The sequence below is a fragment of the Methylobacterium sp. E-005 genome, assembly GCF_022829725.1.
Classification (GTDB): Bacteria; Pseudomonadota; Alphaproteobacteria; order Rhizobiales; family Beijerinckiaceae; genus Methylobacterium.
Map to the genome: position 1 here is coordinate 55,053 of NZ_JAKSYG010000062.1, position 56,163 is coordinate 111,215.

The 56,163-nt window shown below is 67.5% G+C and carries 51 protein-coding genes and 1 tRNA gene (1 of these 52 cut by a window edge); 33 read left to right on the top strand and 19 right to left on the bottom strand.

What is annotated here, in order from left to right; genetic code table 11:
* The 7 genes from MKK88_RS06290 to MKK88_RS06320 form a co-directional block, all read left to right on the top strand.
* Positions 1–43, top strand: the end of a protein-coding gene (locus MKK88_RS06290; protein ID WP_243997962.1) for a YVTN family beta-propeller repeat protein. The gene continues 941 nt to the left of window position 1, outside the view; 43 of the gene's 984 nt are visible here — the last part of the coding sequence; its start codon lies off the left edge, out of view; its stop codon occupies positions 41–43.
* Between the two features lie 58 nt (positions 44–101).
* A complete protein-coding gene (locus MKK88_RS06295; RefSeq protein ID WP_243997965.1) occupies positions 102–533 on the top strand; it encodes a hypothetical protein in 432 nt (143 codons plus the stop codon).
* Positions 533–772, top strand: coding sequence for a hypothetical protein (locus MKK88_RS06300; RefSeq protein ID WP_243997967.1), 240 nt, complete (start codon positions 533–535; stop codon positions 770–772). The genes MKK88_RS06295 and MKK88_RS06300 overlap by 1 nt, the downstream gene beginning before the upstream one ends.
* On the top strand, positions 769–1,512 hold the full coding sequence (locus MKK88_RS06305; protein ID WP_243997969.1) for an ABC transporter ATP-binding protein: 744 nt from the start codon (positions 769–771) through the stop codon (positions 1,510–1,512). Before MKK88_RS06300 ends, MKK88_RS06305 begins: the two co-directional genes overlap by 4 nt.
* A 43-nt stretch (positions 1,513–1,555) precedes the next feature.
* Positions 1,556–2,449 (top strand): ABC transporter permease, encoded by an 894-nt coding sequence (locus MKK88_RS06310; RefSeq protein ID WP_243997971.1) that lies wholly within the window; start codon positions 1,556–1,558, stop codon positions 2,447–2,449.
* 14 nt (positions 2,450–2,463) lie between these two features.
* Complete coding sequence (locus tag MKK88_RS06315; protein ID WP_243997973.1) at positions 2,464–3,102, top strand: hypothetical protein; 639 nt, start codon at positions 2,464–2,466, stop codon at positions 3,100–3,102.
* Positions 3,103–3,308: 206 nt separating this feature from the next.
* A complete protein-coding gene (locus MKK88_RS06320) occupies positions 3,309–3,662 on the top strand; it encodes a hypothetical protein (protein WP_243997975.1) in 354 nt (117 codons plus the stop codon).
* A gap of 51 nt (positions 3,663–3,713) precedes the next feature.
* Here the strand turns inward: MKK88_RS06320 and MKK88_RS06325 are convergent, their stop codons facing one another.
* The 4 genes from MKK88_RS06325 to MKK88_RS06340 form a co-directional block, all read right to left on the bottom strand.
* On the bottom strand, positions 3,714–5,234 hold the full coding sequence (locus MKK88_RS06325; protein WP_243997977.1) for an undecaprenyl-phosphate glucose phosphotransferase: 1,521 nt from the start codon (positions 5,232–5,234) through the stop codon (positions 3,714–3,716).
* 145 nt (positions 5,235–5,379) lie between these two features.
* Positions 5,380–6,579 carry a glycosyltransferase family 4 protein gene (locus tag MKK88_RS06330; protein ID WP_243997979.1) on the bottom strand — a complete coding sequence of 400 codons (1,200 nt, stop codon included), beginning with the start codon at positions 6,577–6,579 and terminating at the stop codon, positions 5,380–5,382.
* 131 nt (positions 6,580–6,710) lie between these two features.
* A complete protein-coding gene (trhA, locus tag MKK88_RS06335) occupies positions 6,711–7,394 on the bottom strand; it encodes a PAQR family membrane homeostasis protein TrhA (protein WP_243998205.1) in 684 nt (227 codons plus the stop codon).
* 239 nt (positions 7,395–7,633) lie between these two features.
* Positions 7,634–8,749 carry a COX15/CtaA family protein gene (locus MKK88_RS06340; protein WP_243997981.1) on the bottom strand — a complete coding sequence of 372 codons (1,116 nt, stop codon included), beginning with the start codon at positions 8,747–8,749 and terminating at the stop codon, positions 7,634–7,636.
* Positions 8,750–8,925: 176 nt separating this feature from the next.
* Between MKK88_RS06340 and MKK88_RS06345 the strand changes: the two genes are divergently transcribed.
* Positions 8,926–9,132: a DUF2842 domain-containing protein gene (locus MKK88_RS06345; protein ID WP_243997983.1), complete on the top strand. Its 207-nt coding sequence runs from the start codon at positions 8,926–8,928 to the stop codon at positions 9,130–9,132.
* An 83-nt stretch (positions 9,133–9,215) separates the two neighbouring features.
* Positions 9,216–9,554 carry a hypothetical protein gene (locus MKK88_RS06350; protein ID WP_279602110.1) on the top strand — a complete coding sequence of 113 codons (339 nt, stop codon included), beginning with the start codon at positions 9,216–9,218 and terminating at the stop codon, positions 9,552–9,554.
* Positions 9,555–9,560: 6 nt separating this feature from the next.
* Here MKK88_RS06350 and MKK88_RS06355 read toward each other — a convergent pair whose 3' ends face one another.
* Positions 9,561–10,622, bottom strand: a complete 1,062-nt coding sequence (locus MKK88_RS06355) for a polysaccharide deacetylase family protein (protein WP_243997987.1) — start codon at positions 10,620–10,622, stop codon at positions 9,561–9,563.
* Between the two features lie 248 nt (positions 10,623–10,870).
* Between MKK88_RS06355 and MKK88_RS06360 the strand changes: the two genes are divergently transcribed.
* Complete coding sequence (locus tag MKK88_RS06360; protein WP_243997989.1) at positions 10,871–12,055, top strand: GNAT family N-acetyltransferase; 1,185 nt, start codon at positions 10,871–10,873, stop codon at positions 12,053–12,055.
* A 47-nt stretch (positions 12,056–12,102) separates the two neighbouring features.
* Here the strand turns inward: MKK88_RS06360 and MKK88_RS06365 are convergent, their stop codons facing one another.
* Entirely contained in the window at positions 12,103–14,307 is a 2,205-nt protein-coding gene (locus MKK88_RS06365) for a GumC family protein (RefSeq protein WP_243997991.1), read from the bottom strand.
* Positions 14,308–14,492: 185 nt separating this feature from the next.
* Here MKK88_RS06365 and MKK88_RS06370 point away from each other — a divergent pair, with 185 nt between their 5' ends.
* On the top strand, positions 14,493–15,074 hold the full coding sequence (locus MKK88_RS06370) for a polysaccharide biosynthesis/export family protein (RefSeq protein WP_243998207.1): 582 nt from the start codon (positions 14,493–14,495) through the stop codon (positions 15,072–15,074).
* 43 nt (positions 15,075–15,117) lie between these two features.
* On the opposite strand, the gene MKK88_RS06375 is transcribed toward MKK88_RS06370, so the two are convergent.
* The gene (locus MKK88_RS06375; RefSeq protein ID WP_243997994.1) at positions 15,118–15,759 is read right to left on the bottom strand and encodes a hypothetical protein; all 642 of its coding nucleotides are present in this window, start codon (positions 15,757–15,759) and stop codon (positions 15,118–15,120) included.
* Positions 15,760–15,953: 194 nt separating this feature from the next.
* The gene (locus MKK88_RS06380; protein ID WP_243997996.1) at positions 15,954–16,202 is read right to left on the bottom strand and encodes a hypothetical protein; all 249 of its coding nucleotides are present in this window, start codon (positions 16,200–16,202) and stop codon (positions 15,954–15,956) included.
* 218 nt (positions 16,203–16,420) lie between these two features.
* Between MKK88_RS06380 and MKK88_RS06385 the strand changes: the two genes are divergently transcribed.
* The gene (locus tag MKK88_RS06385) at positions 16,421–16,636 is read left to right on the top strand and encodes a hypothetical protein (RefSeq protein WP_243997998.1); all 216 of its coding nucleotides are present in this window, start codon (positions 16,421–16,423) and stop codon (positions 16,634–16,636) included.
* A gap of 23 nt (positions 16,637–16,659) precedes the next feature.
* Here the strand turns inward: MKK88_RS06385 and MKK88_RS06390 are convergent, their stop codons facing one another.
* Both MKK88_RS06390 and MKK88_RS06395 read right to left on the bottom strand, forming a co-directional pair.
* Positions 16,660–17,739, bottom strand: a complete 1,080-nt coding sequence (locus MKK88_RS06390; RefSeq protein ID WP_409566624.1) for a hypothetical protein — start codon at positions 17,737–17,739, stop codon at positions 16,660–16,662.
* A gap of 16 nt (positions 17,740–17,755) precedes the next feature.
* Positions 17,756–20,776 carry a penicillin-binding protein 1A gene (locus MKK88_RS06395; RefSeq protein WP_243998002.1) on the bottom strand — a complete coding sequence of 1,007 codons (3,021 nt, stop codon included), beginning with the start codon at positions 20,774–20,776 and terminating at the stop codon, positions 17,756–17,758.
* Between the two features lie 153 nt (positions 20,777–20,929).
* Here MKK88_RS06395 and MKK88_RS06400 point away from each other — a divergent pair, with 153 nt between their 5' ends.
* The 6 genes from MKK88_RS06400 (at position 20,930) to MKK88_RS06425 (ending at position 29,394) form a co-directional block, all read left to right on the top strand.
* The gene (locus MKK88_RS06400) at positions 20,930–22,597 is read left to right on the top strand and encodes an alpha-amylase family protein (RefSeq protein WP_243998004.1); all 1,668 of its coding nucleotides are present in this window, start codon (positions 20,930–20,932) and stop codon (positions 22,595–22,597) included.
* A 67-nt stretch (positions 22,598–22,664) separates the two neighbouring features.
* Positions 22,665–23,048 carry a hypothetical protein gene (locus MKK88_RS06405; protein ID WP_243998006.1) on the top strand — a complete coding sequence of 128 codons (384 nt, stop codon included), beginning with the start codon at positions 22,665–22,667 and terminating at the stop codon, positions 23,046–23,048.
* Positions 23,049–23,137: 89 nt separating this feature from the next.
* On the top strand, positions 23,138–23,782 hold the full coding sequence (locus MKK88_RS06410) for an MBL fold metallo-hydrolase (RefSeq protein ID WP_243998008.1): 645 nt from the start codon (positions 23,138–23,140) through the stop codon (positions 23,780–23,782).
* Between the two features lie 5 nt (positions 23,783–23,787).
* Positions 23,788–24,750: an aldo/keto reductase gene (locus tag MKK88_RS06415; RefSeq protein WP_243998010.1), complete on the top strand. Its 963-nt coding sequence runs from the start codon at positions 23,788–23,790 to the stop codon at positions 24,748–24,750.
* Between the two features lie 178 nt (positions 24,751–24,928).
* The gene (gene gyrB / locus MKK88_RS06420) at positions 24,929–27,373 is read left to right on the top strand and encodes a DNA topoisomerase (ATP-hydrolyzing) subunit B (protein WP_243998012.1); all 2,445 of its coding nucleotides are present in this window, start codon (positions 24,929–24,931) and stop codon (positions 27,371–27,373) included.
* 353 nt (positions 27,374–27,726) lie between these two features.
* On the top strand, positions 27,727–29,394 hold the full coding sequence (locus tag MKK88_RS06425; protein WP_243998014.1) for a methyl-accepting chemotaxis protein: 1,668 nt from the start codon (positions 27,727–27,729) through the stop codon (positions 29,392–29,394).
* Positions 29,395–29,410: 16 nt separating this feature from the next.
* Here MKK88_RS06425 and asd read toward each other — a convergent pair whose 3' ends face one another.
* The gene (gene asd / locus MKK88_RS06430) at positions 29,411–30,313 is read right to left on the bottom strand and encodes an archaetidylserine decarboxylase (RefSeq protein WP_243998016.1); all 903 of its coding nucleotides are present in this window, start codon (positions 30,311–30,313) and stop codon (positions 29,411–29,413) included.
* 32 nt (positions 30,314–30,345) lie between these two features.
* Between asd and MKK88_RS06435 the strand changes: the two genes are divergently transcribed.
* A complete protein-coding gene (locus tag MKK88_RS06435) occupies positions 30,346–32,037 on the top strand; it encodes an aminotransferase class III-fold pyridoxal phosphate-dependent enzyme (protein ID WP_243998018.1) in 1,692 nt (563 codons plus the stop codon).
* Positions 32,038–32,086: 49 nt separating this feature from the next.
* Here the strand turns inward: MKK88_RS06435 and MKK88_RS06440 are convergent, their stop codons facing one another.
* Together MKK88_RS06440 and MKK88_RS06445 are read right to left on the bottom strand one after the other, a co-directional pair.
* Complete coding sequence (locus tag MKK88_RS06440; RefSeq protein WP_243998020.1) at positions 32,087–32,698, bottom strand: hypothetical protein; 612 nt, start codon at positions 32,696–32,698, stop codon at positions 32,087–32,089.
* A gap of 50 nt (positions 32,699–32,748) precedes the next feature.
* Positions 32,749–33,435: a class I SAM-dependent methyltransferase gene (locus tag MKK88_RS06445; protein ID WP_243998022.1), complete on the bottom strand. Its 687-nt coding sequence runs from the start codon at positions 33,433–33,435 to the stop codon at positions 32,749–32,751.
* 729 nt (positions 33,436–34,164) lie between these two features.
* On the opposite strand from MKK88_RS06445, the gene MKK88_RS06450 reads away from it, so the two are divergent.
* The 3 genes from MKK88_RS06450 (at position 34,165) to mqo (ending at position 39,470) form a co-directional block, all read left to right on the top strand.
* On the top strand, positions 34,165–34,950 hold the full coding sequence (locus tag MKK88_RS06450; protein WP_243998208.1) for a lytic transglycosylase domain-containing protein: 786 nt from the start codon (positions 34,165–34,167) through the stop codon (positions 34,948–34,950).
* A 541-nt stretch (positions 34,951–35,491) separates the two neighbouring features.
* Positions 35,492–36,619, top strand: coding sequence for a DUF2778 domain-containing protein (locus MKK88_RS06455; RefSeq protein WP_243998024.1), 1,128 nt, complete (start codon positions 35,492–35,494; stop codon positions 36,617–36,619).
* A gap of 1,126 nt (positions 36,620–37,745) precedes the next feature.
* A complete protein-coding gene (gene mqo / locus MKK88_RS06460) occupies positions 37,746–39,470 on the top strand; it encodes a malate dehydrogenase (quinone) (protein WP_243998026.1) in 1,725 nt (574 codons plus the stop codon).
* A gap of 88 nt (positions 39,471–39,558) precedes the next feature.
* Here the strand turns inward: mqo and MKK88_RS06465 are convergent, their stop codons facing one another.
* The 4 genes from MKK88_RS06465 to MKK88_RS06480 form a co-directional block, all read right to left on the bottom strand.
* Entirely contained in the window at positions 39,559–40,293 is a 735-nt protein-coding gene (locus MKK88_RS06465; protein ID WP_243998028.1) for a DUF3750 domain-containing protein, read from the bottom strand.
* A 91-nt stretch (positions 40,294–40,384) separates the two neighbouring features.
* Positions 40,385–41,380 carry a triphosphoribosyl-dephospho-CoA synthase MdcB gene (gene mdcB, locus MKK88_RS06470; RefSeq protein ID WP_279602097.1) on the bottom strand — a complete coding sequence of 332 codons (996 nt, stop codon included), beginning with the start codon at positions 41,378–41,380 and terminating at the stop codon, positions 40,385–40,387.
* Positions 41,367–43,346, bottom strand: coding sequence for an acyl CoA:acetate/3-ketoacid CoA transferase (locus tag MKK88_RS06475; protein ID WP_243998030.1), 1,980 nt, complete (start codon positions 43,344–43,346; stop codon positions 41,367–41,369). The genes mdcB and MKK88_RS06475 overlap by 14 nt, the downstream gene beginning before the upstream one ends.
* Positions 43,347–44,077: 731 nt before the next feature.
* Positions 44,078–44,154, bottom strand: a tRNA-Met gene (locus tag MKK88_RS06480).
* Positions 44,155–44,399: 245 nt separating this feature from the next.
* Here MKK88_RS06480 and MKK88_RS06485 point away from each other — a divergent pair.
* The 8 genes from MKK88_RS06485 (at position 44,400) to guaA (ending at position 51,121) form a co-directional block, all read left to right on the top strand.
* Positions 44,400–44,831, top strand: coding sequence for a CHRD domain-containing protein (locus tag MKK88_RS06485; RefSeq protein WP_243998032.1), 432 nt, complete (start codon positions 44,400–44,402; stop codon positions 44,829–44,831).
* A gap of 72 nt (positions 44,832–44,903) precedes the next feature.
* Positions 44,904–45,242, top strand: coding sequence for a hypothetical protein (locus MKK88_RS06490; RefSeq protein WP_243998034.1), 339 nt, complete (start codon positions 44,904–44,906; stop codon positions 45,240–45,242).
* A gap of 101 nt (positions 45,243–45,343) precedes the next feature.
* The gene (locus MKK88_RS06495; protein WP_243998037.1) at positions 45,344–46,249 is read left to right on the top strand and encodes an aldo/keto reductase; all 906 of its coding nucleotides are present in this window, start codon (positions 45,344–45,346) and stop codon (positions 46,247–46,249) included.
* Positions 46,239–46,982 carry an NADPH-dependent F420 reductase gene (locus MKK88_RS06500; protein WP_243998039.1) on the top strand — a complete coding sequence of 248 codons (744 nt, stop codon included), beginning with the start codon at positions 46,239–46,241 and terminating at the stop codon, positions 46,980–46,982. The genes MKK88_RS06495 and MKK88_RS06500 overlap by 11 nt, the downstream gene beginning before the upstream one ends.
* Positions 46,983–47,024: 42 nt before the next feature.
* A complete protein-coding gene (locus MKK88_RS06505) occupies positions 47,025–48,392 on the top strand; it encodes an NTP/NDP exchange transporter (protein WP_243998040.1) in 1,368 nt (455 codons plus the stop codon).
* 266 nt (positions 48,393–48,658) lie between these two features.
* A complete protein-coding gene (locus MKK88_RS06510) occupies positions 48,659–49,054 on the top strand; it encodes a hypothetical protein (protein WP_243998043.1) in 396 nt (131 codons plus the stop codon).
* Entirely contained in the window at positions 49,051–49,470 is a 420-nt protein-coding gene (locus tag MKK88_RS06515; RefSeq protein WP_243998045.1) for a hypothetical protein, read from the top strand. Before MKK88_RS06510 ends, MKK88_RS06515 begins: the two co-directional genes overlap by 4 nt.
* Positions 49,471–49,564: 94 nt before the next feature.
* The gene (guaA, locus tag MKK88_RS06520) at positions 49,565–51,121 is read left to right on the top strand and encodes a glutamine-hydrolyzing GMP synthase (RefSeq protein ID WP_243998047.1); all 1,557 of its coding nucleotides are present in this window, start codon (positions 49,565–49,567) and stop codon (positions 51,119–51,121) included.
* Positions 51,122–51,124: 3 nt separating this feature from the next.
* On the opposite strand, the gene MKK88_RS06525 is transcribed toward guaA, so the two are convergent.
* Together MKK88_RS06525 and tsaA are read right to left on the bottom strand one after the other, a co-directional pair.
* On the bottom strand, positions 51,125–51,817 hold the full coding sequence (locus MKK88_RS06525; protein WP_243998049.1) for an SGNH/GDSL hydrolase family protein: 693 nt from the start codon (positions 51,815–51,817) through the stop codon (positions 51,125–51,127).
* The gene (gene tsaA, locus MKK88_RS06530; protein WP_243998051.1) at positions 51,814–52,311 is read right to left on the bottom strand and encodes a tRNA (N6-threonylcarbamoyladenosine(37)-N6)-methyltransferase TrmO; all 498 of its coding nucleotides are present in this window, start codon (positions 52,309–52,311) and stop codon (positions 51,814–51,816) included. Before tsaA ends, MKK88_RS06525 begins: the two co-directional genes overlap by 4 nt.
* A gap of 112 nt (positions 52,312–52,423) precedes the next feature.
* Between tsaA and MKK88_RS06535 the strand changes: the two genes are divergently transcribed.
* From MKK88_RS06535 to MKK88_RS06545, 3 genes are all read left to right on the top strand, one after another.
* Positions 52,424–53,917: an AMP nucleosidase gene (locus tag MKK88_RS06535; protein ID WP_243998053.1), complete on the top strand. Its 1,494-nt coding sequence runs from the start codon at positions 52,424–52,426 to the stop codon at positions 53,915–53,917.
* A 146-nt stretch (positions 53,918–54,063) separates the two neighbouring features.
* Positions 54,064–54,636 carry a hypothetical protein gene (locus MKK88_RS06540; protein WP_243998055.1) on the top strand — a complete coding sequence of 191 codons (573 nt, stop codon included), beginning with the start codon at positions 54,064–54,066 and terminating at the stop codon, positions 54,634–54,636.
* Positions 54,637–54,810: 174 nt separating this feature from the next.
* On the top strand, positions 54,811–56,148 hold the full coding sequence (locus MKK88_RS06545) for an SLC13 family permease (protein ID WP_409566625.1): 1,338 nt from the start codon (positions 54,811–54,813) through the stop codon (positions 56,146–56,148).
* Positions 56,149–56,163 lie beyond the last annotated feature (15 nt).

Here is a 56,163-nt window from a genome sequence, read left to right on the forward strand (position 1 = left end):
GGTCGGCCTGCTGCCGTGGGGCGTAGCCATCTCGCCGAACTGATCCGGAGCCGCCGCAATCAAGACCGCCCGATCGGCGGCAGAGGGCAGGAAGCGACACGATGCGGATGTTTCGATGGGCCGTCTTCGCCTGCGCGGGGATGCTCGCAGCTGGTCCGGCCCTTTCGCTGGATCTCACCAAGAAGCGGGAGAACCTGCCCGATCTTGTCCTCGGCGACGATCAGGGCAACGATTTCGTGGTCGAGAACAAGGACATCACGCTGGAATCCGGCAAGGCCTACCGGCTGCGCATCGTCGCCAAGGGACGCCAGGAATACAAATTCTATGCGCCGGAGTTCTTCCGGTACATCTGGTTCAACCAGATCGTGATCGAGCACAAGGAAATCCACGGTGGCGGCCCGCCCGACCACCTGGAGTTCGACGATCCGGGCGAGATCGCGATCGAGTTCGTGGCGATCAAGCCGGGCACCTACACCTGGGCGGCGCATGGACTCGAATCCAAGGGCATGACCGGCACGCTGACGGTGAAGTGATGCGTGCGATCCTACTCGTCTCGACTCTCCTGTGCGCCGGGCCTGCGCTCGCCGACGACGCCTCCGCCTGTTCCGAAGGCATCGCGATGATCCGCGACGCCCTGGCGCTGAACCCGCCTGAATCCGCGTTGCCCAAGCTTCGCAAGGCCCTGCGGGTCGCCGAACGGGAGCAGAAGGAGGGTGAGTACGACGAGTGCCTCGATGCCGTCGCCGACGCTTGGAAGGTGCTGGGCCGATGAGCGCCGATGCCGCCCTGCGCGTCGAGCATGTCGGCCATCGCTTCGGCGCCCGGGCGGCCCTCGACGATGTGTCGCTCGAGGTTGGGCGCGGGCGCTTCGCGGCCCTGCTCGGGCCGAACGGCGCCGGCAAGACCACGCTGTTTTCGGTGATCACCCGCCTCTACAACAACCAGACCGGGCGGGTCTCGATCTTCGGTCACGCGCTCGATCGCGAGCCCTCTCGGGCGCTCGCCCGGCTCGGTGTGGTGTTCCAGGCGCGCACCCTCGATACAGACCTCACCGTCGAGCAGAACCTTCTCTACCACGCCAGCCTGCACGGCATCGCCCGCGGCGCCGGGAAGGAACGCGTCGGCCTCCTCCTCGACCGCGTGGGGCTCTCCGACCGGCGCCACGACAAGGTCCGGACGCTCTCGGGCGGCCAGTCGCGCCGCATCGAAATCGCCCGTTCGCTGATACATCGTCCGGACCTGCTCCTCCTCGACGAGCCCACGGTGGGCCTCGATCTCGAATCGCGCGCCGATATCGTCGCGATCGTCCGGGCGCTGGTGCGCGAGGAGGGCCTGTCGGTCCTCTGGGCGACCCACATCTTCGAGGAGATTTCGCCCGAGGACGACGCGATCGTGCTCCATCGCGGCCGGATTGTTGCCTGGGGCCGGGCCGGCGATATCGGCGCGCCCGGGGAGGCGCTCGCCGACGCGTTCCGGCGCATCGTGGCGGAGCCGGGGAGGGCGGCGGCATGACCGGGCGGACAAGCGGCGATTCGCAGGATCGGAGGCAGCATCCATGACGGCGCCGACGCATGTCTCCACCCCCGTCACGACGGTGCCGGCCCGCACCGCCCCAGTCCGGATCGGCCGGCTCGACACGGTCGGCTACCTGATCTGCCTCGGCGGCATCGTCCGTCGGGAGCTCCTGCGCTTTTTCAATCAGAAGGAGCGGTTCTTCTCGGCCCTGGTCCGGCCCCTCGTGTGGCTGTTCATCTTCGCGGCGGGCTTTCGCAATACGCTCGGTGTCTCGATCGAGCCGCCCTACCAGACCTACGTGCTCTACGAGGTCTACGTGGTGCCCGGCCTCGCCGTGATGATCCAGCTGTTCAACGGCATGCAATCGTCGCTCTCGATGGTCTACGACCGCGAGGTCGGCTCGATGAAGGTCCTGCTGACCTCGCCCTATCCGCGCTGGCTGCTGTTACTGGCCAAGCTGATCGCCGGCGTCGCGGTCTCGGTCGTGCAGGCCTACGCGTTCCTGGCGGTCGCCTATTTCTGGGAGACCGACATCCCGCCGCTGGGCTACCTCACGGCTCTCCCGGCCTTCCTCGCGTCGGGGCTGATGCTCGGTGCGATCGGCCTGTTCCTGTCCTCGCTGGTGCGCCAGCTCGAGAACTTCGCCAGCGTGATGAACTTCGTGATCTTCCCGATGTTCTTCGCCTCCTCGGCCCTCTACCCGCTGTGGCGGATAAGGGAATCGTCCGAGACCCTCTACTGGATCTGCGAGCTCAACCCGTTCAGCCACGCGGTCCAGCTCGTCCGCTATGCCCTCTACGTCCAGTTCGAGCCCGTGGCCTGCGCCGTGGTGGTGGGCGTCACCCTCGCTTTTTTCGGCATGGCGGTGATCGCCTATGATCCCGGCCGCGGCATCATGGCCCGGCGCGGCGGCCCGGCCGGCGAGACCCCCTGATGGAGCCCGTTTCGATGAACCGTATCGCCCGCCGCTTCCTCGGCTCCACCCTCGGCCTGATCCTGCTGGCCGGCCCGGCCATGGCGCAGCCCAAGGCCGATCCGGACTGGCCCTGCGTGCAGCGCAAAGTCGCGACCCTCAGCCCGGGCCAGTTCTGGACCGGGCCGGACATCGCGGCAGCGGGCGACTGGGGCAGCGACAACGATGCGGCCGTGCTCGCCCAGAAGATCGCCTCCCGGCGCACCGACCTATCGCAGGTCGGACCGCTCCTCGATGACTTTTCCAGCAAGTTCGGCAGCGACAAGGACGCTAAGGACAAGGCCCTGACCCGGGTTTATGCGGGCGTCTTCGAGGTGATCAACGGCGAGCGCGACAAGGTCGTGGGCGGCATTGCCCGCTATTCGCAGGGCCAGCGCCGGATGGCGGAGCGGATCCGCGACGAGGCCGACAAGATCAGCCAGACCAAGGACGCGCCGAGCGCGACCGACGCCACAGAACTCCCGAAGGACCAGTCAGAACTCGAAACGAAGTTCGCCTGGGACCGCCGCATCTTCCAGGAGCGCAGCCAGTCGCTGACCTATGTCTGCGAAGTGCCGCAGCTTCTCGAGCAGCGGCTGGGTGAGATCGCGCGGATGATCCAGGCGAAGCTCTGACAGATCTGCATCGTTCACCCTCGAATGACGGGCGCCTCAGCGGTCATCTGACCGCGCCGGGCGCCCGCCTGCGTTTCGGATCGCCCGCATGCGGCCTCCTGTCTCGGGAACGGGCCTGTGCGCCCGGCGTCTCCTCGGAGAGTCGTTCCGGCGCGCCCATTGGGGTCGTGCGCCGGACGCACCATGCCGTCAGGAGATCCAACCCGATGATGTTCCGTCTTGCCGCCGCAGCCCTGGCCATCGCCGCAGCAACGCCCGCCCTCGCGACACCGTGCGCCGACGAAGTCAGCACCCTGCAGCGGCGGCTCGACAGCGCCGGCGCGGCCATGGTGACGGGCAAGACACCGCCCGGCGGCGTGACCTCGTCGGATTCCCCGAAGGCCCTCGACAAGCCCCCGGCACTGACCAAGGGCGATGCCAGCGTGAAGCCGACGGCCGCGGGCGTGGAGGAAGCCAAGAAGCTCGTCGCGAAGGCCGGCGAGCAGGATAAGGCCGGCGACGCCCAGGGCTGCCGCGACACGATCATGAAGGCCAAGGAGAAGGCCGGCGCGCTGCCGTAGGGCGCAACACGCGGCCCCGACCAGCTTCTGGTCGGGGCCGCGTCGCCGAGGTCAGTACGCGTTCTCGGTCTTCAGCAGCGCGAACGGCGTCGTCGCCAGGATCTGGAGATCGAGGAGAACCGACCAGTTCTCAATGTAGTAGAGGTCGTGCTCGACGCGTCGCTGCAATTTCTCGGATGTATCGGTCTCGCCGCGCCAGCCGTTGATCTGCGCCCAGCCGGTGATGCCGGGTTTCACCTTGTGACGGGCGAAATAACCGTCGACCACTTGATCGTAGAGGGTATTGGCGGCTTTGGCCTGAAGGGCGTGGGGCCGCGGGCCGACGAGCGACAGGTCGCCCTTCAGAACGTTGAACAGCTGCGGTAGCTCATCGAGCGACGTCTTACGGATGAACCGGCCGACCGGGGTCACCCGCGGATCGCCGCGGGTGACCATCCTGGCCGCCCCTGCGTCGCATTGATCGACATACATCGAGCGGAACTTGAACACCTCGATCAGCTCGTTGTTGAAGCCATGCCGCTTCTGCCGGAACAGCACTGGCCCGCGGGACGTCAGCCGGACGGCGAGCGCCACGCCGAGCATGATCGGCGACAGGGCCAGCAGCATCAGCAGCCCGACGCAGCGGTCGAACAGCGCCTTCACGACGACATCCCAGTCGGCGATCGGCTTGTCGAACACGTCGAGCACCGGAACGGATCCGAGATAGGAATAGCTGCGTGGCCGCAGGCGCAGCTTGGCCGCGTGTGCCGAGAGCCGAATATCGATCGGCAGGACCCACAGCTTGGCCAGCATCTGCAGGATGCGGCCTTCGGCGGTGATGGGAATGGTGAAGACGATCAGGTCGAGCCGTGCGCTCCGGGCATAGGCCACGAGGTCGTCGACATTCCCGAGCTTTGGGTGCCCCGCCACCACGTCCGAGGAACGGTCGGTGTTGCGGTCATCGAAAACGCCGACGATGCGGATCCCGCTATCGCTCTGCGTCTCGAGGGCGGCAATCAGCTCTTCGGCCGGTTTGCCGCCGCCGACGATCGCGGTGCGCCGATCGAATCGGCCGGCCCGCGTCTGCGCATCGATGACCCGGTACAGGACGAACCGCCCGAGAAGGAGCACGGTGAGCCCTGAGCCATAGAACGTCGCCAGCCACAGCCGCGAATAGTGATCGGCGACCTTCGCCAGGACCAGCCCGGCGGCAACCATCAGGAAGGTGAGCGACCAGGCGGCGATCAGTCGGAGCGCGGTCTTGGAGAAGGCGCGAAACGCGGCGATGCGGTAACAGCCCGCCGTCTGGGTCAGGGCCACCGTGATCAACGCGATCATCCCGATCGCACCGGCATAGGTCAGGCCGAACGGAACGCGTCCGCGCAGCATGAGAAGGTGCAGGAGCGCGCCGAGGCCGAAGATCAGGATGCACTCCGCCCCCCGGACCAGCCCCGCCACCACAACCGGGGAGATCGCCGGCGCGCCCGGCAGGGCGGTCTCGGCCAGCGGTACCGCGCGGTCGGCCTGGGGGGCGGATTGCGAATCGAGAGGACTGGCGGCTTCCAACAGATCGCGGATATCGAACGCACTCATCGAACGGCCCTCTTCCACACCCGCCGGCGGTTTCCGCAATTACAGCTTGGCATGAAGCATTGTCGGAAGACTTAAGGGCGAACCGCCCGCGACGATCTTGATCGTTGCGGGCGGGCTGCTAGCCATCGTGTTTCGGCGGCTTGTCTCAGGCGGTCCGAGCGCCCGCGATCTCCGGCACCTTGACGGTACGGCGGTCGCCGCGGGCCTGGAACGCGGCCGCATAGCCCGAGATCACTTCGCTGCCCATGCGCTCCAGGGAGAACCGCTCATGGACCGAAGCGCTGAGCGCGCGCACCCGGGCCGCGAGCACCTCGGGCGCCTCATCGAGGATTGTTCGGATACCGGAGGCGAGGGCGGAAGAATCGCGTGCGGGGATGAGATCGCCCGCTGCCTCCCCGAAGATCTCGGGGATGCCCCCAACCCGGGTCGAAACCAGCGGCTGCTGCGCGGCCGCAGCCTCGAGGACCACGTAGGGCAGCGATTCAGCGAGGGAGGGAACCACCAGGATCCGGCCGCGCGCCAGGACGGACCGGATCGCCTGCGGCGGCTCGAAGGAGACTGCGCCGCCGAGTCCGAGGCGGTCGACGTTCTCGCGCAGGATCTCGGCATCCGGCCCGGATCCGACCATCAGCAATCGCAACGACCGGCCCTCCGCGCGAAGCTGGACGAGGGCTTCGAGCAGGTACGGCAGGCCCTTGGCCTCCCGCAACTCGCCGACATAGAGCAGATCGAAGGGATCCTCGACGCGTTCGAGCGGTGCAAATTCCGCGTCGGCGAGTCCGTTGTGGACGATGCGCGTCACCCGTGCGGGTCCGCCCACGAAGCTTCGGTGCCGCCCGGCGACATACTCACTCTCGAACAGGAAGGCGTCCGTCCGGCGGGCGAGGATCGCCTCGGCTCCCATGTAGAGGCGGTGCAGCGCGCTGCCGGGCCGATAATTGTAGCTGCCGCCATGCGGGGTGTAGCTTCGGATCGCCGCGCTGCTCCGGGCGAGCCGGGCGTAAGCGCCACCCTTGGCGCCGTGGCCGTGGAGGACATTGGCCTCGACCATGGCCGCCCGCCGGGCAACCGCCTTCAGGCAGGTACAGTCCGACCGGTCCGGATTGCGCTGCATCGGGATCCGGACGAGACCGAGTTCGAGGCAGGGCAGAAGATCAGCAAGAGCCCGTTCGCCACGCTCGCCGCCCGTCGTCGAGTCGCAGACGATGCCGACCGCGTGACCCGCGGCAGCCTGGAGCCGGGCCAGATCCATCACATGCCGGAAGAGTCCCCCAACCGGGGCCCGGAAGACATGCAGGATCCGGTAACGCTCTGGGGTTCGAGCCTCGTTCGACTTGGCGACCACGGTATCGCTCCCGGTAGAAACTGTCCCGGGTTTTATGGTGCGCCAGTGGTCGAGCGTGTCTTAAACGTAGAGACCTGGGAGAAGGCTTTTCCTCAAGACGGTAACCGGAGTTTTACTGCCTCGAAAACAAGTCACGTCAAAGGTAGCCCGTTCAGGCTGGCCCAGATGGTTCCGTAGTGGCAGGCGGTGGCGGCCAGCACGAAGCCGTGCCAGATCGCGTTCTGGAACGGCAGGGTGCGCCAGACGTGGAAGACCACACCAATCGAGTAGAGTGCGCCGCCGATCGCCAGCAACCACAGGGCGGTCGGCTGAAGGCTCGCGATCACCGACTCGTAGGCGAACAGGCCGCTCCAGCCGAGCAGCAGGTAAAGACCGATGGAGAGACGGTCGAACCGCCCGGGCAGCAGGAGCTTGACGGCGATCCCGATCAGCGCGACTGCCCAGATCAGCGCCAGCAGCAAATACGCCCGCGCTCCGGACCCAACGAGGGCGACGAGCGGCGTGTAGGTGCCGGCGATCATCAGGTAGATCAGAGCGTGGTCGGCCCGGCGCAGCAACCACTTGCGTGGGCTGACCGGGTAGAGATTGTACAGGGCCGAAACGCCGAGCATCAGCACCAGGGCGGTCGCGTACACGACGACGGCGACGCGCTCGCCCAGACCCAGATGCGCGGTGACCGCCGTCGCTACCAGCGCCACGGCACCGGCCAGTCCCAGGACAACCCCGAGCCCATGGATCACGCCGTCCGCCATGATCTCGCGGGGCGTGTAATGCCACGTCAACGACAGCGGGCGACCATCCTCCGCGAGAGACATCATGAAGCCTCCTGCAACGCGTGCAGCTTAAAGCTTGAGAAGACTTGATCGTTCCCTGTGCAGAGTGCTGAGCTGGAGTTATCCCAAGGATTCCCCAGGACCGTTATAGCTCTCGTGCGGTGCGGCAGCCTTGCCGCACCGCAGGGAAGTCTAGGCAGACTTGGGCTGGCGGGTCACCATTCGGCCGGCTCTGGCCGTTGGTCGGGCGCAGAGCCGGTGGCCACGGTGGCGGATCCCGACTAGGCGCTGCGCCCGGCGAGGCCTTCGAAGCCGATCGGCAAGCCCGCGCGCGCGGGTCGCGGTTGCCCGATCGCCTCTCCGACGCCGCGGCTGAGCCGGGCGTGGACCGTCGCCATTGTCAGAACCGCCATCGCCAAGACCTGATGGGCCAGCGCCGCCCAGAGTGGGATGGCGAGCAGCAGCGTCGCGATCCCGAGCGCCGCCTGGGCCAGCGCCAGGACGGCCACCCCCGCCGCGCGTCCCGCAGCACCGGCTGGCCCGGTCAGTCTGGCATCGACGGCGTGCAGGATTGCCACGAGGATCACGAGATACGCGGTCATCCGGTGGTCGAACTGAACCAGGGCGTGATTGTCCACGAAGTTCTCGATCCAGGGGCGGATCGCGAACAGGGTATCGGCGGTGGGGACCAGTGCTCCATCCATCGTGGGCCACGTGTTGTAGACCAGACCCGCATGCGAGCCCGCGACGAGCCCACCGAGGAAAATCTGCACGAGAACGAGCACCGGCAGCAAAGCTGCGGTCGCGCGCAGGCGGGTCGGAGCCGGCTCCAGCGCGCGACCACGCTCGCCCGCCGCCAGCCAGATCAGTCCCGCCAGGATCAGGCTCGCGGTTGTGAGATGCAGCGCGAGCTTGAGCGGGGCGACCGCGGTCATGCCGGGCTGAAGGCCCGAGGCCACCATAATCCAACCGATGGCGCCCTGCAGGCCGCCCAGCACGCCGAGGCCGAGGAGGCCAAGCCCGAGCTTACGGCTGATCCGTCCCTGCCACCAGAACACGGCCAGCGGGAGGAAGAACACGAGGCCGATCAGCCGGCCGAGCAGGCGGTGTCCCCATTCCCAGCCGTACAGGGTCTTGAAGGCCGACAGGCCCATCCCCTGGTTCAGGATGTTGTACTGGGGCGTATCCTTGTACTTGGCGAATTCCGCAGCCCAATCGGATTCGGAAAGGGGTGGGACGATGCCGGTGACGGGTCGCCACTCGGTGATGGAGAGGCCGGAACCCGTGAGCCGGGTCGCACCGCCGACCGCCACCATGGCGACCACCAGGGCGGCAACTACGTAAAGCCATGCCCGCACCGCGCCGGAACGCGGCTCGCCCGCACCTCTCGTCAGCATACGCCGTCCCTCTGCCCAGGACCGGGATGCGCCGATCCCCGCGCCGAGTTAGGATATACGCGGCCCCGCAGCAACGTCGGCGGCGCCGCAGCCCGCGGCAGGCTGCGCGTTGCCAAGCGCGAGACCGGGCGATAGCCCTCGTGCAGAGGATCATCGCAGAACCAGCACGAGACGTCATGCGCCGCCGCACCCGAACCCTGATCGGCACCCTGGCGATCCTGGCCTTCGTCTGCCTCTACGGCCCGCTGGCGATGTCCCTGGCGGACAGTCGCATCTCGGAGACGCCGGCCGCCGTGCAGGCCGTACTCTACTCGATCCTGGGGATCGCCTGGATTTTCCCGCTGATGCCGCTGATCCGCTGGATGGAACGGCCGGATCGCTGAAGCGACCCCTCGATTTCGCCGCACTCCGGGATCAGAAGCGGCCCGTCCGCTCCCAAGATAGCTGCGTCGTGCTTCGTTCCTCCATGCGCCTCACGTCCCTGGCAGCCCTCGCCGTGCTGCTCGCCCCCCTGCCGGCCCTGGCTCAAGGGACCCCGCGGTCGATCGGCGAATGCGAGCGGCTGAAGAACGATCTGGCCTACAATCAGTGCTTGGCGATGTTCGGCCCCGCGGCCAAAAACGTGGCGGGCGGCTTCGCCTCCGCCGACAGCGCACCGACGCCCGCGGCCGCCATGGCGGAGGCTATCCCGCAGGTCGAGGAGGCGGCAGAACCCGCCTCAAGCGGCCGTCGGCGCTATCGCGGGCATCGCGGGCGGCAATACGCCTCGTTCTCGACCGGCTATCGCCACCGGCGGCGGCGTTAGCACCCGTCACGCCACGTTGAGGCGGCGGCCGCGGTTCCAGGCCAGGAACGGCACACCGGAGAGCAGGCCGGCCAGGGCAGCCCGCGATTGATGGCAGCCGTTGACCGAGACCCGGGGCAGGGCATGGAGATGGCCGGCATGGCCGGCGAAGAGGTGGCCGGGTCGGGTCGTCACGCCGCTCGCAAAGCCCAGGCTGCGGGCCAGTTCGAATTCCCGTGGCCCCGCCGAGCCCGGATCGCCAACCGGATAGGACAGGTGCCGTACAGAACGATCGAGGGCCGCCTCGATCCGGGCCCGACCCTCGGCGATCTCCCGGGCGGCGAACGCCTCGGGATGTTTCGCCAGCATCGGGTGGCTCACCGTGTGAGCCCCGATGGTGACGGCGGGATCCCCCGCAAGCTCGCGCAGCTCCGACCATGAGAGGCACAGTTCGGAGGCGATCCGCCCGGGCGCAAATCCGGCCTGACGACAAAGTCCTGCGATCCGCGCCAGGAGCTCTGGCTCGGTCCCGCCACGCAGGTCGCGATAAAGGGCATCGAAGGCAATCGCCTTCTCCCCTGGGCTGCGCGTCGGCAGATCGACGGTGCGTGCGCCGATCTCGATCCGGACCCGGTCGAGCCGCGCGATGGCGCGTTCCAGTTCGAGCCACCACAACCGGCCGGTCTGGTCCGCGAAGGCGCTGGTAACGAACAGCGTCCAGGGGACGCCGTGTCGGGCGAGGACCGGGCGGGCATGCGCGACGTTGTCCCGATAGCCGTCATCGAAGGTCAGGACTGCGAAGGGCGGGCCGTAATCGGGTTCGGCCAAGCGCTCCGGCACGGCGTCGAGGCCAATGACCTCGAAGCCCCGGGCATCCAGTTCGCGCAAAGTGAGATCGAGAAAGTCCGGCGTGATCGACAACAGACGGTTCGGCGCGAAGGCTGGCGGCGGATCCGGGCTGACGTGATGAAAGGTGAGGATCACACCGAGACCGCGGGAGGCCGGGGTCAGCCAACGATCCGCCCCGAGGGCCTGGATCGCGCGGAACCCGGTCGCGAAGACCCGATGCTTGGTGCGCGACGACAGCATGGCCCCTGACCGATCAGGCCGTTCGGCCCACGGACGACACCCTGCGTGCGCCGCGGTAAACAAAGTCGAAAGATGGACGGATGGTCAGTATGCGCGCAACCATTGATTAGCCAAGCGGCAGGTTTTAGCGCCCAAATCACACGTGACGTGTTCGCTTTGATGTTGAACCCCACCGCTTGTTCAGTGGCCGAGGATGAAAGTCGACACGTGAGGGACGACCGTGCGCGGTCCAGCAGGGGTCAGGGACAATGGCGGTCGGCCTTCAGGCGACGGGTACGGACAGGATCCATGCTCCGGCGGGCGGATCGCTCGCGGCGGACCTCATCGGCGATCCGGCGGCCGCCGAAGCCGTCTGGCGCCGGATGGAGTCCGATTCCGGGAACCTTCAGACGCCCTACCAGCGATACGACTGGACGATGGCTTTCCTCCAGGCGCGCGGGCTGATGAGCGACGCGCGGATCCTCGTCCTGCGGGACGGCGAGGGCCGCGCCCGGATCCTGCTGCCGCTCGTCCTGGAGCGGCGTCTGGGCCTGTGCATCGCCCGGACGGTGGGCGGCACCCACGCGAATTATCATCTCCCCCTGTTCGCGGGTCGCGACGCGGCGGCGATGGATGCGGGTGACGTTATCGCGGCGCTGATCCGGGCCGGACGTTTGGCCGGCATCGACGTCTACGCGCTGCACCATCAGCCTCGGTCGTGGGACGGCGCGGCCAACCCGTTCGCGGCATCCGGCGAGCCCGAGGCCAGCAACGGCTACGGGCTGACCCTCGAAACGGACCCTGAAGCCACGTTGCGTCGGGTCTTCAGCGCCGATGCGCGGAAGAAGCTGCGCTCGAAGGAGAAGCGCCTGATCGAGGCGCAGGGGCCGGTGGCCTATCGGCGCGCTGAAACGGGCGACGACGTCGCTCATTTCCTCGCCGCCTTCTACGCGCACAAGGCCAACCGGTTCGCCGCGATGGGCGTCGCCGATCCCTACGCCGATCCATCGATCCGCGCCTTCCTCACGGCGGCCGCGTCCGGTCCGGACCCGGCGGTGGAGATCCATGCGCTCTACATCGTGGAAAGCGGACGGGTGCTGGCAACCTTCGGCGGCGCGGTCACCGGGCGCCGGTACAGCGGGATGATGACCGCCTTCGATCCGGATCCCGAGATCGCCCGCTACAGCCCCGGGGATCTGCTCCTGCAGCACTTGGTGCGCGAGCAGGCGGCGCGGGGACGGCTCGGCTTCGATCTCGGTGTCGGCGAGGCGCGCTACAAGGCCAGCATCTGCAACGAGATCATCGAGTTGGTCGAGGCCGTCATCCCGGTATCGCTGGCGGGGCGTACCTATGGTGCGCTTCGGCAGGGGGTTGTGCGCGCCAAGCGCAGTATCAAGCGCGACCCGCGCCTGTACACTGCCTTTCAGCGCCTGAGGAAGCTGCGCCGGGGCTGAAGGCCATCCCCGATCGTTGCAACACGATCGGGTGACGGCTCTCACATTCACGCGGCGTTGAGGCGAAGCTCGGCATCGCTCGCATCGCCGGCCGCCGGCCGATCCTGCGCGACGAGGATCTGGCCGGCCCCCGCCTCCTGGGCCGCGGCGTAGAGGTCGGCCAGCGCCGGATCGTCCGCCGAAGCGTTCGAGGCGATCACCACCGTATCCATGAAGCCGCCGACGAGGTCGATGAGACCGTGGGCGTCCGGAGGGGCCTGGAGGCAGCAGACGACCCAATCATACGCCTCCGCCATCGCCTCGAAGGTCAGGGTCAAGGCATCCGGCTCGTCGAACAACACGGATGTTGCGTGCCGCCCGGCTTCGATCCTGTGCAGTCCGCTGACCCGATCCGCCTGAATCACGTCGAGGAAGGCTGCGTCGCCAGCGATCAGATCGGTGAAGCCGAGCTTGCCGTCGATATGCCCGGCACCCAGCGCGACGTCGACGAGCGTGCCGGAAGCGCCGAGGGCCCGCGTCAGGGCGTCGGACAGGCCTGCGACGCCGTTCGCCCGGCCAGTCTCCAGAACCAGGATGCGGCGGCCGGTGGGGGCATCGGCGGCGCGCGGCGCGGAAGCGATCCGAGCGATCAGCGGGGCGAGGTGGAACGCTTCCGCGGCGGAAGCCGGAACCTCCTCCGCCAACGTGGCCGGAGGATCGGACGCCTTGGTCCAATCGGCCGGCGGCATGGCCTCCGGGAAGGCGAAGAGCGGCCGTTCGAGGATCGGCTCGCGCCGCTGACGATCCTCCGCTGGTTCGAAGGCATTGTCCCGATTGGCCGCGTTCCTTGCGGCATCCGCCAGCAGGGCACGGGCAATGACGGCGCCGGCCGAGAGCATCAGCGTGATCAGAGTGGCGAACGCGATGATCGGCAGCTTCTTCGGGAAGGACGGTACCTCCGGCGTGACCGCCCGGGAGACGATACGGGCATCGGCCGGGGTTGCGGCTTCGCCGTCGCGAGCCGCCGCCTCGCGGTAGCGCGACAGATAGGATTCGAGCTGCTCGCGCTGCGCCTTGGCCTCGCGCTCCAGCGCACGCAGCTGGATCTCGCTGGAATTGCCGCGGACGACGACGTCCTGCTGCCCATCCACCGCCGCCTGGAGGCTGTCGACCCGAGCGTCGGCGATCTTGGAATCGTTGTCCATCGTGCGGACGATCCGCTCGGCGGAGGCCTTGATCTGAGCGTCGAGATCCTCAAGCTGGGCCTTGAGCTCCTTGATGCGCGGGTGTGCCGGCAGCAGGGTCCGTGATTCGAGAGCCAGCTGCGCCCGCACCGCGATGCGGTTTTCCACGATGCGCCGGATGACCTCGTTGTTGGCGACATCCGGGATCTCGAAGGCGCGCCCGTCCTTGATCAGGTCCTTGATGGCCTTCACTTTGCCGGTGAGGTCCGCCTTCAGGATCCGGGCCGCGGAAAGCTGGCTCGAAAGCTCACCGAGTTGCTGCGCGTTGAGCGGCCGACCTGTCGTGCTGCCGACGAGGCCGTTCTTCGCGCGGAACGCCTCGACCTTTGCCTCGGCCTCCGCCACCCGCTTGCGCAGCCCGTCAATATTGCCGCCGAGCCAAGTGGAGGCGTAGCGGGCGGTGTCGACCTTGTCGGCTTCGAGCGACGAGATGTAGAGCTTCGCGATGGTGTTGGCGGCTTCGGCGGCAAGCGCCGCATCCTTGGCGCGGAACTCGATGGTCAGGATGCGCGACTTACCGGCCGGATAGACCAGCAGGTGCTCGAAATAGGCGTCGAGCACTCGATCTTCAGCCGGGCGATCCAGAGGATTGGCGCCGAGGCCAAGCATCATCAGCACGCGCTGTACGGGACCGATGCTGCCGGCGCCGGGATCGAATTCCGGGTTGCCGACGAGCTTGAGGCGGCGGATCGCCTCCCGGGCGAGATCTCGCGACATCACGACCTGGACTTGACTCGCGACAGCCTGCTCGTCGATCGGCGCGAGCTGATCGCCACGCTCCTGCGCGGTGCGGGCGAAGGCGGGATCCCGGCTTTCGAGAAGGATCTTCGACTCACCGGTGTAGCGTGGGCTCACGACGTTGACGAAGACGGTAGCGCCCAGGGCGACGACCAGCGTCGGTCCGACGATCCAACCGAGCGATCGGCGCAGAATGCGCGGCACTTGCCCGAGGCCGAGACCGAGACCGTCCTCCGCACCGGACGGCGAGACCGGTGAGGCTTCGATCGAGCGTTGACGAATACGAGACATGCGGACGCTCTGGGCGCGGGGGCAGACCGGCAGCACGTTGAGCCGCCCGTCCGCTATTTGCGGATATTAAGGTTGCTCAAGAGTTAAAGCCGCCGCACCCACAGCAAGACGCTGGGCGATCGCGATGATCAGACTTCGTTAACCTTAACAGCCTAAACCTTTGGGCAACCGCATCCATGACGGCGATGGTGATGAACCGGCGCGCTCTCCTCCTCTCCCTCGGCACGACTCTGGCGCTTGGCGGATGCCTGCGTCCGACCTTCCGGACCGATCAGCTCGATGCCACCGGCACCGGGTCGATCGCCGCGCGCTACACTCTGGCGGCGGGCGACAAGCTCCGGGTGATCGTCTTCGGCCAGGACAACCTGTCGAATATTTACGCTGTCGATGGGGCAGGGCGGATCGCGATGCCGTTGATCGGCGTCGTCCAAGTCGGTGGACAGACCACCGGCCAGGCGGCGCGCTCCATCGAAGCCAAGCTCGCCTCGGGCTTCGTGCGCGAACCGCACGTCACGGTGGAGGTCGATTCCTATCGGCCGTTCTATATTCTGGGTGAGGTCACGACGTCAGGCCAATACCCATTCGTCAACGGCATGACGGTCGAGACTGCCGTGGCGATCGCCGCGGGCTTCGGCCCCCGCGCGGCCCGCGATTATGCCGTCCTTACCCGCGATACGGGTGGCGGCAAGCTGATCTCGGGTATCGTGCCGATGACCTACTCGGTCCGGCCCGGCGACACGATCGTGGTCAAGGAACGCTTCTTCTGAGGGGGTCGGTCACTGTCACAGGTGTGCGGCGCCCGGACTGGCGTCAGCGCGCGTCGGTAGCTGATCCTCCAACCCGCCACGGATTGATGATGCGCATGGCGGTCTTCTGCGCGGGGATCGGCGTGGCGACCGCCGGAACCGGGGTGTTGGCCCGAGCCATCATGCGGCGCGCTTCCTGGGCAGGCATCGCGCCGACGGGCGTGAACAGCCCCGCCAGAACCTTGCGCGTTCCTCTACTGACGAACCGCGAAGCCTGCGCCGGCTCGAAATCCCGCACGGTGTGACGTTTATCCGGATTGCCGGTGAAGACCCGGGCGCCCGTGTTCAGCACGACGATGTCGCCGGGCTGCAGGGTCTCGTCCTTGAGAAACGCCGCCGTCGCACCGGCCTTCATATCGATCGAGATCTGACGCGGCGAAATATCCGCTTCCTTCACGCGGATCTTAACCGGCAAGGCAGCGTAGCGCGTCTGAAAACGCCGCCGGGCCGCGCCAAGCCGCGGTACCGCCCGGTTCGCCGCCGAGGGTGCATAGGAGGGCGTCGAGGACGGCACCGGCTGAGCCGACTGCGGCGTCGGGCGCGCTCCGAACAGCATCTCGAGGAAACCCATCTCGGCCGCGTCGGCACGGGTTCCGCTCCCGGCGACCAGTCCCCCGGTCGCAACGACCGCCAGCATCCAGCCCATGCGAAGCGTCATAGCGTCCTCCGGAACCATACTCGACGTGAGCATCCGTCCCTCAACCGCAAGCTGTGCGATTGGGTTCCAGTCAAGTTGCTCTACGCAGAATCACTTCGCGATGTTGGGGATGTTCGGTATTCGACGGATCAAAAGGCTATTGGTCGAGCGAATCGGTTCCGCCGGATCCGGCAAGACGTCGCTCAGGCTGGCGCCGATTGCTCGCCCTCGCCGATACAGTCGAGGGCGCGCTCCACCGCACTGACCGCATCCAGAAGATGCTGGACCGTGCGTTCGACCTCACGAGCCGGACGCCCCATGGCGGCGGCGCGCGCACTCACATCCTCCAGCCGCTCGAGCAGCTCAAGAAGGTCGCCCGCCACGGTGACGACCTCACAGCGGGCGAGGCGCGCGACGGTCGCGCGGGGACGGAAGGGCAAGACATTGCTCATCGCCGAACGTTGTCGCCCGAAACACCCTGGATTCGCCAGTGGGTCCCGGCCCCTATCCGCCGCAAACGAGCGGCGTGGTGGATTTTTCGTGGCCGCCGCGCATCGGAGGCCGCAGAACCGATTCACGGTTGGCGCTCGCCCTTGACGGGGTGTTCCCGGCCCTGACGATGGCGACACGACCCTTTCGTCGATGAACGCCGAACCCGCCAGGACCCCTCATGCGTCTCTTTCTTCTGGCCTTCTCCGCGCTGACGGTCGGCGGCCTGTGTGCCTGCGCCAGCAACGGGTCGGACTCCCGCAGCGGCCTCGCCGAGAGCTTCAACCTCGACAATTACCGCGCTTCAAGCAACACCAACGGCACGCAGACCCGGCGGGACGTCAACCGGGCCTACACGCAGCCCACGCTGCCGACGATCGGCAACCGCGGTATGTAAACGGGCGCTGCGCGCGGATGCGCTCAGCGCTTCGCCAGCGCGTCCGCGAAGGTGGTGATCCGGTTCCGGGCATAGACCGGCAGGCCGGCACTGATCGACGTGCCGGTGTTGAAGCTCGAATTGCCCATCAGCACCTGTGCGGGCAGCAGGTTCTTGAGCACCGGCACCCGGGCATATTCGGCCTTCCGGTCGAGCACGTCGCCCTTGATGGCGAGGGCCATGTAGGTGGTGACGACCGTCTTGCCCGGGTCGTTCGGCATCGGCTGGAACACCGCCAGGAACTTACCGAAGCGTAGGATCTGGTTGACCCAGAAGATCGTCTGTTCCAGCCCGCCGGTGACCGGCGTGTCGATCTTGGTCAGAGCCCGGAGCGGCCCGTCCTGATCGGGCCCGAGCGCCCGGAGCTCACTCTGGAACGAGACATACTCGGCGATCTTCTTGGCCGAGCCCTCTTCGAGCTTGTTGGCGAGCTTCACACCGAGCGGCAGCTTGCCCTCAAGATCGTAGCGCGACTCGATGCAGGCCCCAGCACCCTCGCACCAGGGGCGGTCCGGCCGCTTGGCGAAGGCGGCGGCCGGATCCTTGTTGGGCGTGACATCGGCAACCGAGACGGCGCGGTGCTTGATCGCCGGATCCATCTTCTGAACGAAGGCGAGGTTCGCGTAGGACGCGATGTCGATCGACTCCGGTGGGCGGGGCACGACGAAACGCCCCTCGGCCACGTAGACCTTGAGGGTCTCATGCCGCGGCTTGGTCACCCCGTTCACCGTGACGGTGTAGTCGGGCTCCTTGTAGCCCGGGTAGGGGGCGAGCACCGCCGCCTCCGCGGGCCGCACCTTCTGCCAATCGAGATACGGGATCAGCCCGTTCTCCGGCGCCGTGGGCTTGTCGCGGTGATCGGTGAACAGGATCTGGCCCGGCTTGATGGTCGCCGGATCGACGGCTGCGACCGCGGGCACCTCCTTGATCCGTTCGACCGCGGGGGTCGCGGCGATGTTGGCGGCGGGCGTCTGCGCGGAAGCCGGATAAGCGGCCAGCAGCGCGACGGCAAAGACCGCGGGAAATCGGGCGGCGGGAAGCTGCATTCGCAACGGGCGTCTCATCTAACGGGGAGGGCGGTCAGAAGCCGGAATCTTCGCCGAACAGATAGTCCGGATCACGGCGGCGCGGCCTGCGCACGCCGTCATCCCCGAACGGCGAGCGCGCGGTCTGGCCCGGCCAGGGCCTGTACGGATCCTGTCTGTCGGGGTCCAGATCGCCCTGCGCACGGCGGCTGCGCGGTGGCGGCCGGTCTCCGAACGGGTCGAGCGGGTCCGCGGGCGGGCGCTCGCTGGTCATGTTGCCATAATAATCGCCCGCAACGCTCCCTCCGTCTTCGGCCCCGCCGAGATCGCCATCCTCGGCATCCGGCCGCATCGCGTAGAGCGTCTCGCGCGGCACGAGGCGGTATTGGGTGTCGGCCATCTTGCCGTCGCCGCTCGTGCGGAAATGCTCGATGAAGCCACCTCCCGCTACACGGACGCCGCTGCGCGGATCGATCGCCAAGTTGGCGATGAACGGCTGCGCCTCAGCGGAGGGGCCCTTCAGCGGCGTCTTCGGAACGCCGTTGGCCCAGGCCGCCTGGAGGATGGCCGAGGCGATCGGAACCGAGACATGGCCACCGGTCTGGCCGCGGCCGAGCGTCTTCCGGCTGCCATCGGCATTGTCGTACCCGATCCAGACCACGACCGTGATCTCGTTGGTCAGGCCGGCGAACCACGCGTCGTTCTCGTTCTCCGACGTGCCGGTCTTGCCGGCCACGTAGGCCGAAACCTTGGACAGGGCCGCAGCGGTACCGTGCTGGGTCACGCCCTGCAGCATGGTCTTCAGCTGATAGAACGCCACCCGGTCGGCCGAGCCGATGCGGACCGGTTCCCGGGCCGCGTGGCTGTAGAGCGACTTGCCGTCCCGCTCGACCGATTCGAGGGCGTAGGGCGCGGGCCGCGCGCCCTCGTTGGCCACGGCTGCATAGAAGGCGGCGAGATCGAGCATCCGCACCGGCTGCGCGCCGAGGACGAAGGGATAGTAAGGCTCGCACTCCGCATAGATCTGCGCCTCAAGGGCGATGTCGCAGACGCGCTTGAGGCTCGCGGGGGCCTTCGGCGCGATACCGCCCTGCAGGAGGCGGGCGGTGACGAGATTCTTGGAGAATTCCAGCCCGCGCCGGAGCGTCGTGGGCCCTGAACCGCCGCCCTCGTAATTCTTCGGCGACCACGAATCGCCGGTTCCGTTGATCGGCGGCAGCGTGACGGGGGAATCCATCACCAGCGTGTTGGGCTGAAGGCCGGCATTGAGCGCGGCAAGGTAGGTCAACGGCTTCAGGGTCGAGCCCGGCTGCCGCACCGTCTGCGTGACGCGATTGAGCTGGCTCAGCGGGTAGGAGAAGCCCCCCGCCATGGCGAGGATCCGGCCCGTCTGATTCTCGAGGACGAGCGCCGCGCCCTGGACGGTCGGCTTGACGCGGAGTTGCGCGTGCGGGCCGCCCTTGCCCGGCGTGACCTTCACCCGCACCACGTCGTAGGGCTGGAGCTTGCCGCGGGCGATCCCGGCGTCGAGGGAAGCGGTGCGGCCATCCGCGAGCCCGACCTTGATGCCGCCGCGCCCCGTCTCCAGCACGACCGCCATGGGCCAGCGGACATCGTAGAGGACCGGCCGAGCGCTCTCGAGCGCCAGCAGCCAAGCGGGCTTGCGCTGCGGCGTCGCGACGATCTTGGAGGCACGGAGCGTCTTGGTGTCCGGCTTGACGGCATCCGCCCGGGCCCCCGTAACGGACGGCGCCGCCTGCGGCGAAGCCTCGGGGGCCGGCGTTGCGGCCTGGATCCGGCGGACGCTGTCGGCGAGGTTGAGTTCCGGTCCCGTGAAGGTCTGGCGCCCAGTCGACCGCTCGTAATTCGCGAGCCCGTCCTGCAGCGCCTCTTCCACGGCCCGCTGAAGCCCGGCATTGATCGTGGAGCGCACGGTGAGCGAACCGGACGTGAGCGAATCGACTCCCGCGAACGTCCGCGCCTCCCGGTTCAGGAAGTCGACCGCATAGAACCCGGAATCGCGCCGCGCTGTCTCGATCGGTTTCAGGCCGAGATCGGCCTTGATCGCGGTATTCATCTCCGCCTCGGTGATCGTGCCCTCTTCCTTGAGACGGGACAGCACGTAGGCGCGCCGCTCCCGGGCTCGATCCGGGTACTTGTCGGGGCTGTAGAAGTTCGGGCCCTTGGGCATGCCGGCGAGGAGGGCCGCCTCCGGCAGGTTGAGTTGGCCGACCGGCTTCCCGAAATAGCTCTCCGCCGCCATCTCGATGCCGTAGGCGCCGCGGCCGAGATAGATCCCGTTGAGATAGAGGCCGAGGATCTGCGGCTTCGACAGGATCCGCTCAAGCCGCGAGGCGACGATCATCTCGCGGATCTTGCGCTCGTAGGTGACGTCGTCACCGACCGAGAGGTTCTTGACGACCTGCTGGGTGATAGTCGAGCCGCCGGCGGGCCTCCCCGGCGAGGCGAGATTGCCGATGAAGGCGCGGATCACGCCGCGCTCGTCGATGCCGTGATGGCTCTCGAAGCGCTTGTCCTCGGCGGCGATGAACGCCTTCTGTACCAGCGGCGGCACCGCCGAGATCGGCACCACGATGCGTCGCCCGTTCGGCTCGGACGCTTCCGCAAACGGTTTGCCGGCGCCGTCGAGGATCCGGGTCATGCCCGGCAGGGCCTTGTCGCGCAGGGCTTCGGCGCTCGGCAGCTCCTTGGTGGCGTTGTCGTAGAACTCGATCACCGCCTTCGCGTCGAACGGGGAGTTCGGCGGATTCTCGCCCTTGCAGAACTGCTTGTAGCTGACGTTCAACTCGTTGATGTCGAGCCCATGCAGGATCTTCGGCGCGGACGGGCCGGCGACCGTCGTCGGATCCTCCATGGCGGTGGAGATCAGGTCGTCGAGGTTGATGTCCTCGATGTCGAAGCTCTTGCGCATATGGGCGCAGCCGTCGCGCAGAAGGCGCACCACCTCGGGCCCGTCGGTTGCCGGGTCGAATCGCGTGCGCACGGAGTCAGGCCGGGTGGTGACCTGGCTCAGGGTCAGGGCGGTCGCGAACAGCTTGATCAGGATGGCGTTCATGCGGGCCGGGTTCGGAGACGCAACAGGCGGACCGGATCGTCCGGACGCGCGCCCGACAGGGCTTGCACAACGCGGCTGATTTAAGGACGCGGCGAACGGCAACGCTTTCTGCCGGCCCTACGTTCTGAACACGCGACGACGCCGGGGGGCCGTATGATCAACGACTTGTGGTACAAGAACGCCGTCATCTACTGCCTCTCCGTCGGCACCTTCATGGATGCCAATGGCGACGGTGTCGGTGACTTCGCCGGACTGGAGCGTCGGCTCGACTACATACAGGGCCTGGGCGCCACCGCGATCTGGCTGATGCCGTTCCAGCCCTCGCCCAAGAAGGACGGCGGCTACGATATTTCGGACTATTATGGCGTCGATCCGGCCTACGGCTCGCTCGGCGATTTCGTGGCTTTCACGCATGCGGCCAAGCAGCGGGGCCTGCGCGTGCTCATCGACCTCGTCGTCAACCATACCTCGGACCAGCATCCCTGGTTTCAGGCGGCTCGATCCAACCCGGACTCGCCGTTTCGGGACTGGTACCTCTGGTCGGACAAGCGTCCGGCCACGGCCGACGAGGGTATGGTTTTCCCGGGCGTGCAGGACACGACCTGGACCTACGACTCCAAGGCTAAAGCCTGGTACTTCCACCGGTTCTTCAATTTCCAGCCGGATCTGAACACAGCCAACCCCGAGGTGCTGGCCGAGATCCTGAAGATCATGGGCTTCTGGATCCAGCTCGGCGTCTCGGGCTTCCGGATGGATGCGGTGCCCTTCGTCATCGCGGAGAAGGGTGCCGATGTCGGCGGCAAGCCGCGCGAGCAGTTCGATATGCTGCGCGACTTCCGCGAGTTCCTGCAATGGCGCCAGGGCGACGCCATTATCCTGGCCGAGGCCAACATCCTGCCGGAGCAGGACTTCGACTATTTCGGCGACGATGCCGACCGCATGCACATGATGTTCAACTTCCAGGTCAATCAGGCGACGTTCTACGCCCTGGCTGGCCATGACGCGCGGCCTCTGGTCAAAGCCATCGAGAAGACGAAGCCGCGCCCGCTCTCATGCCAATGGGGCATCTTTCTCAGGAATCACGACGAGCTCGACCTCGGTCGGCTCACAGAGGCGCAGCGGCAGGCCGTGTTCGCGGAGTTCGGCCCGGAGAAGCGCATGCAGCTCTACGACCGGGGCATCCGGCGCCGTTTCGCCCCGATGCTGGCCGGCGACCCGCGGCGGATCCGGCTGGCCTACTCGCTGATGTTCACCCTGCCGGGAACGCCGGTGCTGCGCTACGGCGACGAGATCGGCATGGGTGACGACCTCACGCTGAAGGAACGGGACTGTGCCCGCACGCCGATGCAATGGACCGGCGAGCACCAGGGCGGCTTCTCGCAGGCCGACAGAACCGTGCTGCCCGTGATCGACCACGGGCCCTACGGCTACGCCCATGTGAACGTCGCCGATCAGCGTCACGCCCAGGACTCACTGCTTAACTGGATGCAGAGCATCATCCGGCAGCGCAAGGAGACTCCCGAGATCGGCTGGGGCGACGTCGTTGCGGTCCCGACCGGCAAGAACTCGGTGCTGGCCCTGCGCTACGAATGGCGCGGCAACGCGGTGCTGTGCGTGCACAACCTTGCGGCGGAGCCGGTGGAGATCGCCCTCAAATCCGGCAGCCCGGATCGGGAACACGACGTGCTGGTCGACGTCCTCACTGGCGCGCGCAGCGATGTCCGGGAGGACGGCACGCACTGCGTGTTTCTGGAAGGCTACGGCTACCACTGGTTCCGCGTCGGCGGGCTCGACGCGCTTCTCAAGCGTCGCCCGGCCTAAGGACAGCGCGATTACGCCTCGCGCTGATCGGGCCGAACCGTTAGGACGCGCCGGAGCAAGGTGTAACATGGCCCGGACGAAGCATTATCCCCCGGACGCGACGATCGCCGACATCCTGCCGGACCTCGCCGACGGCGAGGCGTATCTGCGCCACGTTCTGGTCACCATGCGGATGTGCCAGAAGCATTACGGCGACGCCTGGGTCCGGATCGGTGTCACCGGCCGATCGCCGACGCCGTCGTACCGGATCGACCGGCCGGACGAGACGGCCTCGGGTGACGGAACCTACGAGGCGGGCCAGGCCCTGTTCGGCGCCTATGGCGGGCGGTCCCACGACCGGTTCACACAGATCAACACCGCGGAGACCCGCTGGAGCACGCGTTCGCTCGGCATGGCCGAGATGCTGGCGCTCCACGACGGTCTGCGCCGCCCGAAGGGCGACGTGGCTTGAGCCGACCGCGCAGGGTGCCGCCCGTCCCCGTTCTGCGTTAGAATCGGATCAAGGGCGTCTTGAGCGGCGCTGCCAACATGCGGAACGACATGCCAGGTACGCCACGCGCGGGGATCATCCCGGTCACGCCCTTTCAGCAGAACTGCACCCTGATCTGGGATGACGCCACCAAGATCGGTGCCGTGGTCGATCCCGGCGGCGATCTCGACCGGATCGAGGCGGCGATCCGGGAGCAGGGCGTGCAGGTTGAGAAGATTCTGCTGACCCACGGCCATGTCGACCACGCCGCTGGTGCCGACGAGCTGCGCGAGCGCCTCGGCGTGCCGGTCGAGGGCCCCCACCGGGCCGACAAGTTCCTGCTCGACTCCCTTCCGGAGACGGCGGCCAATTACGGCCTCGGCGAGGCCCGGGCGGTGACGCCGGATCGCTGGCTCGACGAGGGCGATGCCGTGACGGTGGGCGACCTCGGCTTCGACATCCTGCACTGCCCGGGCCACTCGCCGGGGAGCGTGGTCTTCGTCAGCCGCGACGCGCGCTTCGCCCTTGTGGGCGACGTGGTGTTCAAAGGCTCGGTCGGCCGCACGGACCTGCCGGGCGGCAACCACGATCAGCTGATCCGGGCGATCAAGGAGAAGGTCCTGCCGCTCGGCGACGACCTCGCCTTCATCCCCGGCCACGGGCCGACCGGCACGCTCGGCGAGGAGCGTGTCTCCAATCCGTTCCTGCAGGACTGAAGCGCATGGACAAGCGTCGCATCGGCCAATCGCCACTCACAGTCGCGCCCTTTTGCCTGGGTGGCAACGTCTTCGGCTGGACCGCGGACGAGGCCACATCCTTCGCGATCCTCGACCGCTTCGTCGAGAGCGGTTTCGACTTCATCGACACCGCCGACGTCTATTCGCGCTGGGCCCCGGCCCACGCGGGCGGCGAATCCGAGACGGTGATTGGGCGCTGGCTGGCGGCCCGTCCCGGTGCGCGGAACCGGATCGTGCTGGCCACCAAGGTCGGCATGGATATGGGCGAGGCCGGCAAGGGCCTCTCGGCGCAGCACATCGAGCGGGCCTGCGAGGCGTCCCTGCGGCGGCTGCAAACCGACCGGATCGATCTCTATCAGTCCCACCTCGACGATGCCGACGTGCCGCTGGAGGAGACGCTGCGGGCCTACGAGCGCCTGATCGCGGCCGGCAAGGTGCGCGTGATCGGGGCCTCGAATTACGGCGCCAGCCGGCTCAGGGAGGCGCTGGCGCTCTCGGCCTCCGCAGGCCTGCCGCGCTACGAATGCCTGCAGCCGGATTACAGCCTCGCCGAGCGCGGCTACGAAGTCGAGCTGGAGCCGCTCTGCCGGGCCGAGCAAGTCGGCGTGATCGGCTACTTCTCGCTGGCGGCCGGTTTCCTCACGGGGAAATACCGGTCCGCGCAGGACGCCGCCGGTCGAGCCCGCGAGAACCGCGTCGCGAAGTACCTCAACCCGCGGGGCCTCGCGCTACTCGACGTGCTCGATTCGGTCGCCGCGGCGCATGGCGCGAGCCCGGCGCAGGTGGCATTGGCCTGGATCATCGCCCGCCCCGGGATCACGGCGCCAATCGCCAGCGCCACGTCCGTCACGCAGCTCGACGAGTTGCTGGGCGCGGCCCGGCTGAGCCTGTCGCCTGAGGCGATCGCGCGCCTGGATGGAGCCAGCGCGGGCGGGATCGAGGACTAACGCGGCGTTAAGCCGGGAGCGTCAGAAAAGCACCCAGGGGCTCGCCCTGGGTGCGCAAAAGTCGTGCAAACTCAAGGTGGAACCCTTATATCAGGCAGACCGAGTGAGAGTTCAGGCGTGGGCGCCTGACGGCGCGAGTCTCTCCGTCGCGTAAAGGCCCGCCTGCCCGAGGAAGTTCATGGCCGACACCCCCCAGAACGAGCACGCCGATTACGGCGCGGAATCGATCCGCGTGCTGAAGGGCCTCGATGCCGTCCGCAAGCGCCCCGGCATGTATATCGGTGATACCGATGACGGCTCCGGCCTCCACCACATGGTGTATGAGGTCGTCGACAACGCCATCGACGAGGCTCTGGCCGGCCACGCCGACCTCGTCACCGTCACCCTGAACGCCGACGGTTCGGTCACGGTTTCCGACAATGGCCGCGGCATCCCGGTGGACATCCACAAGGAAGAGGGCGTCTCGGCAGCCGAGGTCATCATGACCCAGCTCCACGCCGGCGGTAAGTTCGATCAGAACTCCTACAAGGTCTCCGGCGGCCTGCATGGCGTCGGCGTCTCGGTGGTGAACGCCCTGTCGTCGTGGCTGAAGCTGCGCATCTGGCGCAACGACTCGGAGCACGCCATGGAGTTCCGCCACGGCGACGCCGTGGCCCCGCTCGAAGTGGTCGGCCCCGGCAACGGTCGCCGCGGCACGGAAGTCACCTTCCTGCCGTCGACCGACACCTTCACGATGATCGAGTTCGATTACGGGACGCTGGAGAAGCGCCTGCGCGAGCTCGCCTTTCTGAATTCCGGCGTGCGCATCGTGCTGACCGACGCGCGCCATGCCGAGAAGAAGCGTGAGGAGCTGTACTACGAGGGCGGCATCGAAGCCTTCGTCCGCTACCTCGACCGCTCCCGCAAGCCGATCGACGGCATGGCGAGCCCCGTGGTCGTCAGTTCCGAACGCGACGGCATCCGCGTCGAGGTCGCGCTCTGGTGGAACGACTCGTTCAACGAAACCGTGCTGCCCTTCACCAACAATATCCCACAGCGCGACGGCGGCACCCATATGGCGGGTTTCCGCGCGGCGCTGACCCGCCAGATCACCGGTTACGCCGAGTCGAGTGGCGTCGCCAAGCGGGAGAAGGTCTCGCTCACCGGTGAGGATTGCCGTGAGGGTCTCACTGCGGTGATCTCCGTGCAGGTGCCGGACCCGAAATTCTCATCGCAGACCAAGGACAAACTGGTCTCATCCGAGGTGCGGCCGGCGGTGGAGAACGTCCTCAACGAGGGCTTGTCCACGTGGCTCGAGGAGAACCCGTCCCAGGCCCGCTCGGTGATGGGCAAAGTCGTCCTGGCGGCCTCGGCTCGCGAAGCCGCCCGCAAGGCGCGCGAGACCGTGACCCGCAAGGGCGCGCTCGATATCGCCTCCCTGCCCGGCAAGCTCGCCGATTGTCAGGAGCGCGACCCGACCAAATGCGAGATCCTGCTGGTTGAGGGTGATTCTGCAGGCGGGTCGGCCAAACAGGGCCGCGACCGGACCTTCCAGGCGGTGCTGCCGCTGCGCGGCAAAATCCTGAACGTCGAGCGCGTCCGCGCCGATCGGATGCTGTCTTCGGCGGAGATTGGCACCCTGATCACCGCGCTCGGCGCCGGGATCGGCCGCTCATCGACCGATCGCGAGGGCTTCAACCCGGAGAAGCTGCGCTATCACCGCATCATCATCATGACCGACGCGGATGTGGACGGCTCGCACATCCGGACACTCCTCCTGACCTTCTTCTTCCGGCAGATGCCGGAGCTGATCGAGCGCGGCCATCTCTACATCGCCCAGCCGCCCCTCTACAAAGCCGAGCGCGGCCGGCGCGCGATCTACCTGAAGGACGAGCGCGCGCTCGAGGACTACCTGATCGATCAGGGGACCGACGGGGCGATTCTGCGCCTCTCCACCGGGGCGGAATTCGCCGGGCCCCAGCTCAAGAGCCTCGTCGAGGAGGCGCGGACCTTCCGGAGCATCCTGCAGGGCCTGCATACGCGTTACGACCGTGCCGTGGTTGAGCAGGCTGTGCTCGCCGGGGCGCTCGACCCGGAGGCGGCCTCCCGCTCTGGCGAGGCCGAGGTGCTGGCCGACATGACGGCGCGGCGGCTCGATGCCATCGCGGACGAGATCGAGCAGGGCTGGCAGGGCGAGTCCTCCGAGGGCGGCTACCGCCTCAGCCGGACGCTGCGCGGCGTGCGCCAGGTGGCGACGCTCGATGCCGGGCTGATCGCCTCTCAGGAGGCCCGCCGCCTGTCCGAGCGGGCCGACGCCTTCCGCGAGATCTACGGTGAGCCCGCCACCCTGATGCGCAAATCCGACGAGACCGTTCTGCACGGGCCGGTCGCCCTGTTCGAGGCCGTGATGGCCTTCGGCCGCAAGGGCCTGCAGCTCCAGCGCTACAAGGGCCTCGGCGAGATGACGGCGCAGCAGCTCTGGGAGACGACGCTGGATCGCGACGTGCGCTCGTTGTTGCAGGTCAAGGTGAAGGACGTCACCGACGCCGACGACCTGTTCGTGAAGCTGATGGGCGACGTCGTGGAGCCGCGGCGCGAGTTCATTCAGGAGAACGCGCTGAGCGTGGCAAACCTAGACGTGTAGCGCGCGGGGAGGTCTGCACCGACGAAGCGAGCCGCTGGTCCTGGGAACAGGGTCGGCGGCTCATCTTTTTTCAGAGCCGCCCCCGCGCACGCAAAGGTGATCGACTTTCATCCCGGCCTCCCAATCGAGCCTCAGCACAGGGAATGATTTTCTGAACCTATCGATTTCAAACGGACGCTCGATCATCGAATGATTGTTTGGTTCAAGTCTTTTAGATCGCATATTAGGCAAGGCACTAGTAGATTTAGGGATTGTCAGAGGGAAACGTAAGTCTGACACTTGAACCAAGCTCTGACTTTTTCTAAGATATCGAAGTTGCTAAAGATTTTGATTTCAGGGATTGGCCGGTTTCAATGAAAATCTCGATTAAGACGCGCCTCATCGCGCTCCTCGCGATGCTTGGCACTCTTCTTGTCGGCACCGCGGCGCTCGGGAATTACGCGTTGCACAGCAACAGCAGAAGCCTGGGGACGATCTTCGCAGACCGGATTGCGCCTCTCGCCCAGTTCAGTGCGTTTCGCGATGCGTACGATGCCATTCTGGTCGTCGTACGCACCATCGACCTGCCGACGGCCAACAAAGCCGAACTTGCAGCGACCGCGGAACGCCAGCTCGCGCGCGGGCAACAGGTTTGGTCCGAGTATCTGGCCACATATCTCACGCCCGAGGAGGAGCAGCTCATCGCGGCCCTGAAGCCCCAGCTGGAGCGGAACGCGAACATCATCCACGATCTGTGCCGCGCCCTGAGGGCGCAGGACGCCGCCGGCATCGCCTCGGCCAAGGCGGAACTGGTGCAGGCGACGGCGCCGACGACGGCGGGGGTGAGCAAGCTCACCGATCTTCAGGTCCGCGAGGCCATGGCGGAATTCAAGCGCGCGGAGTCCCTGGCCGGGATCCTGAAGGTCCTTCTGATGGTTGCGCTGATCGGCGCGGTGGCCGCGGTGGCGTATGGCGTCTGGGTGATCCTCGCACAGGTCACCCGGCCCATCGAGGAGACCACGGCAACGATGGCGCGCGTCGCCGCCGGCGATCTCGATACCCAGGTCGCCGGCGCCGGGCGGTCCGACGAGATCGGTGCCATGGCCAAGGCCCTTGAGGTCTTCCGGGAAGCGCTGATCGCCAAGCGCTCGGCCGATCAAGCATCGGCGCGGGATCTGACGGAGAAAACGCGCCGGGCGGAGGCCCTGGACTGGGCGACGCAGGCATTCCGATCTCAGGTCGAACGCATGACGCAAACGCTGACGCATGCCGCAGACGAGATGCAGGCGACTGCGCGCTCGATGAGCCGCAATGCGGATCAGACCGCCGCGCAATCCGCTACGGTCTCTTCGGCGGCCGAGCAGACCTCGGCCAACGTCCAGACTGTCGCCGCCGCGAGCGAGGAGTTGTCGAGCTCGATCAGCGAGATCAACGGCCAGATCGTACGGTCCTCCGAGATGGCCGAACGCGCCGCTGCGAGCGCCAGCGAGACCAACGCATTGGTCATGGGTCTGGCCGAGGGGGCCGAGCGGATCGGGGCGGTGATCGACCTCATCTCGGGTATCGCCGCGCAGACGAACCTGCTGGCCCTGAACGCCACGATCGAGGCGGCCCGGGCCGGCGAGGCGGGACGGGGCTTCGCCGTGGTCGCCGCGGAGGTCAAGGAACTGGCCAATCAGACCGCGAAGGCCACCGAGACGATCTCCGGCCAAGTGAATGCCATTCAGGGCGAAACGAGCCGCGCCGTGGACGCCATCCAGGCCATTACGACCACGGTCCTCGATCTGCGGGCCATCGCGGTCGGGGTGGCGGCCGCGATGGAAGAGCAGGGGGCTGTCACTCAGGAAATCGTGCGCAGTGCCAGCGAGGCCGCGGACGGAACGCAGGCGGTCACGGTCAATATCGGCGCCGTCACGCATGCCGCCGCCGAAACCGGTAATGCTGCAACCCAGGTTCTGACGGCCGCAACCGAACTGTCGCGGCAGTCGGACGCGCTGAGTGCCGCCGTGGCGGAATATCTCGCGACCGTCCAAGCGGCCTGACGGAAGCCAGGCCGCGCTAGGCCCCGGCAGCCGTGGGCAGGCGCATCAGCGGCTCCCCCATGCGCAGGCGCCGGCCCTCAGTCAGTTCGGGCAGGAGCGTGAAGCCCGCCGGCGCCAGCACCACGATGGTCGAGCCGTGCTCGAACCAGCCCATCTCGTCGCCCTTGGCCAGACGGGTCGTGCAGGCCAGCGTCCGACCGGCCGTCCGGCGCAGCGCCGTGCCCTCCGGCAGGAAACCGAGGCGCAGGCCCGCAACGAGGATCGCCGCCACCGGCACCAGCGTGACCGTGTGACCCGCCTCCGCCACGCGGAGCCGCAGGACGGCTCGCTCGTTGCGACAGAACAGGGCCTCGATGCGCTTCAGGGCAATGGGATTGACGTTCCACGTATCGCCCCAGATGTGCCGCACCGATTCGACGCGCAGGTCGTGCGGCGCGTGGAAGCGATGATACATCCCGGCGGTCAACCGCAGGGTGGCGTAGCTGCCGCCCTCATGGGCGTCGGCGAGTTGCGCATCGCCCCCGAGCAGGTCGGCGAGCCGGTAGGACAGCCCCTTGATCTGAAACAGGCGGCCTGCCTCGATCCGGCCATGAGCCCCGAGGATCGCGTCGCTCGGGCTCGTCAGGATCGCGGGATCGCGGGCGATCGGCCGGGCTCCGGGCCGGAGAGACCGGATGAAGGCGGCGTGGAGGCTCGGGAAACGCGTCTCGCGCGCGTCGCTGAAATCCACGTCGCAGAACAGGCGCCACGCGGCGATCGAGAGATCACGCACCAGCGGCTGCTCGATCCGGCTGAACCAGCCCATGAATCGGGTGGCGAGCCGACGCGGCAGCCGGTTCGTGAGCAGGAAGTTCACGTCCTCCTGGGCGCCGATCCGCGCCAGGGCCCGCCGCAGGGGCGATCCGGAAACCGTCATCATGCCGTGAATTGCCTCCGATAGGGCGCGGGGCGATGTCCGCACTCCTCGTCACCCTGTCCGCCACCACCGCCGCCGCAGTCTTCGCGCTGCCTCGGGTTGCGCAGCGCCTGCGCCTGTCCCGGGCGAAGCACCGATCGCTCACCGGCCATGCACGGATGGCGCGACGCGTCGCCGGGCTGATCCCGCACTATGCTTACGCGGAGCGCGCCTTCTTCCGCTCCGACAATCCGGATGAGGCGGTCGCGGCCCGGCGCGAGAATGGGTTCGCGCGGCTTTCCGAGCTGTTTCAGACGCGGTACGCGCGCACCCGCTCCGAGACCGAGGCAGCGCGCGACGGCCTGTCGGACCTGCAATTCACCGGCCTCTATCGGGTGCCGTTCCAATACGCCCGGCACGTGCGTGCCCATCTCGGAACCGGCGCCTTCGCGGCCGCCTCCGAGGGGGTGACCATCACGGATCTCGACGGCAACGTCGCGTACGATCTGGCCGGTTCCTACGGGGTGAACCTGTTCGGCGTCGACTTCTACCGGGCCTGCCTGGAGGAGGGCGCGGCGCGCGTCTCGGCCCTCGGCCCGGTGCTCGGCCCCTTGCACCCGGTGGTCACCGGCAACGTGGCCCGCCTGAAGGCGCTCTCCGGCCTCGACGAGATCTCGTTCCATATGTCCGGCACCGAGGCGGTGATGCAGGCGGTGCGGCTCGCCCGCTACCACACCGGCCGGCGCCGGATCGTGCGTTTCTGCGGCGCCTATCACGGCTGGTGGGGCGAGGTGCAGCCCGGTATCGGCAACCCGGTCCCCACCCGCGACACGCTCACCCTGGCCGACATGTCGAAGCGGACGCTGCGAGTCCTCGCGAGCCGCCGGGACGTGGCCTGCGTGCTGGTCAACCCGCTCCAGGCCATGCATCCGAATGCCGGGGCGCCGTCCGACTCCGCCCTCGTCGACAGCGGCCGCCGGGCCACCTTCGACCGGGCTGCCTACACGAAATGGCTCCACGACCTGCGGGACGTGTGTACCGCCCGAGGCATCGTGCTGATCCTCGACGAGGTCTTCCTCGGCTTCCGCCTCGCCCGCGGCGGCGCGCAGGAATATTTCGGCCTGCGCGCCGACATGGTCACCTACGGCAAGACACTGGGCGGCGGCCTGCCGGTCGGTGTCCTGTGCGGACGCGCCGACCTGATGCGGCGTTATCGGGAAGACCGGCCCGTCGACATCTGCTTCGCCCGCGGGACCTTCAACGCGCATCCCTACGTGATGGGCGCCATGGGCGCGTTCCTTGACCGGCTCGAATCGCCGGAGGTGGCCGACCTCTACGCCAATCTCGACGCGACCTGGGACCGGCGCGCGGCCCACCTCAACGCCCTGCTGGCGGAGTCCAACCTGCCGGTTCGCGTCGCCAACATGTCGACGGTCTGGACGGTCCTGTACACCAGGCCGTCGCGCTACAACTGGATGCTGCAATTCTACCTGCGCGCGGAGGGTCTGGCCCTGTCCTGGGTGGGTACCGGCCGCCTGATCTTCAGCCTCGCCTACGACGAGGCGGCCTTCGAGGCCGTCGCGGCGCGGTTCGTAGCGGCGGCCGAAACCATGCGGGGCGACGGTTGGTGGGAGGCGGGGGCACCGAGCGACAGGGCGATCCGCCGCGCGATCCTGCAGGAAATTGCGGTGGTGCGCCTGGGCAAGTTGGGCGCCCGGTTCGGCCTGCGGGCACCGGACCAGGGCTGAGCCCGCAGGGAGGCGCCGGGCGGCTGTTCGCCCGACGCCCGGTGGCCTTTCAGGCGCCGCGCTCGTGCGGCTCGTGCTCCTCGACCAGTTCACCCTGCAGCAGCGCGAGCGGCGCCTTGTGGTAGAGCTTGATGTCGTGGAACGGGTCCGTGAGGATCTTGGTGGCCCAGACGAAGCCAGTCTGCACGTCGCGCTGGACGAACAGCTGCACCATTCGGAACAGCAAGCCCGCCAGCGCCAGCCACAGCCAGATCCAGCCGATGTTGCGGATCAGATCACGCGTGGTCTGGTGTGGCGAGATCAGACCGAACAGGCTCGGATCGAAGTAGAGCGGCAGCGGCGACAAGGCCCAGATCGCGAGCAGCACGATCTTGCGCTGCAGGTTGTAGCCGACCTTGATCTCTTCCTTATGCTCGTGGCTGGCGTCATTGACGTGGTCGTAGCCCTTCGGCTCGAAGAACAGGTGACCGGCCTGCCGGGATGTCATGGCGATGAGCCAGCCGATCAGCGCGGCCGTCGCCGGGTCCTTGAACGCCAGGGCATAGGCAACCAGGAAGCTGATCGCACTCACGACGTGCAAGCTCTGATTGACGCGATTGTGGTGGTAGTACCGGTGATCATCCCAGCGCTGGATGCGCAGCGCTTCCAGAAAGCTCGCCATTGTGTGCTTCCCCGTCGAACGATGGTGGGTAGGAGAGATGTCGTGGGACCTCAGGCGTCGTGCTTGCGCAGGCGGACGAGGGAGAAATGCCCGAGCGGCGGCAGCGCCCGGCGCTCGACGATCTCGACCGGTGCCTCGGCTGCCCAGGCGGCGTAGCGGTTCCAGGCGAATTCCGTCCGCCAGCCGAGGCGGCTCGTGATCGGCGCGAGGGCGTGCTCGACGGTGCGGCGCAGGCCGTCCTCGGCGCCGATACGGGTGGTGATGACGATCTCGCCGCCGGGGCGGAGCACCCGGGCGAATTCGTCCAGCGCCGCCTCGGGGTTCGGGACCGCCGTCACCACGTATTGCGCGACGATCACGTCGAAGGACGCGTCGGGAAAGTCGAGATGCTCGGCATCCATCACGGCGAGGCGCTCGACATTGCGCAGGCCGAGCCGTGCCACGCGCTGGCGGGCCTTCTCGAGCATTGGCGCCGAGATATCGATGCCCACGATACCGGCAGCCCGGCGATAAGCCGGCAGGGACAGGCCGGTCCCGACCCCGACCTCGAGGATACGACCGCCGATCCGCTCCGCCGCCGCCGCCGCCAGGGTCCGCCCCTGGGCGAAGACGGGTCCGAACACCAGATCGTAGACCGGCGCCCAGCGCCCATACGCCTTGGCAACACCGTCGCGGTCGAGATCGGGGCCGAGCGCGCCTGCGCGCGATGAGCCGGTGCCGTGCATTCCGATGGCCATGGGTGTTCAGTCTCGCTTTCTGGCAGGTCGAAGGCTGGTGTGATGAACCTTGAGGATCGACGTATCCGTGTCCGTCGGCGGCCGGGCCCCTGTCGGGCACGCCCCGGCTCAGGCCCGCCCATTCAGGTGCACTTACGTGATCGAAAGCCGTCGCCCGTGTGATCGGGGCGACACCACACCGGCGCAGGTTGCGGATCGGTCGGCCGCCGTGAGAATCGTCGACATCGCTGTACGCCGAACGCGAATCAGGAGCCGTAGACCAGCGGAGGGCGTCGAACTGCCCTGTTCGTCATGAGCCCCACGCCGCTTCTCCGGAGACCTTTTTCCGCCGGCAAAGCTATGACCGTCGTTTGACAACGTTGTGACAACAACAAGAACCGCTCAGAGCGAAAATATTCGTCGGCAAATCGACCGGTCCCTGCGATACTCGACCCGGACATTGCATTGGGCCCCGGCCTGTCGCGAGATAAGCTTGCCGGCAAAGAGGGTGTTGCCGTCGGGTTCCGTCGCTGGGGGATCCGAGGAAACGCGTCGAGCCGCAGGCCGAGCCGCCGGGGACCGCTGCCGCGGGTGCAGCGTTCGTTAAGCGAAAGCGCAAGGATGTGAAGGCGAGAAGCCGGAGTTCGCGTCTTGGACATCTTCTTGCCCTGATATCGCCGAGATGTGACGGGGTATCGCCGAGCGGATGAGGCGCACTGAGGCGCCAAAGGAGTGTTTCGCGTGACCGACATGAAGCGGCGTCAGACTCTCGCGATAGCGGCTATCGCAGGGCTCGCCTTGAGCGCCGGGCAGGCGAGCGCCGCGCAATGCGGCAACACCGCTGCCGGCTTTGAAGCGTGGAAGCGGGAATTCGCCGAGGAGGCGCGCGGCCGGGCCAGCGCCGCGAGCCTCGCGGCCCTGCAGAACACCAGCTACTCGACCGCCACGATCTCGGCCGATCGTGGCCAGCACAGCTTCAAGCTGTCGCTCGATCAGTTCCTGGCCAAGCGCGGCGGACCGGCGATCGTCTCCCGGGGGCGGGTGCTCAAGCGGCAGAACGCAGCGTTGTTCGACTCGATCGAGCAGCGCTACGGGGTTCCGCCGGGGCCGCTCCTGGCGATCTGGGGCATGGAAACCGGGTTCGGCGCGGTGCGCGGAAACGTCAACACCCTCTCGGCCGTGGCGACCCTCGCCTACGATTGCCGCCGCTCCGAGTACTTCACCGATCAGCTCTACGCGGCACTGACGCTGGTCGACCGCGGTCTGCTGACGCCAAGCACCCGCGGGGCTGCGCACGGGGAAGTCGGACACACGCAGTTCCTGCCGAAGAACGTGCTCACGTACGGCACTGGCGACCTCAACAATGTCGGCGCGGCCCTGTCGTCCACCGCCAACTTCCTGAAGGCCCACGGCTGGCGCGCCGGTGCGGGCTACCAGCCCGGCGAGCCGAACTTCGCGGCGATTCAAGGTTGGAATGCCGCTCCCGTTTACGAGCGGGCCATCGCGATTCTCGGGCGCCAGATCGACAACGACTAGAGTCTTCGCTCTCGCGCGCTCCGCCGGATCGGTCCACACACCGGCGGAGCGTCACAGGCAGGTCCTGCGAGGACGTTGCCGGTATTCGGATGCTCGATTGCGACTAACCCAAGACGTCAGCGGATGAAGCGTTGGCGTGCCGTCAACAGGTCTGCCTGGGCCCATAACCAGCCCCGAGTCCGATCGTAACGCCTCGGACCTCAAGGCTGCGCCGCTCTTCGACGTGCTGCCCGTCCGCTATCCGTCTCGGCGGGGCGCGGTTTCGGACGCGTATCCGGGCTGCCACGGGATCGGGGTCCACCGCAGGCGATGCAGCCGCAAAGACAGATCTCGGCAACACGCTGATGTGCCGAAGACTTGAAGAATGCGATCTTCGCGCCCGAAAATGGTCCCGAACGATCCAAGATCGACCATGGACTTGCCGCAGAAAAGCCCCGTCGGAGCTGCTGTTCCGAACCCTGCGGAGCAGGTCTGCTGAACGCTGGCGTCGCAGCGTCACGCCGATCGGCCGGACCGCCCGACAAGGAGCATGGGCATCTGCATGGCGATCGATTCCGTGCCGCTGGACGGCCCCGACAGCAGGCGTTCGCGGCGTTCCTGCCTCGCACCGCTGACGGTTTTCACCGGCGCTCTGGCCATAGCACTCGTGGGATCCGGCCTCCCGGACGGCGTTCTGCGGTCATCCTCGATGCGGATGGCGATGACGGGTCAGCGCATCCTGTCGGAGGCTGCGAATCAACCTTTCCTCGCGCCAGAATCCACCGAGGCTTCCGCCCCCGAGATGTCGCACGCCGAGCCGCAGGCGAATGAAACCGCGTCCACCGACGCGGATCGCCAGATCGCGGACGAACCGCCGGCGCATTGGGCCTGGTTGCAACTCGGACCGCTCAGTCCTCTGCCAGATCCGGCATTGCCTCTTGCCGGCGGAACCGCTGAGGCCCCGCGCACGGCCATGACCGTGCCGCTTCCGGTTCCGCGCCCCCCTGAATTTCGCGGACCCGGCGCGACCGCGCTGGCCCGGCGGGCCGAACGCCGCATGGCCCGGCGCGACCTTCCCCCCGCCCAGCCCACCGCTCAGCCGGTGGACGAGCGCTCCTTCCTCGAAAAGCTGTTCGGGATCGAGCGGTCCCCGGCGCTCGCCTATACGGCGCTGGAGAGCAAGCCCGTGGACGTTGTCCCGCAACGTCGGATCTCGCCGCCGCTCGCCCTGTCGCGCGAGCCGAGCGCGGTCGCGGGCGTTGCCGTCTACAATATCGCCAGCCGAACCGTCACGCTGCCCAGCGGCGAGCGTCTCGAAGCCCATTCGGGGCTCGGCGAGGGTCTGGATGAGCCGCGTCTCGTCAATGTGCGGATGCGCGGGCCGACGCCGCCCGGTACCTATGACCTGACCGAGCGCGAGCAGCTGTTCCACGGCGTGCGGGCGATCCGGCTGACGCCCGTGGGCGGCAGCGATGCGGTCTACGGCCGCGTCGGGTTGCTCGCCCACACGTTCATGTTGGGACCGCGCGGCGATTCCAATGGCTGCGTCTCGTTCCGGGATTACGAGCGGTTTCTGCAGGCCTTCCTCCGTGGCGAGGTACAGCGCCTTGTCGTCGTCACCGGCACGCAGGATCCGCTGCCCGCGATGGCGGATGGCGGTCGCACGCGCATGGCGCGTAACGGCGGCTGACGCCGGGACGGGCATTCCGCCCGTCTCGTCCGCCCCCTACAATCGGTGCGGCTGGTCGGACACCGGGCATGCCCGAATCGGACCGTGGCGCCCGCCGCGTGGCCTGCATCCCGATAGGCCGGCCGGACGATCTGCGCGCCCACCGATCACGCGCTGACCTGTGCCCCGCACTGGCGGCACGCACGGCCTTCGCAGTGCCGCTTAGGATGCCGCCCGACGCTATGGGCAGCGCGCCCCGCTGACGCGCGGTCTTCACACGAGATGGCTGGGCCACGTTCAATCTTGAGGGCAGCGACCGGTGGCCCGCCACCAGGTAGGTCGAACGTGCCGCGGTCCTCAAAGGCCTCGCCGCCTGTAGCGGACGCTACCGATCGAGGGCGATCCGTGGGTCCCGTCGATTGAGACGGCCTGGGCGCCGGATCGGGTTGGCACCGAGCGGCGGCGCGATGGCGATTACGCCGATGGCACCACTCCGTGGTGCCTGATGTCGAACCGGGGTGCTGGCGGCCTGTCGCGCAGCCTCGTCCGCTTCAAGCGAGTCCCGACCCACCTTGCATAGGGTTTCAACGCTGGTCATGCCTCGCATCCACAGCCGATAGACGGATGTGTCTGCTCGACGCGGCAATCTGCTTGTATTGAGTCAGATATCGAGCTGGTCAAGCGTACTGTCCGAGCCTGCAGACACCGCCGTTCGACAAGACAGCGCGGAGCTGCAATTTCCGTGATTGTGCCGTCACGCTTCATCATCTATGGGTGCGGCACCAGCGACTGTGCCGATACGGCCAGCGATCTCACCCGTGATGGTCGCCGATCACAAAGCGATCGATCGGGTCGGAGCTAGGCTCGTCTCCCACGAGCGGAACGGGCTCCGGGGCGGGCAATAACAAGACGAGCCGTCCTGCGCGGGCGATCCGGATCACGCTGTCATAGGCCGTAGCCGGCATTGCAGCATGCGCGCGGTCGCAACGCGCGACAGGCCGGCACCGGGCAGTGCTCGGGCGCTGCGCGACGATCCTGAGGAAACGATCCGGAAGGCAGGCGCGGGACATCCCGCTGCCGATCTGATCCGTGTCCAATCCGCGGAGGTGCTCGCCAGGCACGTCCGACAATCAACCGGGATCCGACTATGCGTGCCGACGACGAAACCATGCCCTTCCACGACCGGCACCGGCAGACCGCACCACTCAATCGGCGACAACTCCTCGGCACCGCCGCGACGGGCCTTGCGGTGGCCGCGCTGCCGCCGTGCCTGGCGCAGGCCGAGGCAGCCGACAGCAAGGTCGATGTCCTGCTGATCGGGGGCGGCATCATGAGCGCGACGCTGGGTGTCTGGCTGAACGAACTCGAGCCGAACTGGTCGATCCAGATGGTGGAGCGCCTGGATCAGGTCGCTATGGAGAGCTCGAACGGCTGGAACAATGCCGGCACGGGCCACTCCGCCCTCGCCGAGCTGAATTATACGCCCGAGAAGAACGGCACGGTCGAGATCCCGAAGGCGGTCGAGATCAACGAGGCGTTCCAAGTCACCCGCCAGTTTTTGGCCTATCAGGTCAAGACCGGCGTGATGCGGGATCCGCGCACCTTCATCAATTATACGCCGCACATGAGCTTCGTCTGGGGTGACGACAACATCGCCTTTCTAAAGAAGCGCTGGGAGGCGCTGAAGGCCAGCCCGCTTTTCGCCGGCATGGAATATTCGGAGGATCCGGAGCAGCTGCGCAAATGGGTGCCGTTGATGATGGACGGCCGTGACCCGAAGCAGAAGGTCGCCGCCACGTGGTCGCCCCTCGGCACCGATTGCGAATGGGGCGAGGTGACCCGGCAATACGTCGCCTATCTGCAGAAGCAGCCGCGCTTCAAGCTGCGCGTCTCGACCGAGGTTGAGAGCATCGTGAAGAACGCCGACGGGTCCTGGCGGGTGACCTCCAAGAACCTCAAGGATGGGTCTCTGCAGAGCGTCGACGCGAAGTTCGTCTTCATCGGCGCGGGCGGTGGCGCGCTGCACCTTCTGCAGAAGTCAGGCATCCCCGAGGGCGACGATTATGCCGGCTTCCCGGTGGGCGGCTCGTTCCTGATCAACGACAACCCCGACATCGCGACGCTTCATCTCGCGAAGGCCTACGGCAAGGCCTCGGTCGGCTCGCCGCCGATGTCGGTGCCGCATCTCGATACGCGCGTGCTCGGCGGCAAGCGCGTGATCCTGTTCGGACCGTTCGCGACCTTCTCGACCAAGTTCCTCAAGGAGGGTTCGTATCTCGACCTCCTGTCGTCCACGACGACCAGCAACATCTGGCCGATGATGCGCGTCGGCATGGATGAGTTTCCCCTGGTCGAGTACCTCGCCGGACAGCTCATGCTGTCGGACGATGATCGCATCGCGGCCCTGCGGGAGTACTTTCCAAAGGCGAAGAAGGAGGACTGGCGCCTCTGGCAGGCGGGTCAGCGCGTGCAGATCATCAAGCGCGACCCACAGAAGGGCGGCGTCCTGAAGCTCGGAACCGAGATCGTCAACGCCAAGGACGGCAGCATCGCGGCCCTGCTCGGCGCCTCGCCGGGCGCCTCGACGGCGGCACCGATCATGCTGCAGGTCCTGGAGAAGGTCTTTGCCAAGAACGTTGCCACGCCGGAATGGCAGGCGAAGATCCGCGAGATCGTCCCGAGCTACGGCACGAAGCTCAACGACGATCCGGACCGTGTCGCGCAGGAATGGGCCGCCACCAGCGCCGCGCTTCAGCTGCCCGCACCGCCGCAGATCGACCGCGCAGAGTTGAAGCCGGTCCCCAGCGGCAGCACCGTGCTGAACAGCAATCCCGAGACGGTCAAGGAGCCGGTTCACGACCTCGCGCCGTAAGCAGCGGGGATCCGAGGATCGATGAGCGCCGTGGCCGTCTCCAGCGCGGGGCGGTCACAGCGCGGTCATCGCCCCGATGAGGATACGCTCAGATCCCGATCCGGCCGAGGGCCGGCAGCTTGATTCCGGGACGTCGCAGATCGATCCCCGCCACGCCGCCGAGCAGATTCACCTCGAGACCTTCGACCCAGCCGATCGTCAGGCCCGCATAGCCGGCGAGATTGACCCGTATCCCGGTGCGCGACGGCGTCCAGCCGATCCAGCGGCCGTCATAGGGGAAATCCTTGCCGATCGCCGTCGTGGGCAAGCTGGCCTGGATCTCCGGCACGGCCGCCATGATGGCGGCCACGAAGGTGTTCGAGTTCGGCCCCGGCCAGACCACATAATCGCCGGGCCGGGCATAGCGGTACTCGGCGACGGCCTTTCGGATCCGGGGTAGCATCGCCTCGGCCGCCGCTCCGTCCGCCGCGAAGACGGTCTCGGGCGGGTTTCCGAACCACCGCCCATCCGGGACGAAACGGTCGATCCAGATCGGCTGCCCCCAGGCCGTGTAGTCGAAGCGCCGATAGGCGCCCTCGCCCTGACCCTTGATGACGATCCAGCTGTGCGTCGCCACGATCCCGCGCCAGCTCACCGTGCGCGCCGAGAAGATCCGGACGACCGCGCCCGGCTCGGTCTGGGCGGGTGGAAGCAGCCCGGCGCTTGAGCGGTCGGCGAGCCGCCAATCGCCGGTGGCCCGAAGCCAGTAGAGCGTGGCGGAGATCGCGACGGGCAGGATAAAGAGGGCGACGAGCGCGAGGAGCGCGATCCGGATCAGGGTCACAGGAGGCCGGGGCAGGGGGGAAAGGGAACGCTTATCTGGGTATGGCCCGGTTCCGGCGGAATGCGACCGAAGTGGCGCCTGGCGGGCGCTCCTACGGATACTGCCCTGTCCCCAGGGCATCGAGCAGCAGCGTCGCCGCGAGGAGATCGGCGCAGCCTCCGGGGCTCAGCCGCGCCGTCACGAAGCTCCGGTGGACCGTCGCCGCACGATCGCGCCAACCCGGTGTCCCGATGCCGCCCCCCGCGATGAAGGCCGCCGCTTCCGCGCGCGCGGCCGCCAGCCCGTTTGCGCCCCCGCGATGGAGCAGGTTCGTATCGTCGACAACGGCCAGCAGGGCGAAGAAACACTCGACGCGTGCAGCCTCCGGATCGTCGGGCGCACGGATGCGGCCCAGGCGCAGAGCCGGCAATCCGACCTCGCGGATCGTCGGAAAACCGGCGGCCGCTTCGGCACTGGCACCGCCGACGCCATAGCGCCGTGCCGCGCGACCGCCGTGGCTCGATGGTGAGGCCGGCACCCGGCTGATATCCGCGCCCCAGCGTGCACCGACCGTCACCGCGTAGGCCTCCGCGGAGACCGGCTGTCCGCCGGTCGCACCCGCTGCCGCGCAGATCAGGCCCAGCGAAAAGATGGCCCCGCGATGCGCGTTGATCCCATGGGTGGCGCGCATCATCGCGGCCTCCGCGCGGATACCGATGGTGCGGAGATCCGCCATCGCGGCACCGTGCGCGCCGGCCACAACGAATTCCGCAAAGTACGGCCGCAGGGACTCCGCGCTGCGGCGCAGCGTGTCGGCATCCATGTCGTCGTGGCTGCCGGAATCCACGGGACTGACGAGGCCGGGCTTCGGCCAGGTCTCCAGCTCGCCGATCAGAGCGGCATACGCGAGGTCGGCGACGTGCTCGGCGTCGATCCCGCCGGCGCCGGCTTCGGCCCCGATCGACGGGATGGCGAGGAAGCGATGCTGGCGCAGGGTCGGGCTCCCGGCGGCGCGCGTCGGCGCCGCCCGTGACGGGGCGGATCCGCGCCGTATACCAGAACGCCGGTCTCCGCCTATTTCGGCGAAGCGGCGCCTAGGCCGCCGCAACGGCCGGCGAGATCCGCTTGCGCGCCTTCTTGTCCTCCGTACTGCTCAGGAAAGCCTGAGCCTCCTCCTTCCGCTCGAAGACGTGCGGGGCAACGCCGCGTCTGGTCAGCGCCTCCTCCATCTTCAGGCGTAGGAAGGCGCTGGTCGCGTAGCGGGTCGTCGTGGCGTAGTAATTCGCCTGCAGATACTGAAGCACCCCGGCGTAATCATCGACGAGGTTCTCGTTGAGGCGGAAGCCATCGTGATTGATCACGGCGTTGACCCGCTGGCCGGCCTTTCGGCACGCCTCTACGATGGTCATGCGCAACTCGTCCATGTCGCCCTTCACCCGGCAGTACCAGCCCTCCAGGTTGATGAAGAGGATATTGCGCTCGCCGTCATAGCTGACGCGCGACGTCAGATCGAGGTTGAGGAGATCCGCAACCAAATCCATCGGCTCATCGCGGAAGATGCGCGGGTCCATCGGCACCGGGTTCCGGACGACGGGTGCAAAGTCCATGTGGGCGAGAATATCCCGCTCAATGTCGATCCCGGGCGCCACCTCGACCAGTTCCAACCCTTCGGCCGTCAGCTGGAAGACGCAGCGCTCAGTGACGTAGAGGACCGGCTGCGAACGTTCGACCGCGTAGGGCCCCGAGAAGGTGTTCTGCTGGACTCGGGTGACGAACTTGCGGGCCTTGCCCTCGCTGACGATCCGGACCTGCCCATCATTGACCGCGATCTCCAGCCCGCCGGCCGTGAAGGTGCCGGCGAAGACGACGGTCCGGGCATTCTGCGAGATGTTGATGAAGCCGCCGCAGCCGTTGAGCTTGCCGCCGAACCGCGAGGTGTTGACGTTGCCGGCGGCATCGCACTCGGCCATGCCGAGGCAGGTCATGTCGAGGCCGCCGCCATCGTAGAAGTCGAACATCTGGTTCTGATCGATGATGCAGTCGGCATTGGTGGCCGCGCCGAAACTCGAGCCCGATGCCAGCACGCCGCCGACCGCGCCGGCCTCGGTGGTCAGGGTGATGTAGGGCGTGATCTTCTCCTCATTGGCCACCGACGAGATGCCCTCCGGGGCGCCGACGCCCAGATTGACCACGCCATTCAGCGGCAGTTCGAAGGCGGCCCGGCGCGCGATGATCTTGCGCTCGTTCAGTGCCATGCGCTTGATGCCGGTGACCGGAACGCGGATCTCACCGGCGAGGGCGGCGTCATGCATCACGCCGTAATTCATGCGGTGCATCTCGGGCTCGGCGACCACGACGCAATCGACCAGGATGCCGGGGACCCGCACGTCCTTCGGCAACAGGTAGCCATCGTCGACGATGCGCTCGACCTGCGCGATGACGATGCCGCCATTGTTGCGGGCCGCCATCGCCTGGGCGAGACAATCGAGGGTCAGCGCCTCCTTCTCGTAGGACAGGTTGCCCGATGGGTCCGCGGAGGTCGCGCGGATGAAGGCGACGTCGATCTTGGTGGCCGTGTAGAACAGCCACTCTTCGCCATCGACCTCGACGAGCTTGACGATGTCCTCCGTGGTCAGCTCGTTGACCTTGGCACCGCCGTGGCGTGGATCGACGTAGGTCTTCAGGCCTACCTTCGAGAATAGGCCCGGCTGACCGGCCGCGCAGGCCCGGTAGAGCTGCGAGATCACCCCCTGGGGCAGGTTGTAGCCGCGGATCAGGTTGTCCTGCGCGGCCCTGGCGACCTTCGGCATGCGGCCGAAATTGGCCGCGATGACACGCGACAGCAGGCCATCATGGTGCAGACGGCCGGTGCCGAGACCTTTGCTGTCGCCCGCGCCCGCCGTCATGATCAGCGTCAGGCCCCGGGGCGAACCGGTCTCGACGAAGCGGGCCTCCAGGGCGGCGTGAAGCGCTTCCGGGATGCAGCTCTGGACGAAGCCCGTGGTGGTGAGGACGTCGTTCTCGCGGATCAGCGCAATCGCCTCCTGCGCCGAGATCACCTTGTTCTTCCTCATAGAGTCCGTGATCCTCCCAGACTTCCGGCCGCACGACCGCTCGCGTCACGGACCGCTTTTAAGCACGCTCACCCACCGATCCTGCTCGACCCGGACGCATCCTGCTTGCAGACCTATGCGGTGTGAACCGCTTTTTTATTGCAGTGCATCACTAAATGCGGCGTCGCGACAGGCCGCTTGTCTCCGCCATCACTGTAAACTCTTATAGGGCGTCCGTGCTTCTGAAAAACTCTTCGGTGCAAAGTCAGAAAAAATCAGAGGCCGGCGCGGGCATGACCATACGGTTGGCAGCCTCGGCTTCGCTTAAGTCGGTTGGGCCGCGCTGCGCTCGACATTATCGCACCGTTGCTGCCTGTCGTGGGTCAGAGCGTGACCTGCCTTCGCTCTATGATGCCGCAGATGTTCAACCCAGAACTCGAAGATCCACAGCGAGGTTTTGAGACATCGCGGTTTGTGCCATCGGGGGTTACCGGTCTGGCTTGGCGGCGGTGCTGGTACGGCTTGGCGGAGCGTTGCGCGGGCGAACAGCACCGGTTCAAACGCAGCGCAGGCTTGCGGTGGCTCGGCCCCACATCGTGGAAACCGATGCGGACCCAACAATGCGACCGCTGGTGGGCGCGTAGAAGCCCGAAACTGCGCGCCGAAGCGCCCGAGCGTCAAACCAGGGCGCCAAAAACGTCAAACCCGCCAGAAGGCGGGTTCGGTCATCCGAGTGAAACCAAGGCTTTTAGTGGTAGCGAGGGAGGGATTTGAACCCCCGACACAAGGATTATGATTCCTCTGCTCTAACCAGCTGAGCTACCCCGCCCCAAGCCGAACCATCGTTCGGACGGTCGGCGCAGGCGGTATAGGGAGAGCCGGCGCACGGTGTCAACGGTTCCGCGCGGGCAAATGTGCGGCCTGAGTGAAGCGCCGCTGCCCGCGCGTGAGACCAAAACGGGTCACCGTTACGAAGCGGTATACGCGGCGCGCGGCCAGCCCCTGTGCCGCTCGACGCTCGATGCTAGGATTCAGCCCCGGCTCGCTCAGCCGCCAACCTGCCTGGAGCGTTCGATGACACGTCACAGCTGCAAACGCCTTGCCCTCTTGTTTGCCCTGGTGGCGTCGCCCGCCCTCGCGGCTGGGAAGGACACCACCTATCGGGCGACACTGGACGCTGCCAGCGAGGTGCCGGCCACACAATCCAAGGGGACCGGCGAGGTTACCGCCACGTTCGATCCGGCAACCCGGCGCCTCAGCTGGAAGGGCAGCTACAGCAACCTCACCGGACCCGTAACGGCGGCCCATTTCCATGGTCCGGCCAAGTCGGGGGAGAATGCCGGCGTCCTGGTGCCGGTAACCGCCTCGACCAGCCCGTTCACCGGCGAGGCAACGCTCGACGAAACCAAGGCCGCGGATCTCGAGGCCGGCCGCATCTACTTCAATGTTCACACGGCGGCGAACCCGAAGGGTGAGATCCGCGGGCAGGTGGTTCGCGCGCCCTGATCGCCCGGGACCGCCACCTCGACGCGGGTCCGAAGCCCCGGTAGGCGGAGACATCCCCTGCCGGAGTTCCCGATGAAGCAGATTGAGGCCATCATCGCCTGGACGCCCATTCGTTGGGCAGACTTGAAACCCGAAACCGCCGGACAGGTGGTTGTCCTGCCCGCCGCCGATGAGACGGGGGTGGCGAAACGCTACATGATGCGCGCGGGCGCCAGCTCGTCCGCGCTGGCGACGTTGTCGGACGAGGCCCGCATCGCCCGGCTCTTCATCGATTTCCAGACCCTCGTCGTCCGCGACGGCATCGACCCTCAGGTCGCGCACCGTGCTTTCCTGGCGATTGACGAGTACCGGTTCCGGATCGCCCCAGACACCGAGGGGGCTGAATTCGAGGATCCGCCCGAGGAGGATTAGCCGGGTCAGCCTCCCATCACGCAGGCGTGAGAATAAAGAATACACATCATCGAGCCGCGCCCTATGTCATGGCATCGCTCTGGCCCCCTCGGAGACCGGTCATGACCGTTTCCCGCCGCGCCGTCGTCGCCGCCGCTGCCCTGGCGCCGCTCGCCTCCCGCTTCGCTTTCGCCGCCGAGCCGCTGATCCGGAGGCCGATCCCGTCCAGCGGCGAGATGCTGCCGGCGATCGGGATCGGCACGTCCCGCCGCTACGAAGTGGAGCCGACCCCTGACAGGATCGCGCCCCTGAAGGAGGCTGTTCAGACCTTCGTGTCCCTCGGCGGGACGGTGATCGACACCGCTCCGAGCTATGGTACCGCCGAGGACGTTCTCGGCGTCATTCTGTCGGAGACCGGCCTGCGCCAGAAGGTCTTTCTCGCCAGCAAGGTCGACACGACCGGCCGCGACGAGACGCGCGCGGAGTTCGAACGGTCCCTGAAGCGGATGAAGGTCGAGGCCCTCGATCTCGTGGCGGTCCACAACCTCATCGACGTGGCCGAGAATCTCGCAGTGCTGCGCGATCTGAAGGCCGCCAAGCGGATCCGCTACCTCGGCGTCACGGTCTGGCGCGACAACCAGCTCGATGCCCTCGAAGCGGTGATGAAACGCGAAACCCTCGACTTCATTCAGGTGAACTACGCCATCGACAACCGTGCCGCCGCCGAGCGCGTGATCCCGTTGGCTGCCGATCGGGGCGTGGCGGTGATGACCAATGTCCCCTTCGGCCGCGACCGCCTGTTCAAGGCGGTCCAGGGCAAGGAATTGCCGGCCGTGGCCAAGGATCTCGGCTGCACGAGCTGGCCGCAGGTCTTTCTGAAGTACGTGCTGGGCAACCCGGCCGTGACCTGCCCGATCCCCGGCATGGCGAAAGCCGCCTATGTCGAGGACAACCTCGCCGCCGCCCGCGGAAAGCTCCCGGACGCGGCTCAACGCAAGCAGATGGAGGCCTTCATCGATGCGGTCTGATCGTTTCACGCGCCGTGCGGCGCTCGTCCTGGCGGCTGGAGTTTCCCTGGCGGCCGCTGCGCCGGCCTTCGCCCAGGACGGGGCGAAGAAAATCCGGATCGGCGTGATCGGGGCTGGCAATATCGGCGGCACCATCGGGGGCCTGTGGGTGAAGGACGGCCACGAGGTGATGTTCGCTTCGCGTCACCCCGAGACACTGGCCTCCATGGTGTCGGAACTTGGCCCGAAGGCGAAGGCTGGTACCCCGGAGGAGGCGATCAAGTTCGGCGATGCCGTGTTCATCGCCGTGCCCTACAAGGCCTATCCGGATCTCGCCAAGGAGATCGGTCCGGCCCTCAAGGGCAAGGTCGTGCTCGATGCCGGCAACGCCACGCAGAAGCGGGACGGGGCGCTCTACGACGAGGTCCAGGCTGGCGGCATCGGCGCGACCTCGGCCAAGTATTTCCCGGGCGCGAAGCTGGTACGGGCGTTCAACGCGGCCAACTACAAGGTCTTCGCCAAGGAGGGCGCCGACGGCGGCAAGGACCGCGCGGGGGGCCGCATGGCGATCCCGATCGCCGGGGACGATCCGGAAGCCCTGAAGGTTGCGGAGGGGCTCGTCCGCGATGCCGGCTTCGATCCGGTCGTCGTTGGTCCGCTCAAGGACGCCGAAAAATTCGCGATGGGATCTCCGGGCTTCGGTCACGATGTGACCGCGCCGGAACTGCGGGAGAAGCTTGGGCTCGGCAAGTGAGCCAAGCGCCGAACGGCAAGATGCTCCCCGCGGGGCGTGCCCATGACTGACCATGTGCCAATCCGCGGCCCGCTCGCCCGCCTGATCGATGTTCAGCCCGGCGAGGGCCGGGCGCTCGCCTGGGCCTGGGCCTACATCTTCTCGATCCTGGCCGCCTACTACGTGCTGCGCCCGATCCGCGACCAGATGGGCGTGGCCGGCGGCATCGAGAACCTGCCCTGGCTGTTCACTGCGACCCTAGTGGGTATGCTCTGCCTGAACCTGCCCTTCGCCTATCTGGTGAAGCGGATGCCGCGGGCGCGGTTCGTACCGATCACCTACCGGTTCTTCGCAGCCAATATTCTCGCCTTCGCGCTGGTCCTCTACCTCGCGCCACCGGATTGGAACATCTGGATCGGGCGGGTCTTTTTCGTCTGGCTGTCGATCTTCAACCTGTTCGTCGTCTCGATCTTCTGGGCGACGATCGTCGACGTGTTCTCCAATGAACAGGGAAGGCGCCTGTTCGGCTTCATCGCGGCCGGCGCGACGCTGGGCGCCATCGCGGGTTCGGCCACCACGGCGATCCTCGCCAAGAACCTGCCGACCTGGGGCCTGATGCTCTGCGCCGTCGTGCTGCTCGAAGTCGCGGTGTTCTGCATGCGCGGCTTATCGGCCCTGTCGAGCCGTCTCCATGAGATCCCGGGCAGCCTTGCGAGCCCCGAGGGCAATCAAGACCGGACGATCGGCGGCAGCGTGCTGGCGGGCGTGACCCGGACCTTCGCGTCCCCCTACCTGCTCAACATCTCGCTGTTCCTGCTGCTGTTCTCGGTCACATCGACCTTTCTGTATTTCGAGCAGGCCGGCATCGCGAAGCGCAGCTTCCCGGATCGGGGAGCCCAGACCGCGTTTTTCGCGAGCGTCGATCTTGCGGTGAACGTCCTGACGCTCGGCGTCCAGCTCTTCCTGACGGGCCGGATCGTGAACCGGCTCGGCGTGGCGCTGACGCTCGCGATCCTCCCGGCCTTCAGCATCCTCGGCTTCGCAGCCCTTGCGATCTGGCCGACGATCGGCGTGATCGTCGCCTTCCAGGTGCTACGTCGGGCGGGCAACTTCGCCATCGCCCGGCCGATCCGGGAGGTGCTGTTCACGGTCGTCCCGCGGGAGGACCGCTACAAGGCCAAGAGCTTCATCGACACGGTGGTCTATCGCCTGGGCGATCAGGTCGGCGCGTGGTCCTTCACGGGAATTCAGGGGCTGGGCCTGGGCAGCACCGGGATCGCCGGGGCCGCGATCCCGCTCTCGGCAGCGTGGCTCCTGAACAGCCTCTGGCTCGGCCGCGCTCAGGACAGGCTGCGGACCACGCATGAGGAAGAGGGAGCCGAAGCGGCCGCCCCGTCAGCACCGCTGAGCCGGGCGGCTCCATCGGCATAAGGACGGCCCTTCACGGCCTACCGGTGCTTCATCCAGTCCCAGACCAGGAAGGCCGGGAAGGGGAGCATGATGGCGAAGAAAATCCAGTCGAACATCTGAGGCATGGGACAGTCCTTCCTTTGGTCTGTCCCAGGTTCTACCGACGCCGCCGGCCGAAGTTCCGGCTGCGCGTTGACCGGCGCCGCTCCGCCGGTCGCAGGGCCGTGTTAAGCTTTGGTTTACCCTACCGCGCGAGGGATCGAACTCGGTTCGGCCGGGAGGGGTGCATGACCGGTCTTGCGCTGCCGGTACGGCGGCGATCGCGCAGACTTCACGGCCGCATCCTGGCCGTGCTGGTGCCACTTGCGCTGGCGCCTTCGCCCGCGACCGCCCAGGAACCGCTGTTCCTGCGCATTCGGCCCATCTCCGACGCGGAGGCGGCGCGCGCTGCCCGGGAGGCGCTCTGGGCGCGCCGTCAGGCGCATGCCCACGCGGTGATCGAATCCGTCTGCACCGGATGCCTCGGTGCCTGGAAGTCGACAGTCGAATCGGCCCCCGCCGCGCCACCCATGCGCGCACAGGATACGGTGGCGAACCTCACGGTCCGAATAGGGGTTGAAACCGACCCCGTCGCCGTTGCATCCGACGACCCCATTTCATCGACCCCTGAGAGGCATCCATGACGCAAGCGCACCCGACCAGCGGCGCTGAGCCCGAAGTCGATTGCCCGGTCAGCCTTGAAGTCCTGGGCTCCGTCTACCGCGCCGACGAGTTCGACCTGCCGCTGATCCTAGAGGAGATCCCGCCGCTGAAGCGCGCCCAGCTTGCAACCTACCTCTACGGCAAGAGCCACATGCACAAGCTCGGCCTCAAGGTCGCCCGCTCCTGCGAGCGCGACGACCTGATCAAGGTCGCGGGGGAGATCGGCTCGGTCATCCACGGGCAGGCGCATCTGAAGCCGTCCAAGCCGGCACCGACAGCGGCGCCGGAGCTGCGCGCCAAGACGTTGCCGGGCCAGAAGAAGGTGAGTCTCGCCGGCGCGGCACCGAAGCCCGCCATCAGCCTGGGCGGCTCGGCCAAGGTTCGCAATTTCGATTGATGTTCGACGCTCCTGGCGCGGGCCTTGCGCCGATCCCCAGCCCGCGCCGGGGATGCGCGTTGCGCCCGCGTCAGGCTTCGGATACTCGCCCGCGATGAACACCGACCACGACAAGATCCTGATCGTCGATTTCGGCTCCCAGGTGACGCAGCTCATCGCCCGCCGGGTGCGGGAGGAGGGCGTTTATTGCGAGATCGTGCCCTTCACGAAGGCCGAGGCCGCGTTCCGTGAGCAGAAGCCGAAGGGCGTGATCCTCTCCGGCGGCCCCGAATCGGTGACGGTCGAGGCTTCGCCCCGGGCGCCGCAGCTGGTTTTCGAATCCGGCGTTCCGGTTTTCGGCATCTGCTACGGCCAGCAGACCATGGCGGCGCAGCTCGGCGGAGCGGTCGAGGGCGGGCACCACGCCGAATTCGGCCGGGCCGAGGTCGAGATCCTGGCCGACTGCCCGCTGTTCGAGGGTGTCTGGCACAAGGGAGAAAAATACCCGGTCTGGATGAGCCACGGCGACCGGGTCACCAAGCTGCCGGACGGCTTCACCACCGTGGCGATCTCAAAGAATGCCCCTTTCGCGGCGGTGGCTGACGAGGCGCGCCGCTACTACGCGGTGCAGTTCCACCCGGAAGTGGCGCACACGCCCCACGGCGCCCTGCTGATCCGCAACTTCGTGCGCGACATCGCGGGCTGCTCCGGTGACTGGACCATGGGCGCCTACCGCGAGGAGGCCATCGCCAAGATCCGCGAGCAGGTCGGCTCCGAGAAGGTCATCTGCGGCCTGTCGGGCGGCGTCGATTCCGCCGTGGCGGCCGTGTTGATCCACGAGGCGATCGGCGACCAGCTGACCTGCGTGTTCGTCGATCACGGGCTCCTGCGCCTGGGCGAGGCCGAGCAGGTCGTGGCTCTGTTCCGCGACCACTACAACATCCCGCTGGTCCACGTGGAGGCATCGGGGATGTTCCTGGCGGCGCTGGAGGGCGTGTCCGATCCGGAAGTGAAGCGCAAAACGATCGGCCGCCTGTTCATCGACGTGTTCGAGGCCGAATCGAAGAAGATCGGCGGCGCGAAGTTCCTGGCGCAGGGCACGCTCTACCCGGACGTGATCGAGAGCGTGTCGTTCACCGGCGGTCCGTCCGTGACGATCAAGAGCCACCACAATGTGGGTGGCCTGCCCGAGCGCATGGATATGAAGCTCGTGGAGCCCCTGCGCGAGCTGTTCAAGGACGAGGTTCGGGTGCTCGGCAAGGAACTCGGCCTGCCCGAGGCCTTCGTCGGCCGCCACCCCTTCCCGGGTCCGGGTCTCGCCATCCGCTGCCCCGGCACGATCACGCCTGAGAAGCTCGAAGCCCTGCGCAAGGCCGACGCGATCTACCTCGACGAGATCCGGCAGGCCGGCCTCTACGACACGATCTGGCAGGCCTTCGCGGTGATCCTGCCGGTGAAGACCGTCGGTGTGATGGGCGACGGGCGCACCTACGACCATGTCTGCGCCCTGCGGGCCGTGACTTCGGTGGACGGCATGACGGCCGATTTCTATCCGTTCGACATGGCCTTCCTCGGCCGGGTCGCGACCCGGATCATCAACGAGGTGAAGGGCATCAACCGGGTGACCTACGACATCACCTCGAAGCCGCCGGGCACGATCGAGTGGGAATAGGCCTCAGGGTCCGCACAAAGCCGGTTCAAGCGCCTTCAGTGCCGGGCGGTAGGCGGCGAGGTGAAGACCATCGCGCATGGCGCCGGGCTTGGCGTAGCCGGTGTCGCCGTCGCGCAGATCGGCGAACGGGTCCGTGAAGACGCAGCCGAGGCGGCCGCACAGGCCGCGCAGCCGCTGCGAGTAATCTGCGACCGCCGCGGCCTCGACCAGCGTCCCGAGCTCGCGCCCGACCGGGGGGAGGGCGGTAACCACCACCCGCGGCGCGAGACTCTGCAGGCGCCGTACGATGGACTCCGCGGCGGCCTCAAAGCGTGCGGCCGGCTCGGCGGAGCGCGGCTTGTTCTTCAAGAGGATGTCGTTGGTCCCGATCGTCAGCGCGGCGATTCGGGGATGCGTCTTGAAGCGCAGCTGCGCAAGATGATCCGCGTAAGCTGCCGCGGTCGAGCCGCTCACGCCGCCATTGACCAGGGGCAATCCACACACCTCCTGGCCGCCAGGGTGCAACTCCACCTGTGAGTCACCGCCATAGTAGACGTATGCCGCGGGCACCTCGTCGAGACTGACCTGGATCGCGATGAGACGCATGACCGCGTAGGCCCGCGCATCGGCGGCCGGCCTGTGCAGGCGCCAGCCCGCCAGGCCCCCGAGGGCGACGAGCCCGATGCCGCCGGCGATCAGGAGGGCGAGGCGCTTCACGACGCGGCGCCGGCGCGATCGACCCGCGCGTCCGGCCGCGAATCCGTCGACGCGTAATAGGGCTTGATGTCGAGGAGCGGCGTGCCGTCGAGGCAATCGAGGCCGCGCACCTGCAGCACGTCGCCCTCCCGGCCGAGCAGGTCCACCACCGACAGGGCGATCGGGTTCGGCCGGGCCGGCGAGCGCAGCGAGAAGGTACCGCGCGGCCCGTCCGCATGGCGCGGTTGCTGGACCACGAGGCCGCGGGTCGCCTGATCCATCCAGTAGAGCAGGATGAGATGGGTACAGCCCGTGATGCTGCGCAGGCCCGCAACGTAGGGTGCATCGACCTCCACGGTGCAGAGCGCATCGGTCTGCAGCCCATTCTTCGGACATTCGGACCGCGTCCGCCAGGGCGTGCGCAGCCGGCCGATGAAATACAGACCGGTGTCGAAGGTTGCGGGCAGGTCCGCCATCTCCTCGCCGGGACGGATCCCGAACTCGTCCGCGCTCATATGACCTCGCTCTGTCCCCGGGGCTTCTCAGCCAAGCCCCCGCCGCTCGCAAGCCCGCATCTCGCGCGCCTGCGCCCGGGGGTGTAGAGCCGGCGGCTGAACCGGAGGCGACATGTTCGAGCGGGAATTGCGGCCGATGCAGGCGGTGGCGGATGCCGGGATCGCGATCGACCGCTTGGTCGAGCTCTACGACGGTGCGGTCGGCGCCCTGCGGCAAGCCCTCGAGCGCTACCTCGCGGGCGGTCCACCCCCGGATGCCACCGAGCGGCTCGCCTTCCGTTACCCGGAATTGCGGATCAGCTACCGCCCGGACGGACCGCTGCCGCGGGTGCGGCGCGCCACCGCGAAGCTCCAGGCCGCGGGCACCTACGCGACCACGGTCACGCACCCCGCCTTCTTCCGCCACTACCTGACCCGCCAGCTTGAGCCGCTGATCGCCGATTACGGGATCACCCTCGAAGTGGGCCTGAGCGCGCAGGAGATCCCCTATCCCTACGTGCTGGAGGCCGGGCTCGACGCGCGCGGGCGCGCGGTCGACGGTGCGGACCTCGCCACCTACTTCCCGGTGCCGCTCCTGTCGCTGGTCGGCGACGAGATCGCGGACGGCACCTTCGACCAGGTCCCGGGCGAGCCGCTGCCGCTCGCCCTGTTCGACGCCGTACGGGTCGATTATTCGCTCCGGCGGCTCGTCCACTATACGGGCTGCGACTGGCGCGAGGTCCAGCCCTGGATCCTGCTGACCAACTATCACCGCTATGTCGATCAGTTCGTCCGCCACGGGCTGGAGCGGCTGGCCTCGGGCTCGGAGGGGTTCGAGCGCCTGGTCCTGCCGGGCGGTGTGTCGGTGTCCCGCGCCGAGGCCGCGCAGGCCGACCCGGCGGCGGTGATCGCCGCCTCGCCCTGGCACCGGCACCAGATGCCGGCCTATCACATCGTCGCGCGGGGCGCCGACGGTACCCATCAGGGCACGACTCTTGTCAATATCGGCGTCGGCCCGTCGAACGCGAAGACGATCACCGATCACCTCGCGGTTTTGCGCCCGGATTGCTGGCTGATGGTCGGCCATTGTGGCGGCCTGCGGCAGTCGCAGACCATCGGCGATTACGTCCTGGCGCACGCGTACCTGCGCCGCGACCGGATCCTCGACGAGTTGGTCCCGCCGGACGTGCCGGTGCCGGCGCTCGCCGAAGTGCAGGTCGCACTCCAAAACGCCGCCGCCGCCGTCACGGGCGAGCAGGCCGAGGCTCTGAAGCGCCGCCTGCGCACCGGTACCGTCGTCACCTACGACGATCGCAATTGGGAATTGCGGTTCAGCCAGGAGCGGCGACGGATCAACCAATCGCGGGCGGTGGCGGTCGACATGGAGAGCGGCACCGTCGCGGCCCAAGGCTTTCGCCTGCGCGTGCCCTACGGCGCGCTGCTCTGCGTGTCCGACAAGCCGCTCCACGGCGAGATCAAGCTGCCCGGCGCCGCCAACGCGTTCTACGACCGGGCGGTCTCGGAGCATCTGCAGGTCGGTCTGGCGGCCCTCGATGCCCTGCGCGCAGACCGGCACGGGCTACATTCACGCAAGCTGCGCAGCTTCGACGAGCCACCATTCCGGTGAATCATCGGGCCTGACAAGCTTACGCATCCGCTGACGGACCTGCAAACGCGACGGACTGACACGCAGCTCACAATACTCAAGCTTGGATACACCCCGTCTCACCGCAGTTGGACAACCAGAGATCACGCTTTAGTCTGGATTGTCCGATGAAACATTTGACCCTGGCATCGACCGCCCTGCTGGCGGCGGTTGCACTCCTCCCGGGTGGCGCGGATGCACGCGGCTTCGGTGGCGGCGGCTTCGGCGGCGGCGGCTTCCATGGCGGCGGGTTCGGAGGAGGCTTTCACGGTGGGGGCTTCCATGGCGGGGGGATCGGTGGCGCCGGCTTCGGCGGCGCCCGTGCGGGCGGCATCGGAAGTGGTTTCCGCGGCACTGGTCTCGGTGGTACCGGCGTGACGGGTGCCGGCGTCGGCGGCCTTCGAACCGGGGAATTCAATAACGCGGGCCGCCTCGGCGCGATCGGAAGCCGAGGTGTCGTCGGCACGCGCGGCATAGCCGGTCGTGGCTTCGCAGGTCGTGGCTTCGCAGGTCGTGGTCTCGCGGGTCGCGGCTACGGACGTGGTTATGGGCGGGGGCTCGGCTACGGCCTCGCCGGCGTCGGCCTCGGACTCGGGGTCGGCTACGGTCTGGGCGGCTTCGGCTATGACAGCTGCAATTACAATGACGGGTACGGTGCCTACGATCCTGCCTATTGCGGTGCTGACGGCTACGGTTACTGACACGCTCGGTTAAGCGGGTCGCGATCATCCAATACCGAAGCCCGGCCGCCTCACGGCCGGGCTTCGACGTGTGACGAACAGGTCGGTACGAGGCGGTATCATCGCCATGCCTTCGTTGCCCGCGAAGGCTCCGTCTAGGAAGTCCGAATTGCGAACTGGTCCAGTCCGGCCACGATGGCAGGCGGATCGGGTTCGCGGCAGGAGGATCGTTTGAGTAGCGTTGCGACGGTTCCGACGACCGCGGCCCTGCTCGTCCTGTGCATGGGTCTCTGGGCGACCGCTCTGCTGCCCGAAATCGTGACCGCGCTCGCCTTCTTCGGGTTGGCGATGCTCCTTGGCCTGGGCAGCGCCGGAACGATTTTCTCCGGCTTCTCGGCCTCGGCCTTCTGGCTTGTCCTGTCCGGGATGGTTGTGGGCCTGGGTATGACCCGAACGGGACTCGGCAATCGCATGGCCCGTGCCCTCGCCCTGCGCCTGTCGGGCTCCTACACGCAACTCATTGCCGGCCTCGTAGCCCTGAGCTTCCTCATCGCCTTCGTGATGCCGTCAAACCTCGGGCGGATCGCGTTGATGATCCCGGTGACGCTGGCGCTCTGCGACGCGTTCGGCCTCGGCCCCGGCCGTCCCGGGAGGACCGGCGCCGTTCTGGCCGTCGGCGTGGCGACCCCGGTCCTGTCCGCCGCGATCCTCCCGGCCAACGTGCCGAATCTGGTGATGGCCGGCTCCGCGGAGCATCTGCTCGGCCTGCATTTCTCCTACCTGTCGTACCTTCTCCTGCACGCGCCGGTCCTGGCCCTGGTCAAGGGTGTGATCCTGACTGCCCTGGTCGTGCGGCTCTTCCCGGATCGGCTGGCTGGGGGTGCGCCGGCCCTGCAGCCGCTGCCGCCGATCTCAGCGGCGGAACGACGGCTCGCGACGATTCTTGCCTGCACGCTCGCGCTCTGGATGACCGACAGCCTGCACGGGCTTGCGCCGGCCTGGGTCGGTCTGGCAGCGGCGGTGACCTGCCTGCTGCCGGGGATCGGCGTGCTGCCGGCAGAGGCGTTTCAGCAGGTCAACCTGAGAACCTGCTTCTATATCGCGGCCCTGCTCGGCCTCGTGGCCCTCGTGAACGAGACCGGGCTCGGGGAGCGCCTCGGCCACCTCCTGCTATCCCTGGCACCGCTGTCACGGGATGCGCCGGCGCAGAACTTCGCCGTGCTGACCAGCATCGGCACCCTGCTGACGCTGCTCGTCACTGCCAACGGCGCACCAGCGCTCTACACGGCGCTCGCACGCGAGATGGTTCAAGCCAGCGGCCTGTCGGCGATGGCCGTCGTCTCGCTTCAGGTGATCGGCTACTCGACCGTCTTCTTTCCGTACCAGGCACCGCCGATCGTGGTCGCAAGCGAACTCGGCGGCGTGCGCCTGCGGGATGCCACGCGCCTCACCCTCAGTTTCGGCCTGGCCGGGCTGGTTGTGGCTGCTCCCCTCGATTACGCGTGGTGGAGGCTGCTTGGCCAGCTGAAGTGACAGAATCCGATTTGT

What these genes read in the sequence shown, in the direction of transcription:
- MKK88_RS06475 (WP_243998030.1), bottom strand. Translation starts at nt 43,346, where the DNA reads ATGAGGAAGAACAAGGTGATCTCGGCGCAGGAGGCGATTGCGCTGATC.
- MKK88_RS06510 (WP_243998043.1), top strand. Translation starts at nt 48,659, where the DNA reads ATGACCGGTCTTGCGCTGCCGGTACGGCGGCGATCGCGCAGACTTCAC.
- asd (WP_243998016.1), bottom strand. Translation starts at nt 30,313, where the DNA reads ATGATGACGGTTTCCGGATCGCCCCTGCGGCGGGCCCTGGCGCGGATC.
- MKK88_RS06500 (WP_243998039.1), top strand. Translation starts at nt 46,239, where the DNA reads ATGCGGTCTGATCGTTTCACGCGCCGTGCGGCGCTCGTCCTGGCGGCT.
- MKK88_RS06505 (WP_243998040.1), top strand. Translation starts at nt 47,025, where the DNA reads ATGACTGACCATGTGCCAATCCGCGGCCCGCTCGCCCGCCTGATCGAT.
- MKK88_RS06350 (WP_279602110.1), top strand. Translation starts at nt 9,216, where the DNA reads ATGCGCCTCACGTCCCTGGCAGCCCTCGCCGTGCTGCTCGCCCCCCTG.
- MKK88_RS06415 (WP_243998010.1), top strand. Translation starts at nt 23,788, where the DNA reads ATGGACAAGCGTCGCATCGGCCAATCGCCACTCACAGTCGCGCCCTTT.
- MKK88_RS06295 (WP_243997965.1), top strand. Translation starts at nt 102, where the DNA reads ATGCGGATGTTTCGATGGGCCGTCTTCGCCTGCGCGGGGATGCTCGCA.
- MKK88_RS06305 (WP_243997969.1), top strand. Translation starts at nt 769, where the DNA reads ATGAGCGCCGATGCCGCCCTGCGCGTCGAGCATGTCGGCCATCGCTTC.
- MKK88_RS06395 (WP_243998002.1), bottom strand. Translation starts at nt 20,776, where the DNA reads ATGAACGCCATCCTGATCAAGCTGTTCGCGACCGCCCTGACCCTGAGC.
- MKK88_RS06345 (WP_243997983.1), top strand. Translation starts at nt 8,926, where the DNA reads ATGCGCCGCCGCACCCGAACCCTGATCGGCACCCTGGCGATCCTGGCC.
- MKK88_RS06515 (WP_243998045.1), top strand. Translation starts at nt 49,051, where the DNA reads ATGACGCAAGCGCACCCGACCAGCGGCGCTGAGCCCGAAGTCGATTGC.
- MKK88_RS06425 (WP_243998014.1), top strand. Translation starts at nt 27,727, where the DNA reads ATGAAAATCTCGATTAAGACGCGCCTCATCGCGCTCCTCGCGATGCTT.
- MKK88_RS06400 (WP_243998004.1), top strand. Translation starts at nt 20,930, where the DNA reads ATGATCAACGACTTGTGGTACAAGAACGCCGTCATCTACTGCCTCTCC.
- MKK88_RS06320 (WP_243997975.1), top strand. Translation starts at nt 3,309, where the DNA reads ATGATGTTCCGTCTTGCCGCCGCAGCCCTGGCCATCGCCGCAGCAACG.
- MKK88_RS06490 (WP_243998034.1), top strand. Translation starts at nt 44,904, where the DNA reads ATGAAGCAGATTGAGGCCATCATCGCCTGGACGCCCATTCGTTGGGCA.
- MKK88_RS06405 (WP_243998006.1), top strand. Translation starts at nt 22,665, where the DNA reads ATGGCCCGGACGAAGCATTATCCCCCGGACGCGACGATCGCCGACATC.
- MKK88_RS06455 (WP_243998024.1), top strand. Translation starts at nt 35,492, where the DNA reads ATGGCGATCGATTCCGTGCCGCTGGACGGCCCCGACAGCAGGCGTTCG.
- MKK88_RS06315 (WP_243997973.1), top strand. Translation starts at nt 2,464, where the DNA reads ATGAACCGTATCGCCCGCCGCTTCCTCGGCTCCACCCTCGGCCTGATC.
- gyrB (WP_243998012.1), top strand. Translation starts at nt 24,929, where the DNA reads ATGGCCGACACCCCCCAGAACGAGCACGCCGATTACGGCGCGGAATCG.
- MKK88_RS06390 (WP_409566624.1), bottom strand. Translation starts at nt 17,739, where the DNA reads ATGAGACGCCCGTTGCGAATGCAGCTTCCCGCCGCCCGATTTCCCGCG.
- trhA (WP_243998205.1), bottom strand. Translation starts at nt 7,394, where the DNA reads ATGTCTCTCGCGGAGGATGGTCGCCCGCTGTCGTTGACGTGGCATTAC.
- MKK88_RS06360 (WP_243997989.1), top strand. Translation starts at nt 10,871, where the DNA reads ATGGCGGTCGGCCTTCAGGCGACGGGTACGGACAGGATCCATGCTCCG.
- MKK88_RS06340 (WP_243997981.1), bottom strand. Translation starts at nt 8,749, where the DNA reads ATGCTGACGAGAGGTGCGGGCGAGCCGCGTTCCGGCGCGGTGCGGGCA.
- MKK88_RS06380 (WP_243997996.1), bottom strand. Translation starts at nt 16,202, where the DNA reads ATGAGCAATGTCTTGCCCTTCCGTCCCCGCGCGACCGTCGCGCGCCTC.
- MKK88_RS06435 (WP_243998018.1), top strand. Translation starts at nt 30,346, where the DNA reads ATGTCCGCACTCCTCGTCACCCTGTCCGCCACCACCGCCGCCGCAGTC.
- MKK88_RS06545 (WP_409566625.1), top strand. Translation starts at nt 54,811, where the DNA reads ATGGCAGGCGGATCGGGTTCGCGGCAGGAGGATCGTTTGAGTAGCGTT.
- MKK88_RS06495 (WP_243998037.1), top strand. Translation starts at nt 45,344, where the DNA reads ATGACCGTTTCCCGCCGCGCCGTCGTCGCCGCCGCTGCCCTGGCGCCG.
- MKK88_RS06450 (WP_243998208.1), top strand. Translation starts at nt 34,165, where the DNA reads ATGAAGCGGCGTCAGACTCTCGCGATAGCGGCTATCGCAGGGCTCGCC.
- MKK88_RS06325 (WP_243997977.1), bottom strand. Translation starts at nt 5,234, where the DNA reads ATGAGTGCGTTCGATATCCGCGATCTGTTGGAAGCCGCCAGTCCTCTC.
- MKK88_RS06365 (WP_243997991.1), bottom strand. Translation starts at nt 14,307, where the DNA reads ATGTCTCGTATTCGTCAACGCTCGATCGAAGCCTCACCGGTCTCGCCG.
- MKK88_RS06300 (WP_243997967.1), top strand. Translation starts at nt 533, where the DNA reads ATGCGTGCGATCCTACTCGTCTCGACTCTCCTGTGCGCCGGGCCTGCG.
- MKK88_RS06355 (WP_243997987.1), bottom strand. Translation starts at nt 10,622, where the DNA reads ATGCTGTCGTCGCGCACCAAGCATCGGGTCTTCGCGACCGGGTTCCGC.
- MKK88_RS06485 (WP_243998032.1), top strand. Translation starts at nt 44,400, where the DNA reads ATGACACGTCACAGCTGCAAACGCCTTGCCCTCTTGTTTGCCCTGGTG.
- MKK88_RS06535 (WP_243998053.1), top strand. Translation starts at nt 52,424, where the DNA reads ATGTTCGAGCGGGAATTGCGGCCGATGCAGGCGGTGGCGGATGCCGGG.
- mqo (WP_243998026.1), top strand. Translation starts at nt 37,746, where the DNA reads ATGCGTGCCGACGACGAAACCATGCCCTTCCACGACCGGCACCGGCAG.
- MKK88_RS06385 (WP_243997998.1), top strand. Translation starts at nt 16,421, where the DNA reads ATGCGTCTCTTTCTTCTGGCCTTCTCCGCGCTGACGGTCGGCGGCCTG.
- MKK88_RS06445 (WP_243998022.1), bottom strand. Translation starts at nt 33,435, where the DNA reads ATGGCCATCGGAATGCACGGCACCGGCTCATCGCGCGCAGGCGCGCTC.
- MKK88_RS06310 (WP_243997971.1), top strand. Translation starts at nt 1,556, where the DNA reads ATGACGGCGCCGACGCATGTCTCCACCCCCGTCACGACGGTGCCGGCC.
- MKK88_RS06375 (WP_243997994.1), bottom strand. Translation starts at nt 15,759, where the DNA reads ATGGGCTGGATGCTGGCGGTCGTTGCGACCGGGGGACTGGTCGCCGGG.
- MKK88_RS06370 (WP_243998207.1), top strand. Translation starts at nt 14,493, where the DNA reads ATGGTGATGAACCGGCGCGCTCTCCTCCTCTCCCTCGGCACGACTCTG.
- MKK88_RS06540 (WP_243998055.1), top strand. Translation starts at nt 54,064, where the DNA reads ATGAAACATTTGACCCTGGCATCGACCGCCCTGCTGGCGGCGGTTGCA.
- MKK88_RS06410 (WP_243998008.1), top strand. Translation starts at nt 23,138, where the DNA reads ATGCCAGGTACGCCACGCGCGGGGATCATCCCGGTCACGCCCTTTCAG.
- tsaA (WP_243998051.1), bottom strand. Translation starts at nt 52,311, where the DNA reads ATGAGCGCGGACGAGTTCGGGATCCGTCCCGGCGAGGAGATGGCGGAC.
- MKK88_RS06440 (WP_243998020.1), bottom strand. Translation starts at nt 32,698, where the DNA reads ATGGCGAGCTTTCTGGAAGCGCTGCGCATCCAGCGCTGGGATGATCAC.
- guaA (WP_243998047.1), top strand. Translation starts at nt 49,565, where the DNA reads ATGAACACCGACCACGACAAGATCCTGATCGTCGATTTCGGCTCCCAG.